Source organism: Streptomyces sp. NPDC031670, assembly GCF_055580545.1.
This window is the reverse complement of record NZ_JBVILC010000016.1, coordinates 103,960-161,002: the sequence shown is the minus strand read 5'-3', so window position 1 is coordinate 161,002 and position 57,043 is coordinate 103,960. Positions and strand designations below refer to the sequence as shown.

Here is a 57,043-nt window from a genome sequence, read left to right as displayed (position 1 = left end):
TCCGTCCGTGCCATGCGCGGTGTGTGTGCTCCTCCCTACGCTAGGAAGCCGACGACGGCAGAAAGAGGGGTAGAGGGGTGAGGTGCGTGGCCGGGCTTCGCAGTGCAACCGTCCAGGACCACGTGGCCCTCGTCGAGATCGAGCTGTGCGGTGAGCTGATGATCGCCGCCTCGGCCGCCGACGGGGAGCGGCTCAGTCCGGACCTGATCGACGAGGTGCTCAAGGTCGAGCCCCAGGCCCCCACGGGCGCGGGGGGCTGATTCCGGCCACACCCGCGGCCCCGGTGCACGTGACCGCCCCCGGCCGCCGCTTTTCAGCCAGGTGACCAGGTGGCCGGGCCACCGGGTGGCAAGTGACCGGGTGGCAGGTGACCCGGGCCGCCGGGTGGCCGGTACAGCCGCGGCGGCCGGACAGCCGGGGACAGTCGGTGCGGCCGGGACGACGACCGCCGCGGCCGGACAGCCGGGAGAGCCGGAGCGGCCGGAGTCGCTCGGTCGGGCCGGAAGAGCCCGCCGCGCCCCGGCGTTCGGCGCGGCCGACGGCTCAGGTGCGCAGCAGCCGGGCGATCGCCTTCGTGGCCTCTTCCACCTTCGCGTCGATCTCCCCGCCCCCCTTCACCGCGGCGTCCGCCACACAGTGCCGCAGGTGCTCCTCCAGGAGCTGGAGGGCGAAGGACTGGAGGGCCTTCGTGGACGCGGAGACCTGGGTGAGTATGTCGATGCAGTAGACGTCCTCGTCCACCAGGCGCTGGAGTCCGCGGACCTGGCCCTCGATGCGGCGCAGTCGCTTGAGGTGTTCTTCCTTCTGCTTGTGGTAACCGTGCACCGGGTGCGGCTGGTCCGTGAGGACGGTCTCCGGCTCGGCGGGCTCGGTGGTCGTCATCGCGTCCTCCCGTGGTGAGAAAAGGGGTGGGATACCCCTCGTGGGTATAGGGTAACGAACCCCGTGGAAGGGGGTGCGGATACGGGCCGGGGGTCCGTGCTGATCACTGTGCCTGATGGGCGACACTGAAGTACGCCGGTTAGCCGTGGCCGGATGATGCGCCTAGCATCAGCCTGACCGAATCCAGAGCACCCCGAGGACCCCACGTGCGCTTTCGTCTGACCCCCAGGGAGACGAGCTTCTACGACATGTTCTCCGCGTCCGCGGACAACATCGTCACGGGCTCGAAGCTCCTGATGGAACTGCTCGGAGCGGATTCCGCGTCCCGGGCCGAGATCGCGGAGCGGATGCGGGCAGCGGAGCACGCGGGTGACGACGCGACCCACGCGATCTTCCACCAGCTGAACTCCTCGTTCATCACGCCGTTCGACCGCGAGGACATCTACAACCTCGCGTCGTGCCTCGACGACATCATGGACTTCATGGAGGAGGCCGTCGACCTCGTCGTCCTCTACAACGTCGAGGAGCTGCCCAAGGGCGTCGAGCAGCAGATCGAGGTGCTGGCGCGGGCGGCCGAGCTGACCGCCGAGGCCATGCCGAACCTGCGGACGATGTCCAACCTCACCGAGTACTGGATCGAGGTCAACCGGCTGGAGAACCAGGCCGACCAGATCCACCGCAAGCTGCTCGCCCATCTCTTCAACGGCAAGTACGACGCCATTGAGGTGCTCAAGCTCAAGCAGATCGTGGACGTACTCGAAGAGGCGGCCGACGCCTTCGAGCACGTGGCGAACACGGTGGAGACCATCGCCGTCAAGGAGTCCTGAGCTTCGTGGACACCTTCGCACTGATCGTGACCATCGCGGTCGCGCTCGGATTCACGTACACGAACGGGTTCCACGACTCGGCGAACGCCATCGCGACCTCCGTCTCGACGCGGGCGCTGACCCCGCGGGCGGCGCTGGCCATGGCCGCCGTGATGAACCTCGCCGGTGCCTTCCTCGGCAGCGGGGTCGCCAAGACCGTCAGCGAGGGCCTGATCGCCACGCCCCAGGGCAACAAGGGGATGGGAATCCTCTTCGCCGCGCTGGTCGGGGCGATCATCTGGAACCTGGTGACCTGGTACTTCGGGCTGCCGTCCTCGTCCTCGCACGCACTGTTCGGCGGCATGGTCGGCGCGGCGCTCGCGGGCGGTACGACCGTCCACTGGCAGGGCGTGCTCGACAAGGTCGTCGTGCCGATGTTCATCTCACCGGTGATCGGCCTCGTCGTCGGCTACCTGGTGATGTGCGCGATCCTGTGGCTGTTCCGCAAGTCCAACCCGCACAAGGCCAAGCGGGGCTTCCGGATCGCGCAGACCGTCTCGGCGGCGGGCATGGCGCTGGGCCACGGCCTCCAGGACGCGCAGAAGACCATGGGCATCGTGGTGATGGCCCTGGTCATCGCGGATGTGCAGTCCGCGGGCGACGAGATCCCGATCTGGGTGAAGATCGCCTGTGCGGCGATGCTGTCGCTGGGGACGTACGCGGGCGGCTGGCGCATCATGCGGACGCTCGGGCGGAAGATCATCGAGCTTGATCCGCCGCAGGGGTTCGCCGCGGAGACCACGGGGGCCTCGATCATGTTCGGGTCGGCGTTCCTGTTCCACGCGCCGATCTCCACGACGCATGTCATCACGTCCGCGATCATGGGTGTGGGGGCGACGAAGCGGGTCAACGCCGTGCGGTGGGGTGTCGCGAAGAACATCATCCTCGGCTGGTTCATCACGATGCCGGCTGCCGCGATCGTCGCGGCGGCGAGCTATTACGTGGTGCGGGTCTTCTTCGGCTGAGCGCCGGGACTGTGACCCGGGGGCTCGGGGCTTTCGCCCCGGGCCCCTTTTGCCTGCGTGCCTGCTTGTCTGTCTCCCTGGCGGCCCGGCACGGTCCGCAGGGAAGGCAAAACGGGCCCGCCTCCTGGCACCAGGAGGCGGGCCCTTCGTCTTGCGGTGGCACCGCCATGCAGCACCGCAGACGGTCCTGGGGTTATCCGAAGCGGCCCGAGATGTAGTCCTCGGTCGCCTGCACGGACGGGTTGGAGAAGATCCGCTCGGTCTCGTCGAGCTCCACGAGACGGCCGGGCTGGCCGACGGCCGCCAGGTTGAAGAACGCCGTACGGTCCGAGACGCGCGCCGCCTGCTGCATGTTGTGCGTCACGATGACGATCGTGAAGCGCTCCTTCAGCTCGCCGATCAGGTCCTCGATCGCCAGGGTGGAGATCGGGTCCAGGGCCGAGCAGGGCTCGTCCATCAGCAGGACGTCCGGCTCGACCGCGATGGCCCTGGCTATGCACAGCCGCTGCTGCTGGCCGCCGGACAGGCCCGAGCCGGGCTTGTTGAGCCGGTCCTTGACCTCGTTCCAGAGGTTCGCGCCCCTGAGGGACTTCTCGACGACGTCCGCCAGCTGGTTCTTCTTGTACGAGCCGTTGAGACGCAGACCGGCCGCCACGTTGTCGAAGATCGACATGGTGGGGAACGGGTTCGGCCGCTGGAAGACCATGCCGACCGTGCGGCGCACCGCGACCGGGTCGACGTCCCTGCCGTACAGGTTCTCGTCGTCCAGGAGCACCTTGCCCTCGACGCGGCCACCGGGGGTGACCTCGTGCATCCGGTTCAGGGTGCGCAGGAAGGTGGACTTGCCGCAGCCGGACGGCCCGATGAAGGCGGTCACGGAGCGGGGCTCCACGGTCATCGAGATGTCCTCGATCGCCTTGTGGGAGCCGTAGTACGCGGTCAGGCCGCTGACGTCGATTCGCTTGGCCATCTGAATCACTGCTTCTTTCGTTGGTCGCGTCAGCGGCCGGTCTTCGGGGCCTTCCAGCGGGCGATGCCGCGGGCCACCAGATTGAGGATCATGACGAAGGCGATCAGGACCAGGGCGGCGGCCCAGGCGCGGTCGTACGACGCCTCGCTGCCCACCCGGTACTGCTCCCAGATGTAGAAGGGGAGCGAGGACTGGGCGCCGTCGAACGGGTTGGTGTTGATCAGCTGGCTGCCGAAGACGAGCAGCATGATCGGGGCGGTCTCACCGGCGATACGGGCGATGGCGAGCATGACGCCCGTGGTGATGCCGCCGATCGCGGTCGGCAGGACCACCTTCAGGATCGTGCGCCACTTCGGCACACCCAGGGCGAGGGAGGCCTCGCGCAGCTCGTTCGGGACGAGCTTGAGCATCTCCTCGGTGGAGCGGACCACGACCGGCATCATCAGGATCGCCAGCGCCAGCGAGCCCATGAAGCCGGACGGCTTCAGCTCGAACATCAGCATCAGGGTGAGGATGAACAGGCCCGCCACGATGGAGGGGATGCCGGTCATCACGTCGACGAAGAAGGTCACGGCCTTGGCGAGCGCCCCCTTGCCGTACTCCACCAGGTAGACCGCGGTCAGCAGGCCGAGCGGGGCGGAGATCAGGGTGGCGATACCGACCTGCTCCAGGGTGCCGACCAGCGCGTGGTAGACGCCGCCGCCCTTCTCGAAGCCGGGGACGCCGGCCATGGAGTGGGTGAGGAAGTCCCCGTCGAGGACCTTGGTGCCCCGGCTGACCGTCGTCCACAGCAGGGAGAGCAGGGGGATCAGGGCGAGGATGAAGCAGACCCAGACGAGCGAGGTGGCGACGCGGTCCTTGGCCTGGCGCTTGTTCTCGACGGCCGAGGTGACCCCGTACGAGATGAGCACGAACAGGAGCGCGGAGATCAGGCCCCACTGGACCTTGCTCTCCAGGCCGAAGGCGAGGCCGATGCCGCAGCCGAGCGCGATGCCCGCGGCGCCGAAGGCGGCCCCGGCCCAGCGGGGCAGGCCCCGGCGGCTCAGGCTGCCCTTGCGGGGCGCGGACGCGGCCGGGCGCGTGTCCTGGACAACTGCGTTGGACATCAGGCGTTCGCCCCCGAGTACTCCTTGCGGCGCGCGATGATCAGGCGGGCCGCGCCGTTGACCAGCAGGGTGAGGATGAAGAGCACCAGGCCGGAGGCGATCAGGGCGTCCCGGCCCAGCTCGTTGGCCTCGTCGAACTTCGCCGCGATGTTCTGGGCGAAGGTGCCGCCACCCGGGTTGAGGATGTGGGCGGAGAGCAGATAGCTGGGGGAGAGGACCGTGGCGACGGCCATCGTCTCGCCGAGCGCCCGCCCGAGGCCGAGCATCGAGGCGGAGATGACGCCGGAGCGGCCGAAGGGCAGCACCGACATCCGGATGACCTCCCAGCGGGTGGCGCCCAGCGCCAGGGCGGCCTCCTCGTTCATCCGCGGCACCTGGAGGAAGACCTCGCGGCTGACGCTGGTCACGATCGGCAGGATCATGATCGCGAGCAGGATGCCGACGGTGAAGAGCGAGCGGGCGACGCCGACCTCGGTCTTCTCGAAGACGTACGTCCAGCCGAGGTACTCGTCGAGCCAGGAGTTCAGGCCCTCCAGGTACGGGACCAGGAAGAGGGCGCCCCAGATGCCGTAGACGATCGAGGGGATCGCCGCGAGCAGGTCGACGACGTACGCGAGGGGCGCGGCCAGCTTGCGCGGGGCGTAGTGCGAGATGAACAGGGCGATGCCGACAGCGATCGGAACCGCGATGGCCATCGCGATGATCGAGCTGACGACGGTGCCGAAGAGCAGGACGGCGATGCCGAAGACCGGCTTCTCGGCGGCCGGGTTCCAGTCGAAGGTGGTGAGGAAGTTGCCCTCGTCCTTGGACAGGGCTATCGCGGCGCGCACGCTCAGGAAGAGGGCGATCGACGCCATCAGGGCGAGCAGCAGGATGCCGGAGCCCCGGGAGAGGCCGAGGAAGACCTTGTCGCCCGCGCGGCCGGTGGACTTGCGGCGCAGGGCGGGGGCCGGAGCCGCTGGTGGCGGCGGAGTGTTCGTGGTCAGGGAAGCCATCGATCTTTCCGGTCTGTGGGCGGGGACGGTGTGGGTCCCCTGGCGGCGGTGCACCGGATGGTGGGGGCGGGAGCCGGATCGGGGCCCCCGCCCCAGGGGCCTCGGGGCGGCGGCTCGGCGCGCGCCCCTCGGACCGACGGGTGTTACTGGAGACCCGCGACGGTCTCGCGGACCTTGGCGTTGATCTCGGCCGGGATCGGCGCGTAGCCGGCGTCGGAGAGGATCTTCTGGCCCTCGTCGCCCGAGGTGTAGGTCAGGAAGGACTTCACCGTGCCGAGGGAGTCGGCCTTGTTGCCCTTGTCGCAGGCGATCTCGTACGTGACGAGGACGACCGGGTAGGCGCCCTCGGCCTTGGTGGCGTAGTCCAGGCCCAGCGCCAGGTCCTTGCCGGTGCCCTTGATCTTGGCGGCGGCGATCGCCTTGGAGGCGTTCTCCGGGGTGGCCTTGACCGGGGCGGCGGCGCCCGTGTTGATGTCCACGGTCTTGATGGACTGCGAGGTGGCGTAGGAGAGCTCGAAGTAGCCGATCGCGCCGTCCGTCTGCTTGACCTGCGCGGCGACACCGGCGGAGCCGGACGCGGCCTGGCCGCCCGGGGCGGGCCACTTCTTCTCGGGGGCGTAGGTCCAGTCGGACTTGGCGGTGGCGCCGAGGTACTTGCCGAGGTTCTGGGTGGTGCCGGAGTCCTCGGAGCGGTGGAACGGCTGGATCGCCTTGTCCGGGAGCTTGGCGCCCGAGTTCAGCTTGGCGATGGCCTCGTCGTTCCACTTCTTGATGTCGCCCTTGAAGATCTTGGCGAGCGTCGGGGCGTCCAGCACCAGGCTGTCGACACCCTCCAGGTGGTAGCCGATCGCGATCGGGCCGCCGACCATCGGGAGGCTGATGCCCTGGCCGCCGGTGCAGATCTTCTTGGAGTTGGCGACCTCCTCCGGCTTGAGCGCGGAGTCGGAGCCGGCGAAGGCGACCGTGCCCTGGTTGAAGTTGATGATGCCCTCGCCGGAGGAGGAGCCCTTGTAGTTGATCTCCACACCCTTGCAGGCCGCCATGTAGTTCTTGACCCAGAGGTCCATGGCGTTCTTCTGCGCGGAGGAACCGGAGGCCAGCAGCTGGCCCTTGGCGCCGTCGCACTTGATGTTCGACGCGGCGCTCGTCTTGCCGCCGGTGCCGCCGGTGGCGCCCGAACCCTTGTCGTTGTCGTCGCTGCCGCACGCCGTGAGGGCCAGGGCGCTGGACACGGCGATGACGCCGAGGGCGGTGGCGCGGAGCCGGTTCTTGCGCTGAAGCTTCACTTTCGGGTGTTCCTTCCAGGAGCCGCCGGGGTCCGTCCGTTGTACGGCGGCGTGCGAAGAGGTGTCCGGTCGGGCGGGGTCGCCTCACACCGTGTAAGGCCGAAATTAGGCAGAACAGGTGAAGCCGCCGACGGAGGAGAGTGAACGGCAGGTGAACCGTGTCGGACAGTGCGGTGCCGACCGTTACCGGTTCGTGTTCGGCCGCCTCCCGGGGTGGGCGGCACCCGGCCGGAAAGCGCCCCGAGGGGCGGGGACGGGCCCGTACGGAACCCCTTCAGGACCGGTTCAGCGCGTCCAGCAGGGCGTCCACCAGGGCCCGGTCGCGGGGCTGGGTGAGCCGTTCGCGGGCCGCCGCCGGGGTCAGCCACAGCACCCGGTCGATCTCGTCGTTCGGCTGAAAACAGCCCTCGCCGGCCTCGGCGGCCCAGTAGTCGACCGCCTTGGGGCGGCCCTGGGGGTCGATGTAGTGCGCGGAGGGCAGCCGTGCGCCGGGCACGCAGCGGTGGCCGGTCTCCTCCCGGACCTCCCGGACCGCCCCCGCGAGCGGCTCCTCGTCCCGCTTGAGCTTGCCCTTGGGGTGCGACCAGTCGTCGTACTTCGGCCGGTGCACCAGGCAGATCTCCAGCCCGCCGGCCGCCCACGGCGAGCGGCGCCACAGCACACAGCCCGCCGCGAGCACCGTCCCCTCCCGGTTCACGGCGCGGCCACCTGCGCGCCCACCGCCGCCATCGGCTGCCAGACCTGCTGGAAGGCGAACCGGGCCGCCTCCACCTCGTGCCGCTGGTCGGCGTGGAGCACGCCCAGCGCGTAGGCGGTGGCCGGGGCGATCCTCGGGGTGCGGGCGGCTGCGGCGGCGGCTGCGGCGGCCTCCGAGGCGTCCCGGTGCCGGTCGAGCGCGAGCCCGGCCCGCAGCAGCCGTTCGTCGTCCTCGTACGGCGGGCCGGGGTGCAGCACCTCCTGGGCGTACCGGTGCAGCCGCAGCAGCCGCCGCACCTGGTGCCAGGGCGCGTCCTGGGCCTCGCCCAGACCCGCGAGCGCCTCCGCGTTGTACGGATGGGCCGCGCGGGCCAGCGGCAGCGCGGCCACCGCCTGGCCGAGCCGCTGCTCGGCGAGGCCGGCGGCGGACGGCAGCACCTCCACCGCGTACGCCGCCGCCGAGCCGGACAGCGGCACCTCGCTGGCGAGCAGCGCCACCGCGTCGGCCACCGCGTGGAACCGGGAGGAGCCCAGCGCCTGAAGCGCCGCCGAGTGCGCCCGGGTGCGGGCCAGCGTCAGCTGGCGGTCCAGCAGGGCCCCGGCCCGCGCCGCGCCCACCGCGGGCGCGCCCGTGGTCGTCTCGCCGCGCGGCGCCGGCACCTGGGGGGCGCCGGAGAGCCGCTGGAGGCCGTCGAGCAGCCGGGCGAGCCGGGCCGCGCAGGCGTGTTCCCCGGCCAGCGTGGCGGAGAGCCAGGACAGCTCCGTACGCAGCGCCTCGGCCCAGACCGGGTCGAGCAGTGGGCGGAAGGTGTGCAGGGTGGCGCCGATGCGGCGGGCGGCGCGGCGCAGCGCCCGCGCGGCCTCCTCGGCGCCGCCGCTGTCGGGTCCCGCCTCGCGGTGCAGCCGGAGCCCGCGCAGGAACTCCCCCGCCTGCGCGTGGAGATAGGGGGACAGGACGTCCCCGGCGGTCTGTGGTCCGGTGGTCGTGTCAGGGCGTGGCACGCCGGCGCCTCCGGGCGTCTATCAGCATCTCCTGTACATGGCGCAGGGGCTGTCCGTCGGCGTCGGTGGCGTGCCGGGTCCACTCGCCGTCCGGGCCCAGGTGCCAGGAGGTGGTGGTGTCCGACATACCGGTCTCCAGGAGCCGGGTGAGGGCGATGCGGTGGTGCGGGTCGGTGACCCGTACCAGTGCCTCGATGCGGCGGTCCAGGTTGCGGTGCATCATGTCGGCGCTGCCCAGCCACACTTCGGGCTCGCCGCCGTTGCCGAAGGCGAAGACCCGGGAGTGCTCCAGGAAGCGCCCCAGTATCGACCGCACCCGGATGTTCTCGGAGAGCCCGGCGACGCCGGGGCGGGCGGCGCAGATGCCGCGTACCCAGATGTCGACCGGCACACCGGCCTGCGAGGCCCGGTAGCAGGCGTCGATCACGGCCTCGTCGACCATCGAGTTGACCTTGATACGGACGTAGGCGGGGCGCCCGGCGCGGTGGTGGGCCGTCTCCTTGTTGATGCGCGAGACCAGGCCGTCGCGCAGGGACTTGGGCGCGACCAGCAGACGGCGGTAGGTCTCGCGGCGCGAGTAGCCCGACAGCCGGTTGAAGAGGTCCGAGAGGTCGGCGCCGACCTGCGGGTCGGCGGTGAGCAGCCCCAGGTCCTCGTAGAGCCGGGCCGTCTTGGGGTGGTAGTTGCCGGTGCCGACGTGCGAGTAGCGGCGCAGGATGTCGCCCTCCTGGCGCACCACCAGCGACAGCTTGCAGTGCGTCTTCAGACCGACCAGGCCGTACACCACATGGCAGCCCGACTCCTCCAGCTTGCGGGCCCATTTGATGTTGGCCTGCTCGTCGAAGCGCGCCTTGATCTCCACCAGGACGAGGACCTGCTTGCCGGACTCGGCGGCGTCTATCAGGGCGTCCACGATCGGCGAGTCGCCGGAGGTGCGGTAGAGCGTCTGCTTGATGGCGAGGACGTCCGGGTCGGCGGCGGCCTGCTCCAGGAACGCCTGCACCGAGGTGGAGAACGAGTCGTAGGGGTGGTGGAGGAGCACGTCCCGCTCGCGCAGCGCGGCGAAGATGTCCGGCGCGGAGGCCGACTCGACCTCGGCGAGGTCGCGGTGGGTGCCGGCCACGAACTTGGGGAACTTCAGCTCCGGCCGGTCGAGCGCCGCGATGCCGAAGAGCCCGGTGAGGTCGAGCGGGCCGGGCAGCGGATACACCTCGGCGTCGCTGATCTTCAGCTCGCGCACCAGCAGGTCCAGGACGTACGGATCGATGGACTCCTCGACCTCCAGGCGCACCGGCGGCCCGAAGCGGCGCCGCATGAGCTCCTTCTCCAGCGCCTGGAGGAGGTTCTCGGCGTCGTCCTCCTCCACCTCCAGGTCCTCGTTCCGGGTCACCCGGAACATGTGGTGGGCGAGGACCTCCATGCCGGGGAAGAGCTCTTCGAGGTGGGCCGCGATGACGTCCTCCAGCGGTACGTACCGCTGCGGCGAGGCCTCCAGGAACCGCGAGAGCAGCGGCGGCACCTTGACCCGGGCGAAGTGGCGGTGGCCGCTGACCGGGTTGCGCACGACGACCGCGAGGTTGAGCGAGAGCCCCGAGATGTACGGGAAGGGGTGCGCGGGGTCCACGGCCAGCGGGGTGAGGACCGGGAAGATCTGCTGGCGGAAGAGGGTGAAGAGCCGCGCCTGCTCCTTCTCGGTGAGGTCGGGCCAGCGGATGAGGTGGATGTTCTCGTCGGCGAGGGCCGGGGCCACGTCCTGCTGGTAGCAGGCGGCGTGCCGGGCCATGAGCTCGCGCGAGCGGGTCCAGATCAGGTCCAGGACCTCGCGGGGCTGGAGCCCGGAGGCGGACCGGGTGGCCACACCGGTGGCGATACGGCGCTTCAGGCCCGCCACCCGGACCATGAAGAACTCGTCCAGGTTGGAGGCGAAGATCGCCAGGAAGTTCGCCCGCTCCAGCAGGGGGGTCGCCGGGTCCTCGGCGAGCTCCAGGACGCGCTCGTTGAACGCGAGCCAGCTGCGCTCCCGGTCGAGGAAGCGCCCCGATGGCAGCTCGTCGCCGCCGGGCGCGTCCTCGCGGTCGCGCTCGTAGCCGTCGTACCCGTCGAGATCCGCGTCGATGTCCGGCTCCAGATCGGAGACGGCGGCGGCGAGGGTGTGCGGCCGGTGCGCGGCGATGGAACCGACCGACGGCTGGGAGGTGGGCTGGAGGCGGACCTCGGCGCTTGGCTGCTGGCTCATATATCCATTGTTCCGCGCTCGGCCGCTCTCAGGCGCGTCGGAGAGCAGGTCGGAGCGGGCAGGGGTGAGCGCCTTGGGGCGGGCGGCGGTCCCGTTCCGGGAGGGTGGCACCTCGGGCTGCATTGAGTGAGCGTCGCAAGCGTGTCTGAATACGCGGTAACGGGGACATGACATGAGGGAATCCGAGGCCTGACGCGGATGTCGGGCCCGGGCGCCCCCGCCGGCGGCCCGACCGGCCGGGCACGGCCGAAAGCCGGACCACGGCCCGTCCCTCGGCCCCCGGCGGGGCAGGGCTCAGGACTCCGTGCGGTACATCAGATCCACCTCGTGCGTGGTGAACCCCAGCCGCTCGTACACGGTGACCGCCGCCGTGTTGTCCGCGTCCACGTACAGCATCGCCGCCGGCAGCCCCTCCGCCGCGAGGTGCCGCAGCCCCGTCGCGGTGAGGGCCTTGCCCAGGCCCCCGCCCTGCGCGTCGGGCCGGATGCCGACCACGTACACCTCCCCGATCCTCTCCGCCGTGTGCACCTTCGTCCAGTGGAAGCCCACGATCCGGCCCTCGCGCTCGGCCAGGAAGAAGCCCTTCGGGTCGAACCAGGGCTCCGCCTTGCGGTCGTCGAGGTCGCGCTGGGTGAGCGCGCCCTGCTCGGGGTGGTGGGAGAAGGCCGCAGCGTTCACGGCCAGCCACTGGGCGTCGTCCTCCCCGGAGACGAAGGTCCGTACGCTCACGCCCGGCGGGTACACCGGCTCCGCGATGTCGGCCGGGCCCAACGGCCGCCGCATCTGGCGCAGTTCGCGGAACAGGGTGAGGCCCAGGACCTGGGCGAGGTGGCGGGCGGCGGAGTGCCCGCCGTGCGCCCACACCCGCAGCCGCTTGCCGGAGGCGCCGAGCAGCGCCGAGCCGAGCGCCCGGCCGTGGCCGCGCCCCCGGTGGGCGGGGTGGATGACGAGTTCGGCGGCGGGCGCCTCGACGGGGTCGGTGTCCTCCAGCTGCGCGTACCCGATCAGCTCGGACCCCTGCGCCGAGGTGACCGTGAGCAGGAAGTGGCGGATCCCGGGCCGCCGGCCGCCCCGCAGCTGGAGCCGGCCCTGCTCGGACACGGCCTGCTGCCCGTCGGTCCGGGCGGCCTCGGCGAGCAGCGCGAGGACCTCCTGGGCCTGGGAGTGGGTGAGCTCGTCGAGGGTCCGGATCTCACGTCCGGAGGGGCCGGGCACGGCGGGGTCGGTCGTCATGGGTACGAGCCTACGGCGACCGGGGGCAAAACCTGACGTACCGACAAACGGCAACCATCCCGTAACCGCATCCCCCTGTCGCGCTACGCGCGTTGACCCTAGGCTTCCGCTCGCGGCGGCCCGGCCACCGGGTTTCGGCCACCGCGCGACCGGCCCGCAGCCTCGGGCGCACACCACGCTCCACCACCACCAGCTGAATCGTTTAGGGGAGAGATGACAGCGACACCCCGGAAGCACCACGGCGGCCGTGCGGGCCGCCGGGTCCTGGCGGCAGCCGCCGGCCTCACCACACTCGGCGCGCTCATCGCCGCGATGCCCGCCGCCGACGCCCACGACAGGGGCCACGGCCACGGGCACCCGAAGCCCGCGCGGACGGTGGACGTCCAGCTCCTCTCCTTCAACGACCTGCACGGCAACCTGGAGCCGCCGGCCGGCTCGGCCGGGGCCGTCAACGAGAAGCAGCCGGACGGGACCGTGAAGTCCATACCGGCCGGCGGCGCCGAGTACCTGGCGTCCTCGCTGCGCACCGCGCGCAAGGGCCACCCGTACTCGATCACCGCCGCGGGCGGCGACATGATCGGCGCCAGCCCACTGCTCTCCGGCCTCTTCCACGACGAGCCGACCATCGAGGCGCTCAACAGGATCGGCCTCGATGTGACGGCCGTGGGCAACCACGAGTTCGACGAGGGCGCGGTCGAGCTGGCCCGGATGCAGAACGGCGGCTGCCACCCGGTCGAGGGCTGCTACGAGAAGGGCAAGAAGTTCCGGGGCGCCGACTTCCCGTATCTGGCCGCCAATGTGACCAGCGAGAAGACCGGCAGGCCGATCCTGAAGCCGTACACGGTCTGGAAGAGGAACGGCGTCAAGATCGGCTTCATCGGCGTGACCCTGGAGGGCACCCCGGACGTCGTGACCGCCTCCGGCGTCAAGGGCCTGAAGTTCCACGACGAGATCGAGACGATCAACAAGTACGCCAAGGAGCTCGACCGGCAGGGCGTGAAGTCCATCGTGGCGCTGGTCCACGAGGGCGGGATGCCGACGACCAACGCGTACAACTACGACTGCGACTCGGCCGGTCCCGGCAGCGGTCTCTCCGGCCCGATCGTGGACATCGCCAAGGGCGTCACGCCCAAGGTGGACGCGCTGATCACCGGCCACACCCACCAGGCGTACACCTGCACGATCCCCGACCCGGCGGGCAACCCGCGCATGGTCACCTCGGCGGCCTCCTACGGCAAGCTCTTCACCGAGACCACGCTCACCTACGACAAGCGGACCAAGGACATCGTCCGGACCGCCGTGAAGTCGCCGAAGTCGGTGAACCGCGTTGTCCGCCGCGACCAGCCCAAGGCGCAGGACATCACCGACCTGATCGCCCGCTGGAACAAGCTGGCCGCCCCGATCGCGGGCCGCCCGCAGGGCTACATCTCCGCCGACATCAACGGCCGGGGCTCCGAGGCGCCCGAGAAGCCCCTCGGCGACCTGATCGCGGACGCGCAGCTCGCCGGGCTCTCCCCGGCCGACAAGGGCGGCGCCCAGCTCGCCCTCATGAACCCGGGCGGTATCCGCTCCGACCTCGTCTACAAGGCGAGCGGCGGCGAGGGCGACGGGGTGGTCACCTACGGCGAGGCGTTCACCGTCCAGCCGTTCACCAACATGATGAACGTGGTCGACCTGACCGGCGCCCAGATCATCCAGGGCCTCCAGCAGCAGGTCAGCGGCGGTAACGCGGCGACGCCGAAGATCCTCCAGGTGTCGAAGGGCTTCAGCTACACGCTCGACATGACCAAGGCGGGCGCGGACCGCGTCCTGGTCGACACCGTCAAGCTGAACGGGGTCGCCCTCGACCCGGCGAAGACCTACCGCGTCGCCATGAACGAGTTCCTCGCGGGCGGCGGCGACGGCTTCACCGCCCTCGGCCAGGGCAAGAACAAGCTGGTCGGCGCCTCCGACCTGGATGTCCTCGACGCCTACCTGGCCGCGAACTCCTCGGCCTCCGCGCCGCTCGCGCCCCCGGCCGGCGGCCGGATCACGGTCGTGGGCAAGGTGGCGGGCGAGTAAGCCCTCCGTTGTAGGCGAAGGGGCGCCGGGATCTTCCCGGCGCCCCTTCTCACACCCCCGGGGCGGCGGGCGGCGGGGTGGGGGCGCCCGGCAGGCGGACCGTGGCCACCGTGCCGGTGCCGCCGTCCGCCGCCGCGCCGAGCGTGATCGTGCCGCCGGCGTGCTGGACCGTACGGGCCACGATGGACAGCCCGAGCCCCGAACCCGGCAGCGAGCGGGCCGAGGGCGAGCGCCAGAACCGCTCGAAGACGTGCGGGAGTTCATCGGCGGGGATGCCGGGGCCCTGGTCGCGCACGGTCAGGGCGCCCCGGTCGAGGGTGACCTCGACGGTGCCGCGCGGGGGGCTGAACTTCACCGCGTTGTCCAGCACGTTGACGATCGCCCGCTCCAGGGCCGCCGGCTCCGCCCGTACGTACCAGGGCGCGAGCTCCGCCTTGAACTCCAGCTCGGGGCCGCGCAGCCGGGCCCGCTCCAGGGCGACCCGCGCGATGTCGTGGAAGGCGACGACCTCCAGCGGCCCCGCGCGGACCGCGTCCGGCCGGGACAGCTCCTGGAGGTCCCCGATCAGCGCGGCGAGCTCGGTCATCTGCGCCTTGACGGAGGCCATCAGCGCCTTGCGGTCGGCGGCCGGGATGGCCCGGCCGGTCTCCTCGCTCCGCGCCAGCAGCTCGATGTTGGTCCGCAGCGAGGTGAGCGGGGTGCGCAGCTCGTGCCCCGCGTCCGCGATCAGCTGCGACTGCCGGTCGCGCGAGGAGGCGAGGGCGGCGGTCATCGCGTTGAACGACCGCGAGAGCCGGGCGATCTCGTCCTCGCCCTCCACCGGGATACGGACGGTGAGGTCCTCGGTGCGGGCCACGTGCTCGACGGTGTCGGTCAGCCGGTCCACGGGACGCAGGCCCGTACGCGCGACCCACAGCCCGGCGGCGCCGCCCGCCACGACCCCGGCCCCGGCGAGCCCCGTCAGGAGAAGCGCCAGCCGGTTGAGCGAGGAGTCGATCTCGGTGAGCGGCCGGGAGAGGGACACGGTGACCCCCCGGCCCGCGATCTGCTGGCGCTGGGTGTGCACACGGACGTCCACTCCGCCGTCGGTGACGGAGGTGTGCAGGGCGTCGAGCCGGTGGCCCCGCGCCACGGCCACGTCCTGGGCGCCGACCCGCACCGGCGGCGACTCGGGGGCCGCGCAGCGGGTGCCGTCGATCAGGACGACCTGGATGTAGGCGAACCCGGACCGCTCGTCGTCGGGCACGGTCGCCGGGGCCCCGCAGGAGGCGAGCGCGGCCTGCACCAGCGTGGGCGGGGCGCTGGTGTTGCGCAGCGTGTTGTCCAGCTCCTCGCCGAGCTGGGCCCGGGTCAGCAGCCAGCACGCCACCGACACGGCCGCGACCGCGACCGCCACGGCCGTCGCCACCAGCAGCGCGAGCCGCGACCGCAGCGGCATCGCCCGGTACCGCCGGACGACTCCGTTCACTCCGCGCCGCCCGAGCGCAGGGCGTACCCCACCCCGCGCACGGTGTGGACCACGCGCGGCTCGCCGCCCGCCTCGGTCTTGCGGCGCAGGTACATGACGTACACGTCGAGGGAGTTGGACGACGGCTCGAAGTCGAAGCCCCAGACCGCCTTGAGGATCTGCTCACGGGTGAGGACCTGGCGGGGGTGGGCCAGGAACATCTCCAGGAGCGTGAACTCCGTACGGGTCAGCTCCACCACCCGCTCGCCCCGGGTCACCTCCCGGGTCGCCAGGTCCATGCGCAGGTCGCCGAAAGCCAGGACGTTGTCGTCGGGCTGCTCGCCGCCCGCCTGTCCGGCGTACGAACTGCGGCGCAGCAGGGCGCGGATACGGGCGAACAGCTCGTCCAGCTCGAACGGCTTGACCAGGTAGTCGTCCGCGCCCGCGTCGAGGCCGGTGACGCGGTCGCCGACGGTGTCGCGCGCGGTGAGCATCAGCACGGGGGTGGTGGACCCGGCGCCGCGCAGCCGCCGGGCGGCGGTCAGCCCGTCCATCCGGGGCATCTGGATGTCGAGGACGATCAGATCGGGCCGGTACGCCTCCGCCTTGGCCAGCGCGTCCAGTCCGTCGACGGCGACCTCCGTCCCGTACCCCTCGAAGGCGAGGCTGCGCTGGAGCGCCTCTCGGACGGCGGGCTCGTCGTCGACGATCAGGATGCGCTGGGTGTCGTCCTCGGCGGCTGCGGGGCTCATCGGTCTGGGGTCTTCCTCGGGGTTCGAATCGGGGCGGGCGCTGTCCAGCGTCGCATGCCGGGCCTGCGCCGGTGGTGAGGATCAGCTGTCGCTGTACCCGCCACCGCTGCTGTCGCCCCCACCGCTGCTATCGCTGCTGTCGCCGCCGCTGCCGCCGGCGCGGAGGGAGGCGAGGTCGGCCTTGACGGTGTTGACGGGGATGGCGAACCCGAGCCCGATGCTCCCCGCCGAGGAGGAGGACTGGGCGCCCGTGGAACTGGGGCTGTACATCGCGGAGTTGATGCCGACGATGTTGCCGTTCATGTCGATCAGGGCGCCGCCGGAGTTGCCCGGGTTGAGCGAGGCGTCGGTCTGGATGGCCTTGTACGTGGTCTTGGACGAGCCGGTGTCACCGTTGAACTGCTGCCCGCCGAACTCGAAGGGCCAGCCGCCGCGCTGCCGCCCCTGCCCCTGGTCCTGTCCCTGGCCCTGCCCCTGCTCCTTGGCGACGGTGACGTCACGGTTGAGGGCGGAGATGATGCCGCTGGTGACGGTGCCGGTCAGGCCCTCGGGGGAGCCGATGGCGACGACCTGGTCACCGACCCGGAGGTGGTCGGAGTTGCCGAGACTCGCGGGCTTGAGGCCGCTCGCCCCGCGCACCTTGATGAGCGCGAGGTCCTTGTCGGGGTCGGTCCCGACGACGCTCGCGGGGTACGTCTTGCCGTCGCTGGTCCGCACCTTGACCTGGTCGGCGCCCGCGATGACGTGGTTGTTCGTGACGATCTCGCCGCCGGAGGTGATGATCACGCCCGAGCCGGTGGACTCGCCGGAGGTGGAGGTAGCGCTGATCTCCACGATGCTGGGCGAGACGGCCTGGGCGACGCCGGAGACGGTCCCGGCGGTGCTCCTGGAGGCGTTCGTGCCCGGAACGCCGGGCGCGCTGGCGCTGGTGCCGTCACCGGCCCACCGCTCCACGAGCGTGGCGGTCCCCCCGCCCACGGCCGCGGCGGCGATCGCGACGGCCGCGAGAAGCCCTACGGAGCGGCGGGCGCGGCGGGGGGCGGGAGTGCCGTCCCCGGCCGCCGGCTCGTACGGGGGCGGCGGGGGGTAGCCCCCGAGCCCCTGCGGAGAGGGGTGCGGCGGCTGCGGCTGCGACTGCGTCTGCTTCGGCTGCTGCTCGGGGAAGGTCATGTGCATTACCTTCGCGGGGCTGGATGAGAGCTGTCTGAGGACGGGGTGAGAAGCCCGGCAGAAGCGCGTTTGCCCCATATAAAGTCCCCCCGCACCCCTCGTCCGGCCAGGGGTTCGTCTGCGGCCCGGTGGGTGGCTGGCCGCGCAGTTCCCCGCGCCCCTTTTTCGGCCCGGGGTTCGTCTGCGGCCCGGTGGTGGGCTGGCCGCGCAGTTCCCCGCGCCCCTTTGGGCCCGGGCTTTGTCTGCGGGCCGGTGGTGGGTTGCTCGCGCAGTTCCCCGCGCCCCTCAAGCCGCCTCCGGCGGAAGTGTCCGTGCTCGCGCCCACGCGGCGGGGCCGCACGTCAGTACGGCCCCGCGCCCCTCAGGCCGCCTCCGGCGGGAGTGTCCGTGCTCGCGCCCACGCGGCGGGGCCGCACGTCAGTACGGCCCCGCGCCCCTAACTACCCAGGGGCGCGGGGAACTGCGCGCTCAGCCCCCACCGGCCCGCAGACGAATGCCCGGCCCCACCCCGCCCCCCTCGAACACCCGCACCCCAACAGATAGCCTCGCGCCCATGCCCAATGGTCAGTGGTACCCGCCGGAATGGCCCGACCGCATCCGCGCCCTAGCCCACGGCACCCTCACCCCCGTACCGCCCCGCCGCGCCGCGACCGTCATGCTGCTGCGCGCCGGGGACGGGCCCGGCGCCCTCGCCGTGCACATGCTGCGGCGCCGCACCTCCATGGCCTTCGCCGGCGGCGCCTACGCGTACCCGGGCGGCGGCGTCGACCCCAGGGACGACGCCAGACGCATCGGCTGGGCCGGCCCGAGCCGCGAGACCTGGGCGGCCCGCCTCGGCGTGGCCCCGGACGACGCCCAGGCCATCGTCTGCGCCGCCGTCCGCGAGACGTACGAAGAGGCCGGAGTCCTCCTCGCCGGGCCGGACGCCGACAGCGTCGTGGGCGACACCACCGGCGACGACTGGGAGGCCGACCGCCGCGCCCTCGTCGCCCGCGACCTCTCCTTCGCCGAGTTCCTCGACCGCCGCTCCCTGGTCCTGCGCTCGGACCTGCTCGGCGCCTGGGCCCGCTGGATCACCCCCGAGTTCGAGCCGAAGCGGTACGACACCTGGTTCTTCGTCGCCGTGCTCCCCGAGGGCCAGCGCACCCGCAACGCCTCCACCGAGGCCGACCGGACCGTGTGGATCCGGCCCGCCGATGCCCTCGCCGGGTACGACGCGGGCGAGCTGCTGATGATGCCGCCGACCGTCTCGACCCTGCGCGCCCTCCTCCCGTACGCCACCCCCGCCGAGGCGGTCGAGGCCGCGGCGGCCCGCGACCTCACGCCCGTACTGGCGCGGGCGAGCCTCGGCGACGACGGCGAGATCGTGCTGAGCTGGCCCGGGCACGACGAGTTCACCAAACGGGTACGCACCACGGGCGGCACCCCGTGACCCCGCCCGCCCCCACACCCCCGCTCCCCATGGAAGGTTCCCTCGCGTGACCGAAGCCGCGGCCCTCCCCGGCCGGCCCCGCGGCGGGGTGCTCTCCGGCCCCGCCACGACCCGTACCGTCAACGTCCTCGCCCCCAACGCCTCCGCGATGACCCTCGACGGCACCAACACCTGGATCGTCGCCGAGCCCGACTCCGAACTCGCGGTCGTCGTCGACCCGGGCCCCCTCGACGAGGGCCACCTGCGGAACGTGGTCGCCACCGCCGAGCGGATGGGCAAACGGGTGGCCCTCACCCTGCTCACCCACGGCCACCCCGACCACGCCGAGGGCGCGGCACACTTCGCGGAGCTGACCCGTACGCACGTACGCGCGCTGGACCCGGCGCTGCGCCTCGGTGACGAGGGGCTGGCCACCGGGGACGTGATCACCACCGGCGGGCTGGAGATGTGGGTGGTGCCCACCCCCGGCCACACCGCCGACTCCCTCTGCTTCCACCTCCCCGCCGACGGGGCCGTGCTGACGGGGGACACGGTCCTCGGGCGCGGCACGACCGTCGTGGCGCACCCGGACGGCCGCCTCGGGGACTACCTGGACTCCCTGCGGCGGCTGCGCTCGCTCGCGGTCGACGACGGCGTACGGACCGTGCTGCCCGGCCACGGGCCCGTGCTCGACGACGCGCAGGGTGCCATCGAGTACTACCTCGCCCACCGCGCCCACCGGCTGGCCCAGGTGGAGACGGCGGTGGAGGACGGCCACACCACGCCCGCGGAGGTGGTGGCGCGCGTCTACGCGGATGTCGACCCGTCCCTGTGGCCGGCGGCCGAGCTCTCCGTACGCGCGCAGCTGGAGTATCTGAGCGAGCACGGGCTCATCTAGGGCGCTCGGCGCCGCCTCCCCGCTCCGGCCGCACACGGGACGGGCCCGCCTCCCCGAGGGGAGACGGGCCCGTCCACGTACACGTACCGGCGTCAGCGCGACCGCTTCGCCAGCCGCTCCACGTCCAGCAGGATCACCGCACGGGCCTCCAGCCGCAGCCAGCCGCGCTGCGCGAAGTCCGCGAGGGCCTTGTTGACCGTCTCGCGGGAGGCGCCGACCAGCTGGGCCAGCTCCTCCTGCGTCAGGTCGTGCACGACGTGGATGCCCTCCTCGGACTGCACGCCGAAGCGGCGCGACAGGTCCAGGAGCGCGCGGGCGACACGGCCCGGCACGTCGGAGAAGACCAGGTCGGACATCTGGTCGTTGGTCTTGCGCAGCCGGCGGGCGACCGCGCGCAGCAGGGCGGTGGCCACCTCGGGCCGGGCGTTCAGCCACGGCTGGAGGTCGCCGTGGCCCAGGCCCAGCAGCTTGACCTCGGTGAGCGCGGTCGCGGTCGCGGTGCGCGGGCCCGGGTCGAAGAGGGACAGCTCGCCGATGAGCTCGCCGGGGCCGAGGACCGCCAGCATGTTCTCGCGGCCGTCGGGGGAAGTGCGGTGGAGCTTGACCTTGCCCTCGGTGACCACGTAGAGGCGGTCGCCGGGGTCGCCCTCGTGGAAGAGGGCGTCACCACGGGCGAGCGTCACCTCACTCATCGAGGCGCGGAGCTCCGCGGCCTGCTCGTCATCGAGCGCCGCGAAGAGCGGGGCGCGCCGCAGAACGTCGTCCACGAGTTCTCTCCTTGTCGACCGGTACAGGGGACCGTGTTGCCCATTTTGCCGGACGGTGTAAACAGTGCGATCAATCACACGGGTAACCACAAGGATGACGCACCCGAACGCCGGACTGTGCGGCAGGGGGCCGATTGGGGTGGTGATCGGCCGTGACCGGGGCACATGTCGGTGCGTGCCTTTAGGCTGGCCGGGTGTCCAATTCGCCGGTGAGAGCGCAGGCCAGGGGGGCCACAAGAGTGTCGGCAGGCAAGGATTCCGCTGTGGGCGAACAGCCTACGAGTAAACCGAAAAAGGCCGCGAAAGTATCAAAATCAGCCAATCGGGCCGCGTCGGCATCCGAACACCTCCCGGGCGCGTCGCCCGCGTCGCCCGTGCCGGGTGAGCCGAGCGTGCCGGGCCGCCCGGGCGAGCCCGAAGGGGCCGCGGGGAAGAGCCCCGCCGCCAAGAAGCCCGCTCCGGGCAAGACCGCGGCCAAGAAGACCGCCGCCAAGAAGGCCGCTCCGGGCAAGACCGCGACCAAGAAGACCGCGGCCAAGAAGCCCGCTCCGGGCAAGACCGCGGCCAAGAAGACCGCCGCCAAGAAGGCCGCTCCGGGGAAGGCGGCCCCCGAGAAGCCCGCGGCCAAGAAGGCGGCCTCCAAGAACGCTCCGACCGCCGCCGCCACACCCGGGCCCGCCGGCCCCTCCTCGACCGAGTCCCGCGTCTCCTTGGTCCGCCGCGCCCGCCGGATCAACCGGGAGCTCGCGGAGGTGTATCCGTACGCCCACCCGGAGCTCGACTTCCGTAACCCCTTCGAGCTGCTGGTCGCCACGGTCCTTTCGGCCCAGACGACCGACCTGCGGGTCAACCAGACGACGCCCGCGCTGTTCGCCGCGTATCCGACCCCCGAGGAGCTGGCCGCGGCCGACCCGGAGGCGGTCGAGGAGCTGATCCGGCCGACCGGGTTCTTCCGCGCCAAGACCAAGTCGATCATGGGTCTCGCCGTCGCCCTGCGCGACGAGTTCGGAGGCGAGGTGCCCGGGCGTCTCGAAGACCTGGTGAAGCTCCCGGGCGTCGGCCGCAAGACCGCCAATGTGGTGCTGGGCAACGCCTTCGGCGTCCCCGGTCTCACCGTGGACACGCACTTCGGGCGGCTGGTGCGCCGCTGGAAGTGGACCGACGAGGAGGACCCGGTCAAGGTCGAGGCCGTCGTCGCCGGGATCTTCCCCAAGAGCGAGTGGACGATGCTCTCGCACCGGGTGATCTTCCACGGCCGCCGCATCTGCCACGCCCGCAAGCCCGCCTGCGGCGCCTGCCCCATCGCCCCGCTCTGCCCGGCGTACGGGGAGGGCGAGACCGACCCGGAGAAGGCCAGGAAGCTCCTGAAGTACGAGAAGGGCGGCTTCCCGGGCCAGCGGCTCTCCCCGCCCCCGGACTACCCGGGGCGCCCGGCCCCGCCACTGGGGGCCGGCTGACCCAGCGCCCATGACCTGGTGGATGCCGGAACGAACACGACCGGCCCGGACGTTGTGACCGGTGGACGACGGGGGTGCCCATGACGCACGCGAGTGACACCAGCAGGACCAGTGACCCCAGCAGGACGTACGGGGGCGGCGAGGGGCCCCACGGCCCCGCCGTGAGCCGTGACGGGCTGCCCGAGTGGCTCGGCCCCGTCGCGCGCGCGGCCGACCGCATCGAGCCGCTCCAGCTCAGCAGCTTCCTGCCGCCGAAGGACGGCGCGGGCCGTCAGTCCGCCGTGCTGGTCCTCTTCGGCGAGGGCCCGGCCGGGCCGGAGCTGCTGCTCATGGAGCGCGCCAGCCAGCTGCGCTCGCACGGCGGCCAGCCCTCCTTCCCGGGCGGCGCCCTCGACCCCGGGGACGGCGACCCCCGGACCACCGGGCCGCTGCGGGCCGCCCTGCGCGAGGCCGAGGAGGAGACCGGCCTGGACCCGGACGGGGTGCAGATCTTCGGCGTGCTGCCCCGGCTCTACATCCCGGTGAGCGGTTTCGTGGTGACCCCGGTCCTGGGCTGGTGGCGCGAGCGCACGGAGGTGCGGGCGGTGGACGCGGCGGAGACCGCCCGGGTCTTCACCGTCCCCGTGGCGGATCTCACGGACCCGGCCAACCGGGCCACCGCCGTCCACCCGCGGGGCCACGCAGGCCCGGCCTTTCTGGTCGAATCCGCCCTCGTATGGGGCTTCACGGCCGGGGTGATCGACCGGCTGCTGCACTTCGCGGGGTGGGAGCGCCCCTGGGATCGCACCCGCCGGGTCCCGCTCGACTGGCACGCGTGACAGGCTGACCTCGTGAACGTGCTGGACATCCTGTTGCTGGTCGCCGCCGTGTGGTTCGCGATCGTCGGCTACCGCCAGGGCTTCGTCGTCGGCATCCTGTCGGTGATCGGCTTTCTCGGCGGTGGTCTCATCGCCGTGTATCTGCTGCCGGTCATCTGGGACCAGCTGACGGACAAGCGGACCGTGTCGACCACCGCCGCCATCGTGGCGGTCGTCGTCGTGATCGTCTGCGCCTCCGTGGGCCAGGCCTTCACCACCCACCTGGGCAACAAGCTGCGCCAGCACATCACCTGGTCGCCCGCGCGCGCCCTGGACGCCACGGGCGGCGCGTTGGTCAACGTCCTCGCGATGCTCCTGGTCGCCTGGCTGATCGGCACCGCGCTCGCCCCGCTCGCCGACCCCGACTCCTCCAGCCGGGGGAACGCGCTGGGCAGGGCGGTCAACGACTCCCGGATCCTGCGCGGCGTCGACAAGGCGATGCCCCAGCAGGCGTACACCTGGTTCTCGGACTTCTCCTCCATGCTCGCGCAGAACGGGCTGCCGCAGGTCTTCGCCCCGTTCACCAACGAGTCGATCACCAAGGTCCCGCCCCCCGACCAGGCGCTGGCCACCAGCCCGGTCGCGGCCTCCGCCAAGCGCTCGATCGTCAAGGTCACCGGCACCGCGCCGAGCTGCGGAAAGCGCCTGGAGGGCACCGGCTTCGTCTTCGCCGAGCGCCGGGTGATGACCAACGCCCATGTGGTGGGCGGTGTGGCGGACCCGAAGATCCAGATAGGCGGTCAGGGGCGGACGTACGACGCGAAGGTGGTCGTCTACGACTGGCGCCGGGACATCGCGGTCCTGGACGTGCCGGACCTCAAGGCCCCGGTACTGCGCTTCTCCTCGCAGCAGGCGCACAGCGGCAGCGGCGCGATCGTCGCGGGCTTCCCCGAGGACCAGCCGTACGACGTGCGCGCCGCGCGCGTCCGTGGCCGGATCACCCCGCCGGGCCCGGACATCTACCACCGCGGCACGGTCACCCGCGAGGTCTACTCGCTGTTCACCACGGTCCGCCCGGGCAACTCCGGCGGCCCCCTCCTCACCCCCGACGGCAAGGTCTACGGAGTGGTCTTCGCCAAGTCCCTCGACGACCCCAACACCGGTTACGCGCTGACGGCGAACGAGATCCGCGAGGACGTCCAGCTGGGCCGTACCGCCAACCAGCAGGTCGACAGCCAGCAGTGCGCCCTGTGACGGCCGCTGTGCCGCCCCGCTGACCCCGACTCCCGAAGAGGCCGGACATGCGACTGACGATCCTCGGCGGCGGCGGTTTCCGCGTGCCGCTCGTATACGGCGCCCTGCTGCGCGACCACGCCCCCGGCCGGGTCACCGAGGTGACGCTGTACGACGTGGACGCGGCCCGGCTCGCCGCCATCGCCCGCGTCCTCGCGGACCAGGCGCGCGACGCCGTGGACGCCCCGGCCGTGCGGGCGGTGACCGATCTGGACGAGGCGCTGCGCGGCGCCGACTTCGTCTTCTCCGCGATCCGCGTCGGGGGCCTCGCGGGCCGGGCCGCCGACGAGCGGATCGCGCTCGCCGAAGGCGTCCTGGGCCAGGAGACGGTCGGCGCGGGCGGTATCGCGTACGGCCTGCGGACCGTCCCCGTGGCGGATTCCGTCGCCCGCCGGATCAAGGCGCTCGCCCCGGACGCCTGGGTCATCAACTTCACCAACCCGGCCGGCCTCGTCACCGAGGCCATGGCCCGCCACCTGGGCGAGCGGGTCATCGGCATCTGCGACTCACCGGTCGGCCTGGCCCGCCGCGTGGCCCGTACGGTCGGCGCCGACCCCGACGCCGTACGGCTGGACTACGCGGGCCTGAACCACCTGGGCTGGCTGCACGGCCTCTACGAGGGCGAACAGGACGTGCTGCCGCGTCTGTTCGCGGACGACGCGCTGCTGACCTCGTTCGAGGAGGGCAGGCTCTTCGGCGCCGACTGGCTGCGCTCGCTGGGCTCGGTGCCCAACGAGTACCTTCACTACTACTACTTCAACCGTGAGGCTGTGGCCGCGTACCGGCAGGCGGAGCTCACCCGGGGCGCCTTCCTCCTCGGCCAGCAGGAGCGCTTCTACGCGGCCGTGGCCGAGGCCGCGGGCGGGCGCGAGCAGGCGTGGGACGCCTGGGACCGCACCCGCGCCGAGCGCGAGGCCACGTACATGTCCGAGAACCGGGAGGTCTCCGGCGCGGGCGAGCGCGCCGCGGACGACCTGGAGTCGGGCGGGTACGAGAACGTCGCCCTGGCGCTGATGCGGGCTATCGCGCGCGACGAGCCGGCGACGCTGATCCTCAACGTCCCCAACGGCGCCTCGCTGCACGTCCTCGACGCCGAGGCGGTCGTCGAGATCCCGTGCCGCGTCGACGCGTCGGGCCCGCGCCCGCTGCCCGTCACCCAGCTGACGGGCCATGAAGCGGGCCTGGTCAGCGCGGTGAAGGCGGTCGAGCGGTGCGTCCTGGAGGCCGCCGAGGGCGGGTCGGCACGGGCGGCGGTGAAGGCCTTCGCCCTGCACCCGCTGGTCGACTCCGTCCAGGTGGCCCACCGGCTCCTGGACGGCTACCGGGACGTCCACCCGGAGCTCGCGTATCTGCGCCGGTGATCCCGTACGGACGCCGGGCGTCCGGCACCCGTGTTACGTGCGCGAATGGCGCAGCCGGGCCGAGACCCAGCGGGCCCGGCGACGGAGGATACGCGGAATGCCGAGTTGGGGATCATGGCCCTGAGCTTGCGGGCCACCCCTCTCGTGCGAAATCGGCGCGGTGGCCGAGCGGCGGTTGCGTGCTGCGTCACCGTAGTCGTGCGTCCAGCCCATACCCCGACGTCTGCCCGGGCCCCAAGGTCGGTAACCGCGTCTTGGGGGGCCAATTGGCCTATGCGCCAGGCAATTGGCTGTTCGTCAGACAAACGTTCCCGTCCGCTCCCCGGACGGCTCCCCCGGCCGGGGGAACGCCCTAGCGGTCGGGCTCGGGGTCCTTCAGCCAGTTCACCAGCTCCGCCGAGAACGCGGCCGGGTCCTCCTCGTGCGGGAAGTGGCCCAGGCCGTCGAACAGCCGCCAGCGGTACGGGGCTTCGACGTACTCCCCGGAGCCCGCCGCACTGCGGGTGCGCATCACCGGGTCGAGCGAACCGTGCAGATGCAGCGTCGGTACCCGTACCGGCCGCTTCATCCGGCGGTTGAACTGGATGCCGTCGGGCCGGGCCAGCGAGCGCACCATCCAGCGGTACGGCTCGATCGAGCAGTGCGCGGTCGACGGGATGGTCATCGCCCGCCGGTAGGCCTCCACGGCCTCCTCGTCGGGCGCCAGCGGGCCCGACCACTCCCGCACCAGCCGCCCCACCAGCGCCGCGTCGTCCGCCACGAGCTGACGCTCCGGCAGCCACGGCCGCTGGAAGCCCCAGATGTACGAACCGGACCGCGACTGCGCGAAGTCGGAGAGCATCGCGGAGCGCCAGCGCCGCGGGTGCGGCATCGACGACACCACCAGTCGGCGCACCAGCTTGGGCCGCATCACTGCCGCCGTCCACGCCAGATAGCCGCCCAGATCATGGCCGACCAGCGCCGCGTCGGGCTCGCCGAGCGACCGTACGACCCCGGTGATGTCCAGCGCGAGGTTGGCCGGGTCGTAGCCGCGCGGGGTGCGGTCGCTGCCGCCGACGCCCCGCAGGTCCATCGCGACCGCCCGGAATCCGGCGTCGGCGAGTGCGGTGAGCTGGTGCCGCCACGTCCACCAGAACTGCGGAAAGCCGTGGAGCAGCAACACCAGCGGACCGTCACCCAGCTCCGCGATGTGGAAGCGCGCACCATTGGCCGCCACGTCCCTGTGTGTCCAGGGACCATGGATGCGGACAGGGCTGCCATTGCCGCCAGGGCTGCCCGTGGCGCCGGTACCGGTATCAGGTGCGGTCATGCAGACGAGCGTGCCACAGCCGGGGTCTGCTCCGTGACCGGGCGGGGATGCGGCTTGACGCCCCCGAGCACGGCCGCGGTCTGCTTGGCCGAGGCGATGGACTTCTCCGGCGGCTTGACCTTCTTGAACTTGGCCACGGACAGCAGCGCCAGCAGGCCCGCGAGCAGCAGGAACGCTCCGCCCACGATCAGGAACGACCAGGCTAGGCCGAGCCCGAGGTTGTGGATCCCGTACGCCGCCGCGAAGCTCAGCACCGGCAGCGAGAACAGGACGAGTACTCCGGCGGTACTGATGGCGAGGCCACCGATCGCCCCGCGCTTGACGTCCTGGCGCAGCTCCGCCTTGGCGAGCGCGATCTCGTCGTGCACCAGCGCGGACATCTCGGCCGTCGCCGAGGCGACCAGCTGGCCGAGGCTGCGGTCGGCGCCGCCGACGGCGGTGTTGCTGGGGTCGCTCATTCGCTGACTCCCTCTTCTCTCTCCGGTCCCGTCATCTCCCGGCCCAGATGTCCTTCTCCGGCCCAGATGTCAGATCATGCCGGACGGTCGGCCTCGTCGCTCCCCGCCCCCGCCACTTGCGCGAGGCGGCGGTGCTCGGCGGCCTTCGCCTCGTAGAGGACGGCCATCCGCAGGTGGTAGGCCGGATTGTGCTGTTCGTACACATCCGGGATGCCGTCGTGGTCCTCGTCGCGCTCCTCCTCGTCGACGAGCGCCCGGTAGCGGCGTACGCGCAGCTTCAGCAGGACGGTGGCGAGGACGGCGGCGATCAGCGAGCCCGTCAGGACGGCCGCCTTGATCTCGTCCGCGAGCGCGCCCTCGCCGTCGAAGGCCAGCTCGCCGATGAGCAGCGAGACGGTGAAGCCGATCCCGGCGAGCGTCGCCACCGCGAAGACGTCCGGCCAGGCGAGGTCCTCGTTGAGCTCCGCCCTGGTGAACCGCGCGGCGCACCACGTCCCTGCGAAGATGCCCACCGCCTTGCCGACCACCAGACCGAGCACCACGCCGAGCGTCTCGGGCCGGGTGAAGACGTCCGCGAGCGCACCGCCGCTGACCCCGACCCCGGCCGACATCAGGGCGAAGAGCGGCACGGCGAGCCCGGCGGAGAGGGGCCGCACCAGGTGTTCGATGTGCTCGCCGGGGGAGTGCTCCTCGCCCTCGCGGCGGGTGCAGCGCAGCATCAGGCCCATGGCGACGCCCGCGATGGTGGCGTGGACGCCGCTGTTGTACATCAGCCCCCAGACGACCAGCGCCAGCGGCATGTACACGTACCAGCCGCGCACGCCCGTGCGCAGCAGCACCCAGAAGAGGGCGAGGCCCGCGAACGCGCCGCCCAGCGCGACGAAGTCGATCTCCTTGGTGAAGAAGACGGCGATGATGAGGATCGCGAAGAGGTCGTCGACGACGGCGAGCGTGAGCAGGAACGCGCGCAGGGCGCTCGGCAGGGAGGTCCCGATGACCGCGAGCACGGCGAGCGCGAAGGCGATGTCGGTGGCGGTGGGCACGGCCCAGCCGTCCATCTCCCCACTGCCCACGGCGTTGACCAGCGCGTATACGAGTGCGGGCACCGCCATCCCGCACAGCGCGGCGATCACCGGCAGCGCGGCGGCCTTGGGGTCGCGCAGCTCACCGGCGACGAGCTCGCGCTTGAGTTCGATGCCGGCGACGAAGAAGAAGACGGCGAGGAGGCCGTCGGCGGCCCAGTGCTGGAGGGAGAGATCGAGCCCGAGGGAGCCGACGCCGAGGTGGAACCCCTGGACATCGGCGTAACTGCCGCCCCAGGCATTGGCCCAGATCAACGCGGCGATGGCGGCGACGAGGAGCAGGACCCCGCCGACGGTCTCGGCGCGCAGCGCCTCCGCGACGAAGTTCCGCTCGGGCAGCGACAGCCGGCCGAGGAACTTCCGGCGGCTGTCCTTGAGGGTGTCGGGCGCGACCACGGGGGCGACCTCCGGTCCGGTTCGGCTGGGTTCTGCGGGCAGGACAAACACATTGCCGACCAGACTTCCCGGCGCACCTGGGCTCTTACTTTACCGAAGCCTTACCGGGCACGACGGACCGAACCCGACAAACCAGACGAATCCGGCATTCGCCGGGGCCCCATTTCGGCCCGGGGTTCGTCCGCGGGCCGGTGCTGGGTTGCCCGCGCAGTTCCCCGCGCCCCTGATGGGGTCGGGCCGCAGGCTTTTAAGGGGCGCGGGGAACTGCGCGACCGGCCACCCACCGGGCCGCAGACGAGCCGGGGGGCCCGGCCGCTCCCGGAGAACGGGGCTCAGCCGGAGGCTCTTAGGGGCGCGGGGAACTGCGCGACCGGCCCCCACCGGCCCGCAGCCGAACCGGGGGGCCGGGGGCGCAGCCCCCGGGAAACCCACCTTCCCCCCCCCGCCCCCGCCCCGCAGGGCCCCCTCAGTCCTCGCTGGACGCCCCCGGCAACTGCGTCTGAATCAGATCCATCACCGAGGAATCCGTCAGCGTCGTGACATCCCCCAGCTCCCGGTTCTCCGCCACATCCCGCAGCAACCGCCGCATGATCTTCCCCGACCGCGTCTTCGGCAGCTCCGCCACCGGCAGAATCCGCTTCGGCTTGGCGATCGGCCCCAGCGTGGCGCCCACATGCGCCCGCAGCTCCTCCACGAGCCCCTCGGTCTGCGCCGCCGACCCCCGCAGGATCACGAACGCCACGATCGCCTGCCCGGTCGTCTCGTCGGCCGCGCCGACGACCGCCGCCTCGGCGACCGACGGGTGGGAGACGAGCGCCGACTCGACCTCGGTGGTGGAGATGTTGTGCCCGGACACGAGCATCACGTCATCGACCCGGCCGAGCAGCCAGATGTCCCCGTCCTGGTCCTTCTTCGCCCCGTCCCCGGCGAAGTACTTCCCCTCGAACCGCGACCAGTACGTGTCGATGAACCGCTGGTCGTCGCCCCAGATCGTGCGCAGCATCGACGGCCACGGCTCGGTGAGGACGAGATAGCCGCCGCCCCCGTCCGGCACCTCGCGCGCCTCGTCGTCCACGACGGTCGCCGAGATCCCGGGCAGCGCCCGCTGCGCGGACCCCGGCTTGGTGTCGGTGACACCCGGCAGCGGCGAGATCATCATCGCGCCGGTCTCGGTCTGCCACCAGGTGTCCACGATCGGACAGGTGTCCGCGCCGATGTGCTTGCGGTACCAGATCCACGCCTCCGGGTTGATGGGCTCGCCCACCGACCCCAGCACCCGCAGCGACGACAGGTCGAACTTCGCGGGGATGTCGTCGCCCCACTTCATGAACGTCCGGATCGCGGTGGGCGCCGTGTAGAGGATCGTCACCCCGTACTTCTGGACGATCTCCCAGAACCGCCCCTGGTGCGGGGTGTCCGGCGTGCCCTCGTACATGACCTGCGTCGCCCCGTTGGCCAGCGGCCCGTAGACGATGTACGAGTGGCCGGTCACCCAGCCGATGTCGGCCGTGCACCAGTACACGTCGGTCTCGGGCTTGAGGTCGAAGACCGCGTGGTGGGTGTAGGCGGCCTGCGTCAGATAGCCGCCCGAGGTGTGCAGGATGCCCTTCGGCTTCCCCGTGGTCCCGGACGTGTACAGGATGAACAGCGGGTGCTCGGCGTCGAACGCCTGCGGGGTGTGCTCGGCCGACTGGCGTCCGACGATGTCGTCCCACCAGACGTCCCGGCCCTCGGTGAAGGCGGTCTCCTGCCCCGTGCGCCGCACCACCAAGACGTGCTCGACCTGCGGGCACTTCGCCACCGCGTCGTCGATCGCGGGCTTCAGCGCGGACGGCTTGCCGCGCCGGTACCCGCCGTCCGCCGTGATGACCAGCTTCGCGTCGGCGTCCTGGATGCGGGAGGCCACCGCGTCGGCCGAGAAGCCGCCGAAGACCACCGAGTGCGCCGCGCCGATCCGGGCGCAGGCGAGCATCGCGACGGCCGCCTCGGGGATCATCGGCAGGTACACCGCGACCCGGTCGCCGGCCCGGACGCCCAGCTCCGTCAGGGCGTTGGCGGCCCGCGAGACCTCGTCCTTCAGCTCGGCGTAGGTGATCGCGCGGCTGTCGCCGGGCTCGCCCTCGAAGTGGATGGCGACCCGGTCGCCGTGGCCGGCCTCCACATGCCGGTCGACGCAGTTGTACGCGACGTTGAGCCGGCCGTCGGCGAACCACTTGGCGAACGGCGGGTTCGACCAGTCCAGCGTCTCGGTCGGCTCGGTGGCCCAGGTGAGGCGCCGGGCCTGCTCGGCCCAGAAGCCCAGCCTGTCCGCCTCGGCCTGCTCGTACGCCTCTGCCGTCACGTTGGCGTCAGCGGCCAGCGCGGCAGGAGGAGCGAACCGGCGCTCCTCCTTCAAGAGGTTGGCCAGGCTTTCGTTGCTCACGACATCTCCCTTTCCCAGGGCGTCCCATATGCCTATGTGTCCCGGGCCATAGCTCATCAGGCCAATCGCCGGGTGACAAGAGTCTCCCGAAAATTGGTTTAGACCTATAAGGCTTCCGGGGCGTCGGCGTGTCATCAGACGGTCTCACGGACCGGGTCCGCCCTGGGTTCGGGAAGTCGTGCGCCGCGCGGCGCTCGTGCACCGCGCGGCGCCGAGGCGCGTCAGCCGAGGGCCGCCTCCAGCGGCGTCGGCCTCACTCCTTCGAAGACCTCCTCGCAGTCGTGGTGCGCCAGCAAGTACGCCTGGGCCTCGCCGACATGGAAGTACATGCCGTGCAGGGTCAGCGTGCCCTCGGCCAGCCGCCGCGCCACCGACTCATGGCGCCGCAGATGGTCCAGCTGCTGCACCACATTGGTGAGACAGAGCTGCTCGACGGCGTCGGCGGGCAGCCGCCCGGCGATCCGCGCCCAGGAGTGCTTACGGCTCGCCATCCGCTCCAGGCTGGGCATCCCGTGCCGCAGCCAGCGCCGCAACGGGGTCTGCGGGGCGTCCGGCCCGGCGGCCAGGAGCGCCTGCATGGCCCCGCAGCCGGAGTGGCCGCAGACCGTGATGGACTCGACCCGCAGCACCTCCACCGCGTACTCGATCGCCGCCGCCACCGAGTCGTCGCCGCTCTCCGCCCCGGGGGGCGGCACCAGATTGCCGACGTTGCGCACGGTGAACAGATCGCCCGGGCCGCTCGACGTGATCATGCTGGTGACGAGCCGGGAGTCCGCGCAGGTGAGGAAGAGCTGGGAGGGCTGCTGCCCCTCGCGGGCGAGGCGCGCCAGCTCGTCGCGCACCAGCGGCGCGGTGTTGCGCTGGAAGGAGCTGAGCCCACTGGCCAGTTGATGCCCGTGGCGCCTGGGCGCCGGCGCCTTGTCGTGGCAGTGGTGGTTGCGCCAGGGGGTCCAGGGCCGGCAGCAGCTCTGGGCGGCGGAGGCGGGCTCGGAGATGCGCCCGCCGGCCCGGCCGGTGATCCGCACCTCGCCACCGCGCGCGGTGTGCGTGGCCTGCCAGCCCTGCAACGCCTCGTACGCCGCGTGGTCCATGAACGAGCCGTCCAACTCCACGACCGCCCTCGCGCCTTGGGGGACCTGACTCAGCGACCTGGTCAGACGCGGTACGGCCAGGAACGTCAACTGACCGCGCGCCTGGACCAGATACGACGCGTCGTCCCGCTGCCGCACGGTGATCCGGGTCCGCGCCACCCGGCGCAGTGCGACCGCGACGGCCACGGCGATCCCCATGACCACGCCCTGGAGCACCCCGAACACCAGCACCCCGCCGACCGTCGCCACGTACACGAGGAACTCGCGGTGCCGGTGGACTTTGCGGATGTGCGCGTACGACACCATCTGGATGCCGACCATCATCACCAGCGCGGCCAGCGCGGCCAGCGGAATCCACTCCAGGACGGCCACGAGCAGCCCGGCGGCGAGCAGCACCCACACCCCGTGCAGCACGGTGGAGGCGCGGCCGGTCGCCCCGGCCCGCACGTTGGCGCTGCCGCGCACCGCGCCACCGGAGACCGACATTCCGCCGAGCAGTCCGGAGACGGCGTTGGCGATGCCCTGGCCGCGCAGCTCCCGGTCGAGGTCGGCCCGGTGGGGTGCGGCGCCGCCCGGCCGTTCGGCGGCCAGCTTGTCCACGGCGACGGCGGAGAGGAGCGACTCCAGGCTGGCGACCAGGGTCACCGTGAGCACGGCGGCGACCAGCCCGCCCGCCGGCCCGTGCGGCAGCTCGGGCAGGACGTGCGCGTCCCAGGAGGGCAGGTCGACCCGGGCGATGTCCGGCGCGGCCAGGGCGGCCACCGCGGTGGCGATCACCACACAGGCGAGCGCGGCCGGGATGCGGCGCAGGGCCTTCCCCGGCCGCCCGGGCAGGCGCGGCCACGTCAGGAGTACGGCGATGGTGAGCGCCCCGATCAGGGGCGCGGCGGGGCCGACCCTGGCCAACTGGTCGGGCAGGGCCCGGGCGTTGTCGACGGCCGAGCTCTGCGGGGAGCCGCCCAGGACGATGTGGAGCTGGGCGAGCGCGATGGCGGCGCCGATGCCGGCGAGGGTGCCGTGCACGATGGCCGGGCTCATGGCGAGCGCGGAGCGCGCGGCCTTCAGCGAGCCGAGCGCGATCTGCAGCAGACCCGCGAGGACGGTGATGGCGCAGGTGGTGCGCCATCCGTAGCTCTGGATCAACTCGGCCGACACCACCGTGAGTCCGGCGGAGGGGCCGCTGACGAGGAGCGGTGTGCCGCCGAGCAGCCCGGCGACGATGCCGCCGACTCCGGCGGCGATGAGGCTGGCTTCCAGCGGGGCGTCGATGGCGACGGCGAGGCCGAGCGACATCGGGACGGCGAGCAGGAAGACGGTGACGGACGCGGCGAGATCGGCTCCGGCGATCCGGAAGCGACGGCCCCGTCTTGAGGGGGGCGGGGCGTGCGGGTGCCGGTGGCTGTCGGGGTGAGCGGTGAGGGGCTGGGTGCGGGTGGGGGCGCAGGCAGACATGTTCCCGTCTCCTCCGGGGCGGCGCGGTCGCGGATGGGGGGTCGCGGCCGTGGGTCACGGCGTACAGCGGCGGGATTCTCAACTCTCGGTAAACGAATCGTAATGCAGAGTAAAGGTCAGCGCTTGCCATTTCGGGCAAATAGCCCATCGATTCACTCTCAACGGTGAATAAGGAGCTTTTCGTGCGGCCTGTCGCGCCTCCTTCCCTCATGCTACGTGTCACTTTTGCGGCGATTTGATGACCTTCAGTACAAGAGATCTTCGGATCTACTGATCTGCGAGGAAGAGGGTGGGCGGATGATGGCCGCCACGAAGAGGATCGCCACCGGCGCCGTCGTCGCCGCGCTGATCGCGGGCACCGCGGGCTGCTCGGTGGGCAACGGGACCAAGGCGGCAGCGCCCGGACCCGGCGCGGGCGCCGCCGCCCCCAAGAACGTCGTACGTCTGATCGGGGACGGCTCCACCGCGTTCACCGGGGCCCAGCCCCATCTGCTGAAGCCGCGCAAGCTGGCGCCGGGTCAGCAGCCGCCGCAGTTCGTGGTGTTCTCCTGGGACGGGGCGGGCGAGGACAGCCAGCGGCTGTTCTCCCACTTCCGCGAGGTCGGCAAGAAGTACAACGCGACGATGACGTACTTCCTCAGCGGTGTGTACATGCTCCCGGAGGAGAAGCGCGAGCGGTACACCGCGCCCAAGCACTCGCCGGGCAGCAGTGACATCGGGTTCAACGACCTCAAGGGCATCAAGGACACCGTCACCCAGCTGCGCGCCGCGTGGCAGGAGGGCAACGAGGTCGGCACCCACTTCAACGGCCACTTCTGCGGGAACGACGGCGGCGTCGGCACCTGGTCGGTGGACGAGTGGAAGAGCGAGATCGCGCAGGCGAAGTCGTTCGTGAAGAACTGGAAGTCCAACTCCGGGCTCAAGGCGGAGGCCCCGCTTCCGTTCGACTACGACAAGGAGCTCATCGGCGGTCGCACCCCCTGCCTGGAGGGCCGCAAGAACTTCGTGCAGGCGGCCGGCCAGCTCGGTTGGCGCTATGACACCAGCGGTGTCAACGACCAGGTGTGGCCGAAGAAGAACGACAACGGCGTCTGGGACCTGTCCATGCAGCTGGTGCCGGTGCCGGGCCGCGGCTTCCAGACGCTGTCCATGGACTACAACTTCTACATGAACCAGTCGGGCGCGGTGACCGGCGAGGCCGACCAGCACGAGTACTGGGGCAACCAGATGCGCGACGGCCTGCTCCAGGCCTTCGAGCGCTCGTACAACGGCAACCGCGCGCCGCTGATCGTCGGCAACCACTTCGAGTCCTGGAACGGCGGCACCTATATGCGGGCCATCGAGGACACGATCAAGACGGTCTGCGTCAAGCGTGATGTGCATTGTGTGTCGTTCCGTCAGCTCGCCGACTGGCTGGACGCCCAGGACCCCTCGACGCTCGACAAGTTCCGTCAGCTGAAGGTCGGAGAGGCCCCGAAGGGCGGCTGGACGGCCTTCCTGGCCGCCCAGCCCGCCCTGCCGGTCCAGTCGGCCAGGCCGCTCCCGCAGCCCGGCCTCAGGCAGGCCGCCACGAGCTGATCGCCGCGAACCGCCGCGGGCGAGGTCAGCTCGGCTGCGGAACGGCGAACTCCTCCCGCAGGACGAAGTCGGGGTCGACCTGGGCCGCCAGGTCGGCGCCCGTCTTCGCGTTCCCCCAGCTCTCGGCGTTCTTCAGATGGAAGTGGACCATCTGGCGGGTGTACCGCTCCCAGTCGCGCGCCCCGTAGGAGTCCTCCGCCGCGTTCTGCAACGCCTGGAGGGCGAGCCGGTTGTCGGCCTCCAGGAGCTCGAAACGCGGCGGGCGCCCCTTCTCCATCGCGCGCACCCAGTCCGAGTGGCCGACGGTGACCAGCAGGTCCTCGCCGACCTCGGACCGCAGGAAGTCCAGGTCGTCCTGGCCCTGCACCTTGTTGCCGACGACCTTCAGGGCGACCCCGAAGTCGCGCGCGTACTCCTTGTACTGGCGGTAGACCGACACGCCCTTGCGGGTCGGCTCGGCCACCAGGAAGGTCATGTCGAAGCGGGTGAACATCCCCGAGGCGAACGAGTCCGACCCGGCGGTCATGTCGACGACCACGTACTCGTCCGGCCCGTCCACCAGGTGGTTCAGGCACAGCTCCACCGCACCGACCTTCGAGTGGTAGCAGGCCACCCCCAGATCGGACTCGGTGAACGGGCCGGTCGCCATCAGCCGGATGTCCCCGTCGTCGAGCACCACCCGCCGCGCGCACGCCTCGTACACCGGATTCGACTCGCGCAGCCGCAGCAGCCGGGAGCCGCGCCCCGGCGGAGTCGTCTTGATCATCGTCTCGGCGGAGGCGATCCGGGGGTTGGTGCCGCGCAGGTAGTCCTTGATCAGCGGTAGGTGCGCGCCCATCGCGGGCAGCGCGGCGGCCTCCGGCTCGTCGAGCCCGAGCGCGGTCCCCAGGTGCTGGTTGATATCGGCGTCGACCGCGAGCACGGCGGCCTCGTTGGCGGTGAGGTGGCGGATGAAGAGCGAGGACAGCGTGGTCTTGCCGCTGCCGCCCTTGCCCACGAAAGCGATCTTCATGTTCACCAACGGTAATCGGGCGACAGCGCAATGTAGGGGGAGTGAGTGAAGAAGACCACTCGAAGGTGGGGTGCGGGGCCGGGACGCGTAGCCTCCCTACTTATGAGTACGAACGCCTCGTCGGCCCCCGATCCGCTGGTCGCCCTGGGCACGCTGCCGGGTGTCACGGACGCCGTGGACTCCGTGCGCAAAGCCGTCGACCGGGTCTACGGCCACCGGGTCATGCGCCGGCGCAGCAACGAGATCACCTCCGAGGCGGCGCTGCGGGGGGCGCGCGGCAGTGCCGCGCTCTCCGGCGCGGACTGGGCGCTGGAGGAGGTGCGGCGGCGCAGTGACTTCGGCTCGGAGAGCGAGGCCCGCACGGTCGGCGCCGCCCTGCGGCTGACCGCCGAGGCCGGCCAACTGCTCTCCATCTGGCGGCAGTCGCCCCTGCGGGTGCTCGCCCGGCTGCATCTGGTCGCCGCCGCCGACTCCGCCGACACGGTCGGCCGCCCGCGTCAGCACGGCGAGCCGGTGGACGAGCCGCTGATCGAGCTGCCGCTGCCGGACGCGGACGAGGTGGCGGGCCGGCTGGAGGGTCTGTCCCAGCTGATCATCGCGGGCTCCTCGGCCCCGGCGCTGGTCACGGCGGCCGTGGTGCACGGCGAACTGCTCGCCCTGCGTCCGTTCGGCTCGTACAACGGACTGGTGGCGCGGGCCGCCGAGCGCATCGTGCTGATCGGCAGCGGTCTCGACCCCAAGTCGATCTGCCCGGCGGAGGTGGGCCACGCGGAGCAGGGGCGCGCGGCCTACGCGGCGGCGCTGGACGGCTACGCCTCGGGGACCCCGGAGGGTGTGGCCGCCTGGATCACCTACTGCGGGCGCTCGGTCGAACTCGGGGTGCGGGAGTCGACGGCGGTCTGCGAGGCGCTTCAGCGCGGAGCGGCGTAGGCGGCACCCGGCGCGGGAAAGCCCCCGGAAAAGGTTCGCGGCGGAAAAGGGTTGCGGCGGTACCGGATCGGTACCGCCGCTGACATGTCCACCGGGTTACCAAGCGTCCTCGAAGGTTGCCCATCAGGTCGGGAACTTCTGCCCGTCACCTGGTGCGGCTGGCCCGTAATCGACGGGTCGACGTCGCGTGGGTGCTCGGCTTCCATGCTTCGGTCCGTGGGGCCGTACTGCGTAGAAGGTGATCCTCTCGGATGTCCCAGGTCTCGCGGGCCGTTGCCTTATTTGTACTCCAGGCCGGGGTGAAGCGGAACCCCTGACTGCACTTCTTTACTTTTAGGTTCAAACAGGACAGAACGGTCGGCACCGGTCGCGGCGTCGACCATGGCCGACGCCGCGACCGCGGGGCCGCTCGGTCAGCCAGCCGCCGCGCGCCGCCGGCTCGCGTACCAGACGAGTCCGGCGGTGGCCGCCGCGGCGCCCACGGCCGCCGCCGCGACCAGCGCGGGGCGGGGCGGCATGGAGAGCGCGGGAAGCCGCTGCTTGAGCCGGACCGGTCGGTTGAAGACGAGAACCGGCCAATCTCGGATGGCCGCTTCGCGCCGGAGTGCCCGATCCGGGTTGACCGCGAAGGGATGGCCCACCGACTCCAGCATGGGGACATCGGTCGCCGAGTCGCTGTACGCGTAGCAGCGGGACAGGTCGTAGCCCTCCGAGGCGGCGAGCTCCTTGACGGCCTCCGCCTTGGTGGGGCCGTAGGCGTAGTACTCGACGTCGCCCGTGAAGCAGCCGTCGGGGCCCACGACCATCCGGGTGGCCACCACCCGGTCCGCCCCGAGCAGCTCGCCGATGGGCTCGACCACCTCGGCGCCCGAGGTCGAGACGATCACGACGTCGCGGCCCGCGGTGTGGTGCTCCTCGATGAGGGAGGCGGCCTCGTCGTAGATGATCGGGTCGATCAGATCGTGGAGCGTCTCGGCGACGATCTCCTTCACCTGCTGGACGTTCCAGCCCTTGCAGAGCGCCGAGAGGTACTGGCGCATCCGCTCCATCTGGTCGTGGTCGGCGCCGCCGGCGAGGAACACGAACTGGGCATAGGCCGTACGCAGCACGGCCCGGCGGTTGATGAGTCCCCCTTGATAGAAGGACTTGCTGAACGTGAGGGTCGACGACTTGGCAATGACTGTCTTGTCCAAGTCGAAGAAGGCGGCGGTCCGCGGCAAGGAGTGGTTTTCCACGAACGCGAGCATAGGCGCCCACCATTCGGCGTACGCTGGGGCGTGTGGGTTTGCCTGAGAAGGCTCTCGGGTACACCATGGAAGTCACGGATCGTTCGCGACCGTGCTAACCCGGTCCGGCTCCTCCCCCCCCGAGTCGGCCGGAAAGACGACCCCCGCTCTCCCCCCCGGCGGGGGTCGTCGCATGTCCGGATGCATTTTCGGGCCTCCCGCACGATCCTTCCCCTCTCTCGGGCCGCGTCGGCTCCTCCCTCACACCTGTCCAGACTCGTCACCGAGCGTAGCGGTTCCGGTGCGCTCCGGAAGTCACCGGTATAGGTGAACGGAATATTCACAACCAGCGAGTTGTCCACAGTTTTCGCCCAAGATCCACTTGATTTCCGGAACCGCTCCACCGTGATTCCAGTTCGCGAGATCCGCGGATGCCAGGAATCGCAGTGAGAGGGGGCGGAGATCATGGACGGACCCTTCGTGTCCGACCGGTCACCGGGTGTTCAGGGGAGGCGTCCGGGGCCGCTGATCGTGACCGAGGACGAGGCGCTGCTCGACGATCTGCTGCGGCTGTGCGCCGCCGCGGGAGCCGAACCGGAGGTCCACCACTCGGTGCCCGAGCGCCGGTCCGGCTGGGAGAGCGCACCGCTGATCCTCGTCGGGGACGACGCGGCGGCCCGGGTGCGCGGCGCCGCGCGAAGGCGCGGAGTCCTCCTCGTCGGCAGGGACCAGGACGACCCGGGCGTGTGGCGCCGCGCGGTGGAGATCGGCGCCGACCATGTGCTGCGGCTGCCCGACGCGGAGCAGTGGCTCGTCGACCGGATCGCGGACGCGGCGGAGGGCGTGGGCCGCCAGGCGCTCACCGTGGGAGTCGTCGGCGGACGGGGCGGGGCCGGTGCCTCGACGCTCGCCTGCGCCCTGGCGGTGACCGCGGCCAGGACCGGGCGGCGCACCATGCTCATCGACGGCGACCCCTTGGGAGGCGGCCTCGACGTGCTGCTCGGGGGCGAGCAGGCCGAAGGCAGACGGTGGCCGGATTTCGCCGCTTCTCGTGGCCGGGTCGCCGGAGGAGCGCTGGAGGAGTCGCTGCCGCATCTGCACGCGCTGCGCGTCCTCAGCTGGGACCGGGGCGATTCGGTGGCGATCCCCGCGGAGGCGATGCGAGCGGTCCTCGCGGCTGCCCGCAGACGCGGCGGCGTGGTGGTCGTCGATCTGCCCAGGAGGGTGGACGACGCGGTGGCGGAGGCCCTGGCCCAGCTCGACCTGGGGCTCCTGGTCGTCCCCGCCGAACTGCGGGCGGTGGCGGCGGCCAACCGGGTCGCCTCCTCGGTCGGCATGGTGCTGCGGGACCTGCGGGCGGTGGTGCGCGGTCCGTACGCGGCGGGGCTCGACGAGCAGTGGGTGGCGGCTGCCCTGGGACTGCCCCTGGCCGGTGAACTCCCGGTGGAGTACGGCCTGCTGGAAGCCCAGGAGAAGGGCGCCCCGCCGGGCAGCGAGGTGCGCGGCCCCCTCTCCCGCTTCTGCACGGCCTTCTGGGAGCAGGCGCTGACGGGAGGTGCGGTCGCATGAGTACGGGACGCGCGCGTACGGGACGCATGACCGCGGGCGGGAGCGGCGGGATGCCTCCCGGCGGTCCGCCGGGTGCGCCGGGCCGGGCCGCCGACGCGCCGAGGCCGCTGCTCGACGCGGTGCGCAGGCAGCTCGCGGAGAGCGGGGCCGAGCCGACCCCGGCCCGGGTCGCGGCGGCGCTGCGGGCCCAGGGGCGGCTGCTCGGCGACGCGGAAGTGCTCGGCGGCGCCGAGGAGTTGCGCTCCGAGCTGGTCGGTACGGGCCCGCTGGAGCCGCTGCTCGCCGACCCCGAGGTGACCGACGTCCTGGTCTCGGCGCCGGACCGGGTCTGGGTGGACCGGGGCGCCGGACTGGAGCTCACCGGGGTCCGCTTCAGTGACACGGCCGCGGTGCGCCGACTGGCCCAGCGGCTCGCGGCGGTCGCCGGGCGCCGCCTCGACGACGCCCGGCCATGGGTGGACGCCCGCCTTCCCGACGGAACCCGGATGCACGCGGTGCTGGCACCGGTCGCGGTCGGGGCGGACTGCCTGTCGCTGCGGGTGGTGCGGCCGAGGGCCTTCTCCCTGGACGAACTGGTCGCCGCCGGGACGGTGCCGCCGGGCGGCGAGGCGGTGCTGCGGGCCCTCGTCGCGGCCCGCGTGTCGTTCCTGGTGAGCGGTGGCACGGGCTCCGGCAAGACGACCCTGCTGTCGACGCTCCTCGGCCTCGTGGGAGAGCGCGAACGCATCGTCCTGGCCGAGGACTCGGCCGAGTTGAGGCCCGACCACCCCCATGTGGTGCGGCTGGAGTCACGGCCCGCCAACCAGGAGGGCGCGGGCCTGGTGACCCTGCGGGACCTGGTGCGCCAGGCTCTGCGGATGCGGCCGGACCGGCTGGTCGTGGGCGAGGTGCGCGGCGCCGAGGTCACCGACCTCCTGGCGGCGCTCAACACCGGCCACGAGGGCGGCTGCGGCACGGTGCACGCGAACACGGCCGCGGACGTACCCGCCCGGCTGGAGGCGCTGGGCACGGCGGTCGGGCTCGACCGGGCGGCCCTGCACAGCCAGGTGGCGGCGGCGCTCTCGGTGGTCCTCCATCTCGTCCGGGACCGGACCGGCCGGCGCCGGGTCGCCGAGGTCACGGTCCTTGAGCGGGACGCGGCGGGGCTGGTGGTGGCCGTCCCGGCGCTGCGCTGGGGCCTGGGCGGCTTCGTCCAGGAGCGCGGCTGGGAACGGCTGCGGGTGCTGCTGGGAGGCGCGTGGTGACCGCCTGGACGGCGACGGGCCCGCCCGGCCTCACCCCGGTCTCGGCGGCGGCCGTGTGCGCCTTCGCGGCGGCCTGGCTCTCGGTGGGGCGCGAGCAGGGTCGGCGCAGGGCGCGGCTGATCGTCGCGGGAGGAGCGGTGGAACCGGACGAGCCGCCGTGGGGGCGGCTCTGGGAGCGGTTGCGCGCCAAGGCGCGTCCGGAGTGGCTGTGCCTGCCCGCGGCGGTGGCCGTGGCGCTGCTGGCCGGCTCGTTGCTGCCGCTGGCCGCCGGGGCGGTGGCGGTGCCGCTGGTGGGGCGGCGGCTGCGGGCCCGGGAGCGCGAGCGGGCGAAGTGGCGCCGGGCCGACGAGGTGGTCTCCTGGTGCGGCGCGGTCGCCGGGGAACTGCGCGCGGGACGCCAGCCCGGCCGGGCGCTGACGCTGGCCACCCGGGACTCGGAGGCGCTGGGGGCCGCCGAACCCCTGGTGCTGGCGGCGGCGCGGTTCGGTGGCGATGTGCCCGGGGCTCTGCGGGAGGCGGCCCGCGAACCGGGCGCGGAGGGGCTGGCGGGGGTGGCCGCGTGCTGGCAGGTGGCGGTCGACGGGGGCGCGGGCCTCGCGGCCGGGCTGGAGCGCCTGGAGGCGGCGCTGCGGGTCGAGCGGGACCAACGGGAGGAGCTGAGGGCCCAGCTGACCGGGCCGCGCACCACGGCCGTCCTGCTGGCCCTGCTGCCCGCCCTCGGTCTCCTGCTCGGCACGGCGATGGGCGCGAGTCCGTTGCGGGTGCTGCTCCACACCCCGGCGGGCCTGGGCTGTCTGGCCCTGGCCGGGGCGCTGGAGGCGGCGGGGCTGTACTGGACGGCGCGGATCACCCGGGCGGGGGAGGGGCGGTGAACGGGCCGCTCGGGCTGCGGCTCGGACCGGGACCGGGAACGGGACCGGTACCTGGCTCCGGGGGTGCGGGCGACGGGGCGGGCTCGGAAGTTTTCCACAGCCTGGGGGTGACGGCGGCGCTCGTGGCCCTCGTCCTGTGGACAGTGCTGGAGATCGCCGGGCGCGGCAGGGAGCGGGCGGTACGGCGGCGGGGGACGGGACTTGTGGCGGCAGCTACGAGCCCGTGGCCACCGTCGCCGGCCACACCTTCACCGGGCCCACCGTCACCGGGCACGCGGACGTCGGGCACACGGACATCGGGCACCTGGCCGTCGTCCGTCCGGTCACGGGCTGCCCGGTTGCTGGACGGGGCCACGGCAGGCGGGGCGCCGATCCGGGGGCGCGCCGGTGCCTGGGCCGCGCCACTGGGAGTGCTGGCCGCCGCGTACGTACTGATCGGCGGGACGGCCGGGGCTGTGATGGGGCTGGCCGCGGCGTACGGGACCGGGCGCTGGGCCCGTCGCCGGGAGCCGCGACGCGCGCCTTCCGGCACGGAGGCGATGGACCCGGAACTGCCGCTCGCGGCCGATCTGCTGGCCGCCTGCCTGTCGGCCGGCGCCGGGCCGCGCGAGGCGGCCGGGGCCGTGGGCGAGTCGCTGGACGGCCCCGTGGGGCGGCGGCTGGCCCAGATCGCCGCCGAGCTGCGGCTCGGGGGCGAGCCGGCCGAGGCGTGGGGGAGGTTGGGCGAGATACCGGGCGCGGCCGGGTTGGCCCGGTGCCTGGAGCGGGCCGCCTCCTCGGGGGCACCGGCGGCCGGCCCGGTCGGCCGGGTGGCCGAGCGCTGCCGTGCCGAGCGGGCCCGGACGACGGCCGCCCGGGCCCGGCGGGCGGGCGTACTGATCACCGGGCCACTGGGGCTCTGCTTCCTGCCCGCGTTCCTGGCCGCCGGGGTGGCGCCGGTGGTGATCGGGCTGGCGGGCGGGTTGCTCGGACGCTGAACCGGCAAGCCGGCGAGAGATCGCCGGATCAAGAGATCCGAAGACATCGACAGTACGACCGGCATGGGGGTTGGGATGAGGACATGGATGCGGTGTGTCGCGCGGCGGATGCGCGGGGACGCCGGAATGACGACCAGCGAGTACGCGGTGGGGACCATCGCCGCGTGCGGCTTCGCGGCGGTGCTCTACAAGGTGGTGACGAGCGAGGCCGTCTCCTCGGCGCTCCAGTCACTGGTGGGGAGGGCGCTCGATGTGCAGTTCTGAGCAGGGTGCCCCCGGGCCGGACGGCCACCGGTCCGGGAAGGGCCCGCCGCCCATGGGGCAGGGGCGCCATCTCCGCGCCGACCGGGGCTTCGTGACGGCGGAGGCGGCTGTGGTGATCCCGGCGCTGGCCGCGTTCGCCCTGGCGCTGTTGGGGGGGCTGATGGCAGCCGCCGCGCAGATCCAGTGCCTGGACGCGGCCCGGGCCGGGGCCAGGGCCGCCGCGAGGTCCGAGCCCGAGCAGGAGGTGCTGGCCGCCGCCCGATCGGCGGCCCCGCCCGGGGCGAGGGTCGCGCTGCGGCGGGACGGCGACCTGTGGCGCGTACGGGTGGAAGCCCCGACCCCGGGCCCGCACGCGCTGGCCCTGGCCCTGACGCTGAGCGGGGACGCGGCGGCGCTGGCGGAGGACACGGTGGGGCGGCCCCTGGTCGGGGAGGAGCGATGAGGCCCCGGACGTGGGGTGCTCCGGCGGCCAGGCGCGCGGCCCGTGCCCGGCCGAGGGGGTGGGGTGCTCTGGCGGGTAGCCGGGCGGCCCGTGCCCGGCCGAGGGGGTGGGGTGCTCCGGCGGCCAGCAACGCGGCCCAGGTCCGCGCCCAGGTCCAGGTACAGGTCCAAGCCCAAGCCCAGGACCGGGGCTCGGCGTCCGTCTGGGTGGCGGTGGCCGCCTCCGCGCTCTGCCTGGTGTTCGGGGCCGTCCTCGCCCTCGGGCAGGCCGTGGCGGCCCGGCACCGGGCGGGGGGCGCGGCGGACCTGGCGGCGCTGGCGGCGGCCGACCGGGCGCTGTGGGGGACCGCCGAGGCCTGCGCCGGGGCGGTCCGGGTCGCGGGAGCGCAGGGCGGCGAGGTGGTCCGGTGCACGGTGACGGGGGAGATCGCCGATGTCACCGTACGGGCGAGGTTCGGCCCGTACGCCCCGGAGATCAGGTCCCGGGCGGGCCCGGCGGCGCCTCCCGCGTACCGCTTCCTGCCGGCCGCCCCGGGGCCGCGGCCCCCCGCTCCCCGGGCGACGCAGCCCCCTCGGACACCGGCTACCCCGACGAGTCCGGCACCTCCGGCGAACCCGGAGGACGCGGCGAACCCGTCGTCTCGGGCGAACCCGGCGAACCCGGCTCCTCCGGCGAAGCCGGCCGACCCGGCGAACCCGGCGCGTCCGCACCCCCCGGTGCCCCCCGCAGCAGTTCCGTGAGGAGCCGGACCGCGCCCCGCTTGTGGAGCGGCTCGTTGCCGTTGCCGCACTTGGGGGACTGCACGCAGGACGGGCAGCCCGCCTCGCACTCGCAGGAGGCGATGGCCTCGCGGGTCGCCGTCAGCCACTCGCGCGCGGTGTGGAAGGCGCGCTCCGCGAACCCCGCGCCGCCCGGGTGGCCGTCGTACACGAAGACCGTCGGCAGCAGGGTGTCCGGGTGCAGCGGGACGGAGACCCCGCCGATGTCCCAGCGGTCGCAGGTGGCGAAGAGCGGCAGCATGCCGATCGAGGCGTGCTCGGCGGCGTGCAGCGCGCCCCCGAGGATCTCCGGGTTGATCCGGGCCGCGTCGAGCTGGTCCTCGGTGACCGTCCACCACACGGCCCGGGTGCGCAGGGTGCGGGGCGGCAGGTCCAGCTTGGTCTCGCCCAGCACCTCGCCGGTGATGAGTTTGCGGCGCAGGAAGGAGACGACCTGGTTGGTGACCTCGACGGAGCCGTAGCAGAGGCGGCCGGCTCCCCACGGAACGTCGGTGTCGGTTTCGAGTACGGAGATGGAGGTGGTGTCGCGGGCGACGGTCGAATAGGGCGGACTGGCCTCCTCGACGAGGGCGACCGGGCCGGCGGGGTCGTCCAGGTCCAGACGCTTCACCAGGTACGTACGGCCCTGGTGGAGGTGGACGGCGCCGTCGTGGACGGAGGTGTGGGCCGTGGAGGCGTCGACCGTGCCGAGCAGCCGTCCCGTCGACGCCTCGACGATCTGGACCGGGCGGCCTCCCCCGCCCCGGATGTCGGCGAGGTCGGTGGCGCGCTCGCGGCGGGTCCAGTGCCAGCCCGAAGCCCGTCGGCGGAGCAGCTTCGCGGCCTCCAGCTGCGGCATCAGGCCGGGGCTCGCCGGTCCGAAGAGTTCGAGGTCGGACTCGGTGAGCGGCAGTTCGGCGGCTGCCGCGCACAGGTGCGGGGCGAGGACGTAGGGGTTGTCCGGATCGAGCACGGTGGACTCGACGGGCTGCTGGAACAGCGCCTCGGGGTGGTGGACGAGGTAGGTGTCCAGCGGGTCGTCCCGGGCGACCAGGATCGCCAGCGCGCCCTCGCCCGAGCGCCCGGCGCGCCCCGCCTGCTGCCACAGCGAGGCGCGGGTGCCGGGGTAGCCGGAGATGATCACGGCGTCCAGGCCCGACACGTCGATGCCCAGCTCCAGGGCGGAGGTGGCGGCGAGGCCGAGCAGCTCGCCGGAGTGCAGGGCCTGCTCCAGGGCCCGGCGCTCCTCGGGGAGGTAGCCGCCCCGGTAGGCGGCGACCCGGCGGGCGAGGGTGCGGTCCACCTCGTACAGCCGCTCCTGGGCGATGACGGCGACCAGCTCGGCGCCGCGCCGGGAGCGGACGAAGGCGACCGTGCGTACTCCCTGGACGGCCAGGTCGGTGAGGAGGTCGGCGGTCTCGGCGGTGGCGGTGCGGCGCACGGGCGCGCCCTTCTCGCCGAGGAAGTCGGTGAGGGGCGGCTCCCACAGGGCGAAGACCACCTCGCCGCGCGGCGAGGCGTCGTCGGCGACCTCGACGACGGGCAGGCCGGTCAGCCGGCGGGCGGCCACGGACGGCTGCGCGGCGGTGGCGGAGGCGAGGAGGAAGACGGGGTCGGCGCCGTAGCGGGCGCAGAGCCGGCGCAGGCGCCGCAGGACCTGGGCGACGTGGGAGCCGAAGACGCCCCGGTAGGTGTGGCACTCGTCGATGACGACATAGCGCAGCGAGCGCAGGAAGGAGGACCACCTGGGGTGGGCGGGGAGTATGCCCCGGTGCAGCATGTCCGGGTTGGTGAGGACGTAGTTCGCGTACTGGCGCACCCATTCGCGTTCTTCGACCGGCGTGTCGCCGTCGTATACGGCGGGCCGGATCGCGTTGCCCAGGGGCTGGGCGAGGGCCTTCACCGATCGCCGCTGGTCGGCCGCCAGGGCCTTGGTGGGGGCCAGGTAGAGGGCGGTGGCGCCGCGTCCGTTCGGGGCCTCGGAGCCGTCCAGGAGCGTGCTGAGGACCGGGGCGAGGTAGGCCAGGGACTTCCCGGAGGCGGTGCCGGTGGCGATCACCACGGACTCGCCGTCCAGGGCGTGCTCGGCGGCGGCTGCCTGGTGGGCCCAGGGGTGCTCCACACCGGCCCGCCGGATGGCGTTGATCACTTCCGGGCGGATGCGGTGCGGCCAGACTGCATGACGGCCCTCACGTGGGGGCAAGTGCTCCGTATGAGTGATGCGCGCAGCCCGGTCCGCCCCCGAGGCGAGCCGGTGCAGGACCATGCCGGGGTCGGGTCGTTCACCCGTGCCCTGAGCGGGTGTTCTGGGGCGGAGATTCCTGGCCATCGGCACCGAGTGTGTCACTGGCGGGACGGACAATGGTCCCAAGGCGTCGTGCATGGCTGCTGGTAAGTGATTGAATGCCATCGCGGCTGGCGATCCGTTCTCTGGCTCCGCCGGGGAGACTCAGGGATCGGCCGCTCGATAGCAAGGTGCTGGAGGATCCGTGGACCTGTCCCTGTCGACTCGCAATGTGTCCGGCCCTGGTGGCGACCGTACGGTCGTCGAGGTCGGTGGCGAGATTGATGTGTATACCGCGCCCAAGCTGCGCGAGCAGTTGGTCGAGTTGGTGAACGACGGCAGCTACCACCTGGTTGTCGACATGGAGGGCGTGGACTTCCTCGACTCCACCGGCCTCGGCGTGCTCGTGGGCGGACTCAAGCGTGTCCGTGCCCACGAGGGCTCCCTGCGGCTCGTCTGCAACCAGGAGCGCATTCTGAAGATCTTCCGGATCACCGGGCTCACCAAGGTGTTCCCGATCCATGGATCGGTCGACGAAGCCGTCAACGCCACCGACTGACGGCTCCGGAGGAAGAACAGGGGCACCGGGCCCCTCAAGGCCCGGGGCCCCTGACAAGCACGCCCGTACGTTCGAGGGGGATCGCATGGCCACCGTTGAACTCCGTTTCAGCGCCCAGCCCGAACACGTCCGGACGGCCCGCCTGGTGGCCGCCGCCGTGGCGCGTCGAGCAGGGGTGGACGAGGCGGTCCTCGACGAGGTCAGGCTCGCCGTCGGCGAGGCGTGCAGCCGTGCCGTGGGGCTGCATCGCGCGTACGGGTTGACGGCGCCGGTGCGCGTCGCGCTGACCGAGGAGGAGAAGTCCTTCTCCATCGAGGTCGGGGACGAGGTGCCCGGTCCGGGTTCCGGGGGTGCCGCGCCGGGTGGGCGCGGGGCCGCCGCCGAGGAGGAGCCGGACGACGGCGGGGAGGACGGGATGGGCCTCGCGGTCATCAGCGGCCTCGTCGACGACGTGGAGGTCACTTCGGACGAGTCCGGTGGTGTCATCCGTATGACCTGGCCGATCACCGGGGCAACCGCCGAGCCCTGACCGGTCTCTGTACCCCCGCCGAACAGGCCCTGCTGAGCAGGGCCTTTTTCGTTTTTAGGGATTATTCTCTAGATCGTTGATCAGCCGTCAATGCTTTTGCCCCATTACCGCTTTCGGGGGCCTTTTCATGGCGCGATCATTTGCTGATGGGCGACTGAAGGTCAATTCCGTCGGCCGCGCCCTGTTTTGATCGTGTTCCGCTCCCTACAATCCGTCCACATCTTGAGCTTGAACGTCAAGGAGGACGAATGGCGGGGCTCTTCAACCCACAAGAACTCGATCACCCCACTTCACTCGCGGCGGCGGTTCTGACCGACGACAACCGACTGATCGTGATCGTCATCGCGGCCGTGGCCCTCGCGGCCCTGGTCGTGGCCCAACTGCTGGTCCGCCAGGTGCTGGCGGCCGGTGAGGGCAGCGAGTCGATGAAGAAGATCGCGGCAGCCGTACAGGAAGGCGCGAATGCCTATCTGGCCCGGCAACTGCGCACCCTCGGCATCTTCGCCGTCGTGGTGTTCTTCCTGCTCTTCCTGCTGCCGGCCGACAACTGGTCGCAGCGGGCGGGCCGGTCTGCCTTCTTCCTGATCGGCGCGCTCTTCTCGGCGACGACCGGATACGTCGGCATGCGACTGGCCGTACGCGCGAATGTGCGCGTGGCGGCAGCCGCCCGCGAGGCGACCCCCGCGGAAGGCGAACCAGAAAAAGATCTCACGGCCGTCTCGCACAAAGCCATGAAGATCGCTTTCCGTACGGGCGGCGTGGTCGGCATGTTCACGGTGGGTCTCGGCCTGCTGGGTGCCTCCTGCGTCGTCCTGGTCTACGCCGCGGACGCACCCAAGGTGCTGGAGGGCTTCGGCCTCGGCGCCGCGCTGATCGCCATGTTCATGCGTGTCGGCGGCGGCATCTTCACCAAGGCGGCGGATGTCGGCGCCGACCTCGTCGGCAAGGTGGAACAGGGCATTCCGGAGGATGACCCGAGGAACGCCGCCACCATCGCCGACAACGTGGGCGACAACGTCGGCGACTGCGCCGGCATGGCCGCGGACCTCTTCGAGTCCTATGCCGTCACCCTGGTCGCCGCCCTGATCCTGGGCAAGGCGGCCTTCGGCGACTCCGGCCTGGCCTTCCCGTTGATCGTTCCGGCGATCGGCGTGGTCACCGCGATGATCGGCATCTTCGCGGTCGCCCCGCGGCGCGCCGACCGCAGCGGGATGTCCGCCATCAACCGCGGCTTCTTCATCTCCGCGGCGATCTCCCTCACCCTGGTGGCGGCGGCGGTCTACATCTATCTGCCGTCCACGTACGCCGAGTTGGACGGGGTCACCGACGCCGCCATCAAGGCGCACGGCGGCGACCCGCGGGTCCTGGCGCTGGTCGCGGTGGCGATCGGCATCGTGCTCGCGGCCGTCATCCAGCAGCTGACCGGGTACTTCACCGAGACCACCCGGCGCCCGGTCCGTGACATCGGCAAGTCGTCGCTCACGGGCCCCGCGACGGTCGTCCTGGCCGGTATCTCCATCGGCCTGGAGTCCGCCGTCTACACGGCCCTCCTGATCGGTCTGAGCGTCTACGGGGCGTTCCTGCTCGGCGGCACCTCGATCATGCTCGCCCTGTTCGCGGTGGCGCTGGCCGGTACCGGTCTGCTCACCACGGTCGGCGTGATCGTCGCCATGGACACCTTCGGCCCGGTCTCCGACAACGCGCAGGGCATCGCCGAGATGTCCGGTGACGTCGAGGGCGCGGGCGCGCAGGTCCTCACCGACCTGGACGCCGTGGGCAACACCACCAAGGCCATCACCAAGGGCATCGCCATCGCCACGGCCGTCCTCGCGGCGGCGGCGCTCTACGGCTCGTACCGGGACGCCATCGCCACCGCGGTGAACGACGTGGGCGCCAAGTCCAGCGAGATGACGCTGAGCATGGACATCTCCCAGCCCAACAACCTGGTGGGCCTGATGCTGGGCGCGGCCGTCGTCTTCCTGTTCTCGGGTCTCGCGATCAACGCGGTCTCCCGGTCGGCGGGCGCGGTGGTCTTCGAGGTGCGGCGGCAGTTCCGCGAGCACCCCGGGATCATGGACTACAGCGAGACGCCGGAGTACGGACGGGTCGTCGACATCTGTACGAAGGACGCGCTCCGGGAGCTGGCCACCCCCGGCCTGCTCGCGGTGCTGGCGCCCATCGCGGTCGGCTTCACGTTCGGCGTCGGGGCGCTCGGCTCGTACCTCGCGGGCGCGATCGGCACCGGCACGCTGATGGCCGTCTTCCTCGCCAACTCCGGTGGCGCGTGGGACAACGCCAAGAAGCTGGTCGAGGACGGCAACTACGGGGGCAAGGGCAGCGAGGCCCACGCCGCCACCGTCATCGGCGACACCGTGGGCGACCCGTTCAAGGACACCGCGGGCCCGGCCATCAACCCCCTGCTGAAGGTGATGAACCTGGTGGCGCTGCTCATCGCGCCGGCGATCGTCAAGTTCAGCTACGGGGCGGACGCCAGCCCCGCCGTGCGCACGGTGGTGGCGGTGCTCGCCACGGCCGTCATCGTCGGCGCGGTGTACGTCTCCAAGCGCCGCGGAGTGGCGGTGGGGGACGAGGGAAACCACGAGATGACCGCCAAGTCACCTGACCCGGCGGTCGTTTCCTAGGAAGAGCACGGCAAGGGCGGGCGGACGGTGCGGATTGACGCACCGTCCGCCCGTCTCTTTCGCGTCGTGAGCCTTCTCTCCCTTGGTGCAAATGGCTGCAAAAGCGAGCAGATCAGGCGTACGACACGCGGTTGTCGCCCACTTGGCGTGTATGTTCCGGGGCCGAGAGCCTTGGAAGGGACCGATCCGGTGAACAAGAAGCTTGCGGCCGCACTGTCCGGCGGCGCGGTACTGGTGCTCGCACTGTCGGGTTGCAGCAGCGACGACTCGGACAAGAAGGTGAACGACTGGGCCAAGACCTTCTGCGACCAGGCCCAGCCGCAGATCAAGAAGATCACTGACGCCAACGCCTCCATCGAGAAGCAGACGGCCGACGAGAGCAAGCCGGCCGATGTCCAGAAGACGGACTCGGCTGCCTTCCAGCAGATCTCCGACGCGTACAAGGCGCTCGCCGGCAGCCTCGACAAGGCCGGTGTCCCGCCTGTCGACGAAGGCGACAAGACCCAGCAGGAGGCCGGCAAGGAGCTGACGGCGTCCTCCGCCTCCTACGCCGACCTCAAGAAGAAGGTCGACGCGCTCGACACCGGCGACCAGGCGAAGTTCGCCGATGGGCTCAAGGGGGTGGCCGACCAGCTGAACACCATCAGCAAGAGCAGCGACGACGCCCTCAAGAAGCTGGAGTCCGGCGAGCTCGGCAAGGCGATGCAGAAGCAGCCGGGCTGCCAGAAGCAGACCGCCTCCGCGTCCTCCTCCGCCACGCCCGCCGCCGGCGGCGACGCCTCCAAGCAGGCGTCCCCCTCGGCCTCGGCCCCGCAGTCGGCGAAGCCCTCGGACTCGGCGAAGCCCTCGGCCTCCGCCACCTCCTCGGCGTCGGCGAAGCCGTCCGACTCGGCCAAGCCGTCGTCCTCGGCGAGCGGCGAGTAGCAGGCGCGCGGCGGCGCCGCACCGCGCCGCGGGAGCCCTCTCGCACGGCCCGGACCCCATGTGGGTGCCGGGCCGTGGGTGTTTGTCGGTGGCAGCCGCCACAATGGCGGGGTGAGTACGACCAGTGTTCCCGCCAGCCCGCCCGCCGGCCTGCCCGTGCCCGACCGCGCGGCCCGGCTCCGCGACGCCCTGCTCGCCGCCGACTTCACCGCCGACGGCCTGCTCGACCTGCTCGGCGCCCCCGCCTACGCCGCGCTGGCCCGCAGCGAGACGGTGCCCGCCCTGCGCGCCACGCGCGGCGACACGCCGCTCGACACGCTCGTACGGCTGTTCCTGCTCCAGCAGCCCGTGGCGTACGAGCGCGTCCGGGCGGCCCTGCCGGGCGATGAGGCCCTGGAGGACGGCTGGCTCACCCGGGCGGGTGACGAGGTGCGCGCCGCCGTTGACGTGCGTCCGTACGGCGGTCCGGAGGGGCAGGACTGGTTCATCGTCTCCGACCTCGGCTGCGCCGTCGGCGGCGCGGGCGGGGCGAGCGGCCGGGCGGACACCGCGATGGTCCTCGGGGTCGGCGGCGCGTCCACCACGCTCGCCGGGCTCACCGTCCGTACGCCGGTCGCCTCCGCCCTCGACCTCGGCACCGGCTCCGGCATCCAGGCGCTGCACGCCGCGCAGCACGCGACCCGCGTCACCGCCACCGACCTCAACCCGCGCGCGCTGGCCTTCACCCGGCTCACCCTCGCCCTGTCCGGCGCTCCCGAGGCCGACCTGCGCGAGGGCTCGCTCTACGACCCGGTGGGCGCCGAGACGTTCGACCTGATCGTGTCCAACCCGCCGTTCGTCATCTCGCCGGGCGCCCGGCTGACGTACCGGGACGGCGGCATGGGCGGGGACGACCTGTGCCGCACCCTCGTGCAGCAGGCCGGAGCCCGGCTGAACGACGGGGGATACGCGCAGTTCCTCGCCAACTGGCAGCACGTGGACGGCGAGGAGTGGCAGGAGCGGCTGCGCTCATGGGTGCCGCGCGGCTGCGACGCCTGGATCGTGCAGCGCGAGGTCCAGGACGTCACGCAGTACGCGGAGCTGTGGCTGCGCGACGCCGGGGACCACCGCACCGGCCCCGAGGCCTACGCCGAGCGGTATGAGGCGTGGCTCGACGAGTTCGAGGCGCGCGGGACCAGGGCGATCGGCTTCGGCTGGATCACGCTGCGCAAGTCCGGCTCCGAACAGCCCTCGGTCACCGTCGAGGAGTGGCCCCACCCGGTCGAGCAGCCGCTCGGCGAGACCATCCGGGCCCACTTCGACCGGCAGGAGTACCTGCGCACACGCGACGACGCGGCGCTGCTCGCCGACCGCTTCCGCCTCGCCGACGAGGTGGTGCAGGAGCAGGTCGGACTGCCGGGCGCGGAGGACCCGGAGCACGTGGTGCTGCGGCAGAACCGGGGCATGCGCCGGGCCACCACGGTGGACACGGTCGGCGCGGGCTTCGCGGGCGTCTGCGACGGCCAGCTGGACGCGGGCCGCATCCTGGACGCCATCGCCCAGCTGATCGGGGAGGACCCGGTCCAGCTGCGCGACCGCACCCCGGAATCGATCCGGATGCTGGTCGGCCAGGGCTTCCTGGAGCCGGTCGGGGAGTGACGCGCGCGCGGCCCCGGGCCGCCGTCGGGACGGCTGGGCCGGGGGCCGGCGTACGACAGGTGCGGTAGGGGCGCGCCCCCGCACGCGGCGGGTGCGGCCCGGCGGAAGGCGCCGGGCACGGGGAGGGAAGACAAGGGTGTGAATTCGGCCAACCCCACCCCCGCCCGTCGCGAGCCGACGCCCCGGCCGTCACACCGTTCACTTGGGCCGCCGGCGACCCGCCCGCCCCAACACGCCCGCTCGTAGCCGACTGGTCCGGATGGGGGTGCGGCCCGTTCACCTGGAGTTCGCCGGGGCTCCTCGCGCGGGTGCCAGGATCCGCGCCATGAACGGGATGGGTGGGGCGGAGGCCGGGCCGGCCGTGTTCGCGGGGACGGTCTTCGTCCTGTTCGGGGGCGCGCTGCTGCTGTGGACGGGGGTCCGGGTGCACCACCGGGCGCCGGTGGCGGACGGCGCGGGGCCCGTCGTCTCGGCGGCGCTGGCCACCCTCGCCGGCGCACTCTTCCTCGCGGCCGGGGTGTGGTCCTTCACACGCCTGTGAGTCCCGGGGACGTTCCGGCGCCGCGCCGGGCGGCGGGGACCCGTTCCCGGCCCTGCGCTGGGACGAAACGCTTTTCAGAACGCATCGGGACGGTCCAGGCGGCACACTCGCCGTAAGTCGGGTTACCGTTCGAGTGGCCGCTGCGGGCTTTTGCTGTTTGACACGGGGGCGGGTTGTACCGTCACACTCCGCAGCGACCGTACAGCTCGTACGTGCCACCCGAGTGCCGACCGGAGAGAAGAGCGAAGTTGTCCCCGACCAGCGAGACCGCAAAGGGCGGCCGCCGACTCGTCATCGTCGAGTCTCCTGCCAAGGCGAAGACGATCAAGGGCTACCTGGGCCCCGGTTATGTCGTCGAGGCGAGCGTCGGGCACATCCGCGACCTGCCGAACGGCGCCGCCGAGGTGCCCGACAAGTACACCGGCGAGGTACGCCGCCTGGGCGTGGACGTCGAGCACGACTTCCAGCCCATCTATGTCGTCAACGCCGACAAGAAGGCGCAGGTCAAGAAGCTCAAGGAGCTCCTTGCCGAGTCCGACGAACTCTTCCTCGCCACCGATGAGGACCGCGAGGGCGAGGCCATCGCGTGGCACCTCCAGGAAGTCCTGAAGCCCAAGGTCCCGGTCCACCGGATGGTCTTCCACGAGATCACCAAGGACGCCATCCGGGACGCCGTCGCCAACCCGCGCGAGCTCAACCAGCGGATGGTCGACGCCCAGGAGACCCGCCGCATCCTCGACCGCCTCTACGGCTACGAGGTCTCGCCGGTGCTGTGGAAGAAGGTCATGCCGAGGCTCTCGGCCGGCCGCGTCCAGTCGGTGGCGACCCGGCTCGTGGTGGAGCGGGAACGCGAGCGCATCGCGTTTCGTTCTGCTGAGTACTGGGACCTGACCGGGACGTTCTCCACCGGCCGGGCGGGCGACGCCTCCGACCCGTCCTCGCTGGTGGCACGCCTCGCGGCGGTCGACGGCCGCCGGGTGGCTCAGGGCCGCGACTTCGGTCCCGACGGACAACTGAAGAGCGACGTCCTCCACCTCGACGAGGCGAACGCCCGGGCGCTGGCAGCCGCCCTCGCCGACTCGGCCTTCGCCGTGCGCTCGGTGGAGTCCAAGCCGTACCGCCGCTCGCCGTACGCCCCGTTCCGTACGACGACCCTCCAGCAGGAGGCCTCCCGCAAGCTCGGCTTCGGGGCCAAGGCCACCATGCAGGTCGCCCAGAAGCTGTACGAGAACGGCTTCATCACGTATATGCGTACGGACTCCACCACGCTCTCCGACACCGCGGTGTCGGCGGCGCGTGCGCAGGTCACGCAGTTGTACGGCGCGAACTACCTCCCGGAGAAGCCGCGGACGTACGCCGGCAAGGTCAAGAACGCGCAGGAGGCGCACGAGGCGATCCGCCCCTCGGGTGATCGTTTCCGCACTCCGGCCGAGACGGGCCTGACCGGCGACCAGTTCCGGCTCTACGAGCTGATCTGGAAGCGGACCGTCGCGTCCCAGATGAAGGACGCGACCGGCAACTCCGTCACCGTGAAGATCGCGGGCCGGACGAGCGACGGGCGGGACGCGGAGTTCACCGCGTCCGGCAAGACGATCACCTTCCACGGCTTCATGAAGGCCTACGTCGAGGGCGCCGACGACCCGAACGCGGAGCTGGACGACCGCGAGCGGCGTCTGCCGCAGGTCGCCGAGGGCGACGCGCTGTCGGCCGAGGAGATCACCGCGGACGGCCACGCGACCAAGCCCCCGGCCCGGTACACCGAGGCCTCCCTGGTCAAGGAGCTGGAAGAGCGCGAGATCGGCCGTCCGTCGACGTACGCGTCGATCATCGGCACGATCCTGGACCGCGGCTACGTCTTCAAGAAGGGCACGGCGCTGGTGCCGTCCTTCCTGAGCTTCGCCGTGGTCAACCTGCTGGAGAAGCACTTCGGCCGGCTCGTCGACTACGACTTCACCGCGCGCATGGAGGACGACCTCGACCGCATCGCGCGCGGCGAGGCCAAGTCGGTGCCGTGGCTCAAGCGGTTCTACTTCGGTGCGGGCGAGGCCGGCGCGGGTATCGCCTCCGACGCCGGGAACGGCGACGGGGACCACCTCGGCGGTCTGAAGGAGCTGGTCACGGACCTCGGCGCGATCGACGCGCGCGAGATCTCCTCCTTCCCCGTGGGCAGCGGGATCGTGCTGCGGGTCGGCCGTTACGGGCCGTACATCGAGCGCGGGGAGAAGGACGCCGAGGGTCACCAGCGCGCCGACGTGCCGGAGGACCTGGCACCCGACGAGCTGACCGTGGAGCTCGCGGAGGAGCTGCTCGCCAAGCCGAGCGGCGACTTCGAGCTGGGCACCGACCCGGTGAGCGGCAACCAGATCGTGGCGAAGGACGGCCGCTACGGGCCGTACGTGACCGAGATCCTGCCGGAGGGCACGCCGAAGACGGGCAAGAACGCGGTCAAGCCGCGGACGGCCTCGCTCTTCAAGTCGATGGCCCTGGACACGGTCACCCTCCAGGACGCGCTGAAGCTGATGTCGCTGCCGCGGGTGGTGGGCGCCGACGCCGAGGGCGTGGAGATCACCGCGCAGAACGGGCGGTACGGGCCGTATCTGAAGAAGGGCACGGACTCGCGTTCGCTGGAGACGGAGGACCAGCTCTTCTCCATCACCCTGGAAGAGGCGCTGGCGATCTACGCCCAGCCCAAGGCACGGGGGCGCGCGGCTGCGAAGCCGCCGCTCAAGGAGCTCGGCACCGACCCGGTCAGCGAGAAGCCGGTCGTCGTGAAGGACGGCCGCTTCGGCCCGTACGTCACGGACGGCGAGACCAACGCGACCCTGCGGACCGGGGACAGCGTGGAGGACATCACGCCGGAGCGCGGGTACGAGCTGCTCGCCGAGAAGCGTGCCAAGGCGCCCGCGAAGAAGACGGCGAAGAAGGCCGCGGCCAAGAAGGCGCCCGCGAAGAAGACCGCGGCGAAGAAGACGGCCGCCAAGAAGACCGCGGCCACGGCGAAGAAGGCTCCGGCCAAGAAGACGGCGGCGAAGAAGACGGCCGCCGCCGAGTAGGACCCGAAGGCGCCGCGCGCGCCGGAGGGAGCGGAACGGAAGCCGGGCGGGGGGGGGGGGGGGGGGGGGGGGGGGGAGGGGTGGGGGGGGGGGGGGGGGGGGGTTGGTGTGGGGGGGGGGGGGGGGGGAGGGGGGGGGAA

47 protein-coding genes and 1 pseudogene are annotated in these 57,043 nt (G+C 72.2%); 26 read left to right on the top strand and 22 right to left on the bottom strand.

What is annotated here, in order from left to right:
- Positions 1 to 86 precede the first annotated feature (86 nt).
- Positions 87 to 260, top strand: a complete 174-nt coding sequence (locus ACZ5ID_RS27170; RefSeq protein ID WP_468902942.1) for a hypothetical protein — start codon at positions 87 to 89, stop codon at positions 258 to 260.
- 283 nt (positions 261 to 543) lie between these two features.
- Here the strand turns inward: ACZ5ID_RS27170 and ACZ5ID_RS27165 are convergent, their stop codons facing one another.
- Positions 544 to 882 (bottom strand): metal-sensitive transcriptional regulator, encoded by a 339-nt coding sequence (locus ACZ5ID_RS27165; protein WP_468902940.1) that lies wholly within the window; start codon positions 880 to 882, stop codon positions 544 to 546.
- 206 nt (positions 883 to 1,088) lie between these two features.
- On the opposite strand from ACZ5ID_RS27165, the gene ACZ5ID_RS27160 reads away from it, so the two are divergent.
- The gene (locus ACZ5ID_RS27160; protein ID WP_067155188.1) at positions 1,089 to 1,709 is read left to right on the top strand and encodes a DUF47 domain-containing protein; all 621 of its coding nucleotides are present in this window, start codon (positions 1,089 to 1,091) and stop codon (positions 1,707 to 1,709) included.
- Between the two features lie 5 nt (positions 1,710 to 1,714).
- A complete protein-coding gene (locus ACZ5ID_RS27155; protein WP_468902937.1) occupies positions 1,715 to 2,713 on the top strand; it encodes an inorganic phosphate transporter in 999 nt (332 codons plus the stop codon).
- Positions 2,714 to 2,906: 193 nt separating this feature from the next.
- Here ACZ5ID_RS27155 and pstB read toward each other — a convergent pair whose 3' ends face one another.
- The 8 genes from pstB to mshD form a co-directional block, all read right to left on the bottom strand.
- The gene (pstB, locus tag ACZ5ID_RS27150; RefSeq protein WP_467881613.1) at positions 2,907 to 3,683 is read right to left on the bottom strand and encodes a phosphate ABC transporter ATP-binding protein PstB; all 777 of its coding nucleotides are present in this window, start codon (positions 3,681 to 3,683) and stop codon (positions 2,907 to 2,909) included.
- 29 nt (positions 3,684 to 3,712) lie between these two features.
- Entirely contained in the window at positions 3,713 to 4,789 is a 1,077-nt protein-coding gene (pstA, locus tag ACZ5ID_RS27145; protein WP_468902934.1) for a phosphate ABC transporter permease PstA, read from the bottom strand.
- Positions 4,789 to 5,784, bottom strand: coding sequence for a phosphate ABC transporter permease subunit PstC (gene pstC / locus ACZ5ID_RS27140; RefSeq protein ID WP_406555550.1), 996 nt, complete (start codon positions 5,782 to 5,784; stop codon positions 4,789 to 4,791). Before pstC ends, pstA begins: the two co-directional genes overlap by 1 nt.
- 143 nt (positions 5,785 to 5,927) lie before the next feature.
- The gene (gene pstS / locus ACZ5ID_RS27135; RefSeq protein ID WP_468902931.1) at positions 5,928 to 7,070 is read right to left on the bottom strand and encodes a phosphate ABC transporter substrate-binding protein PstS; all 1,143 of its coding nucleotides are present in this window, start codon (positions 7,068 to 7,070) and stop codon (positions 5,928 to 5,930) included.
- 274 nt (positions 7,071 to 7,344) lie between these two features.
- A complete protein-coding gene (locus tag ACZ5ID_RS27130) occupies positions 7,345 to 7,767 on the bottom strand; it encodes an NUDIX hydrolase (protein WP_468902929.1) in 423 nt (140 codons plus the stop codon).
- Complete coding sequence (locus ACZ5ID_RS27125; protein WP_468902927.1) at positions 7,764 to 8,768, bottom strand: CHAD domain-containing protein; 1,005 nt, start codon at positions 8,766 to 8,768, stop codon at positions 7,764 to 7,766. Before ACZ5ID_RS27125 ends, ACZ5ID_RS27130 begins: the two co-directional genes overlap by 4 nt.
- Positions 8,755 to 11,004 carry an RNA degradosome polyphosphate kinase gene (locus ACZ5ID_RS27120; RefSeq protein WP_468902925.1) on the bottom strand — a complete coding sequence of 750 codons (2,250 nt, stop codon included), beginning with the start codon at positions 11,002 to 11,004 and terminating at the stop codon, positions 8,755 to 8,757. Before ACZ5ID_RS27120 ends, ACZ5ID_RS27125 begins: the two co-directional genes overlap by 14 nt.
- Positions 11,005 to 11,298: 294 nt before the next feature.
- Positions 11,299 to 12,237, bottom strand: a complete 939-nt coding sequence (gene mshD / locus ACZ5ID_RS27115) for a mycothiol synthase (protein WP_468902922.1) — start codon at positions 12,235 to 12,237, stop codon at positions 11,299 to 11,301.
- Between the two features lie 213 nt (positions 12,238 to 12,450).
- Here mshD and ACZ5ID_RS27110 point away from each other — a divergent pair, with 213 nt between their 5' ends.
- On the top strand, positions 12,451 to 14,298 hold the full coding sequence (locus ACZ5ID_RS27110; protein ID WP_468902920.1) for a bifunctional metallophosphatase/5'-nucleotidase: 1,848 nt from the start codon (positions 12,451 to 12,453) through the stop codon (positions 14,296 to 14,298).
- A 49-nt stretch (positions 14,299 to 14,347) separates the two neighbouring features.
- Here ACZ5ID_RS27110 and ACZ5ID_RS27105 read toward each other — a convergent pair whose 3' ends face one another.
- From ACZ5ID_RS27105 to ACZ5ID_RS27095, 3 genes are all read right to left on the bottom strand, one after another.
- Positions 14,348 to 15,766 (bottom strand): sensor histidine kinase, encoded by a 1,419-nt coding sequence (locus ACZ5ID_RS27105; RefSeq protein ID WP_468902917.1) that lies wholly within the window; start codon positions 15,764 to 15,766, stop codon positions 14,348 to 14,350.
- Positions 15,763 to 16,497 (bottom strand): response regulator transcription factor, encoded by a 735-nt coding sequence (locus tag ACZ5ID_RS27100; protein WP_406555683.1) that lies wholly within the window; start codon positions 16,495 to 16,497, stop codon positions 15,763 to 15,765. Before ACZ5ID_RS27100 ends, ACZ5ID_RS27105 begins: the two co-directional genes overlap by 4 nt.
- An 81-nt stretch (positions 16,498 to 16,578) precedes the next feature.
- On the bottom strand, positions 16,579 to 17,667 hold the full coding sequence (locus ACZ5ID_RS27095; RefSeq protein WP_468902914.1) for a S1C family serine protease: 1,089 nt from the start codon (positions 17,665 to 17,667) through the stop codon (positions 16,579 to 16,581).
- Positions 17,668 to 18,220: 553 nt separating this feature from the next.
- On the opposite strand from ACZ5ID_RS27095, the gene ACZ5ID_RS27090 reads away from it, so the two are divergent.
- Positions 18,221 to 19,099: an NUDIX hydrolase gene (locus ACZ5ID_RS27090; RefSeq protein WP_468902912.1), complete on the top strand. Its 879-nt coding sequence runs from the start codon at positions 18,221 to 18,223 to the stop codon at positions 19,097 to 19,099.
- 46 nt (positions 19,100 to 19,145) lie between these two features.
- Entirely contained in the window at positions 19,146 to 19,976 is an 831-nt protein-coding gene (locus ACZ5ID_RS27085) for an MBL fold metallo-hydrolase (RefSeq protein ID WP_468902910.1), read from the top strand.
- A 92-nt stretch (positions 19,977 to 20,068) separates the two neighbouring features.
- Here the strand turns inward: ACZ5ID_RS27085 and ACZ5ID_RS27080 are convergent, their stop codons facing one another.
- The gene (locus tag ACZ5ID_RS27080; RefSeq protein WP_017947815.1) at positions 20,069 to 20,743 is read right to left on the bottom strand and encodes a Crp/Fnr family transcriptional regulator; all 675 of its coding nucleotides are present in this window, start codon (positions 20,741 to 20,743) and stop codon (positions 20,069 to 20,071) included.
- 392 nt (positions 20,744 to 21,135) lie between these two features.
- Here ACZ5ID_RS27080 and nth point away from each other — a divergent pair, with 392 nt between their 5' ends.
- From nth to ACZ5ID_RS27060, 4 genes are all read left to right on the top strand, one after another.
- Positions 21,136 to 22,200 (top strand): endonuclease III, encoded by a 1,065-nt coding sequence (gene nth, locus ACZ5ID_RS27075; protein WP_468902908.1) that lies wholly within the window; start codon positions 21,136 to 21,138, stop codon positions 22,198 to 22,200.
- 80 nt (positions 22,201 to 22,280) lie between these two features.
- Positions 22,281 to 23,018 carry an NUDIX hydrolase gene (locus ACZ5ID_RS27070; RefSeq protein ID WP_468902905.1) on the top strand — a complete coding sequence of 246 codons (738 nt, stop codon included), beginning with the start codon at positions 22,281 to 22,283 and terminating at the stop codon, positions 23,016 to 23,018.
- A gap of 12 nt (positions 23,019 to 23,030) precedes the next feature.
- The gene (locus ACZ5ID_RS27065; RefSeq protein ID WP_468902902.1) at positions 23,031 to 24,251 is read left to right on the top strand and encodes a MarP family serine protease; all 1,221 of its coding nucleotides are present in this window, start codon (positions 23,031 to 23,033) and stop codon (positions 24,249 to 24,251) included.
- A 47-nt stretch (positions 24,252 to 24,298) separates the two neighbouring features.
- Positions 24,299 to 25,651 carry a 6-phospho-beta-glucosidase gene (locus ACZ5ID_RS27060; RefSeq protein WP_468902900.1) on the top strand — a complete coding sequence of 451 codons (1,353 nt, stop codon included), beginning with the start codon at positions 24,299 to 24,301 and terminating at the stop codon, positions 25,649 to 25,651.
- A gap of 33 nt (positions 25,652 to 25,684) precedes the next feature.
- Here ACZ5ID_RS27060 and ACZ5ID_RS27055 read toward each other — a convergent pair whose 3' ends face one another.
- The 6 genes from ACZ5ID_RS27055 to ACZ5ID_RS27030 all read right to left on the bottom strand — a co-directional run bounded on the left by ACZ5ID_RS27055 (position 25,685) and on the right by ACZ5ID_RS27030 (position 33,861).
- Positions 25,685 to 25,864 (bottom strand): hypothetical protein, encoded by a 180-nt coding sequence (locus tag ACZ5ID_RS27055; protein WP_358832014.1) that lies wholly within the window; start codon positions 25,862 to 25,864, stop codon positions 25,685 to 25,687.
- 139 nt (positions 25,865 to 26,003) lie between these two features.
- Entirely contained in the window at positions 26,004 to 26,960 is a 957-nt protein-coding gene (locus ACZ5ID_RS27050; protein WP_468902896.1) for an alpha/beta fold hydrolase, read from the bottom strand.
- Entirely contained in the window at positions 26,957 to 27,418 is a 462-nt protein-coding gene (locus ACZ5ID_RS27045; RefSeq protein ID WP_406553765.1) for a phage holin family protein, read from the bottom strand. The genes ACZ5ID_RS27050 and ACZ5ID_RS27045 overlap by 4 nt, the downstream gene beginning before the upstream one ends.
- Before the next feature lie 74 nt (positions 27,419 to 27,492).
- Positions 27,493 to 28,896: a Na+/H+ antiporter NhaA gene (nhaA, locus tag ACZ5ID_RS27040; RefSeq protein ID WP_468902893.1), complete on the bottom strand. Its 1,404-nt coding sequence runs from the start codon at positions 28,894 to 28,896 to the stop codon at positions 27,493 to 27,495.
- Between the two features lie 466 nt (positions 28,897 to 29,362).
- The gene (gene acs / locus ACZ5ID_RS27035) at positions 29,363 to 31,375 is read right to left on the bottom strand and encodes an acetate--CoA ligase (protein WP_468902890.1); all 2,013 of its coding nucleotides are present in this window, start codon (positions 31,373 to 31,375) and stop codon (positions 29,363 to 29,365) included.
- A gap of 164 nt (positions 31,376 to 31,539) precedes the next feature.
- Positions 31,540 to 33,861 (bottom strand): bifunctional SulP family inorganic anion transporter/carbonic anhydrase, encoded by a 2,322-nt coding sequence (locus ACZ5ID_RS27030; RefSeq protein WP_468902887.1) that lies wholly within the window; start codon positions 33,859 to 33,861, stop codon positions 31,540 to 31,542.
- Positions 33,862 to 34,158: 297 nt separating this feature from the next.
- On the opposite strand from ACZ5ID_RS27030, the gene ACZ5ID_RS27025 reads away from it, so the two are divergent.
- Positions 34,159 to 35,439 carry a polysaccharide deacetylase family protein gene (locus ACZ5ID_RS27025; RefSeq protein WP_468902884.1) on the top strand — a complete coding sequence of 427 codons (1,281 nt, stop codon included), beginning with the start codon at positions 34,159 to 34,161 and terminating at the stop codon, positions 35,437 to 35,439.
- A 25-nt stretch (positions 35,440 to 35,464) separates the two neighbouring features.
- On the opposite strand, the gene ACZ5ID_RS27020 is transcribed toward ACZ5ID_RS27025, so the two are convergent.
- The gene (locus ACZ5ID_RS27020) at positions 35,465 to 36,451 is read right to left on the bottom strand and encodes an ATP-binding protein (protein ID WP_468902882.1); all 987 of its coding nucleotides are present in this window, start codon (positions 36,449 to 36,451) and stop codon (positions 35,465 to 35,467) included.
- Between the two features lie 102 nt (positions 36,452 to 36,553).
- Here ACZ5ID_RS27020 and ACZ5ID_RS27015 point away from each other — a divergent pair, with 102 nt between their 5' ends.
- Positions 36,554 to 37,381, top strand: a complete 828-nt coding sequence (locus tag ACZ5ID_RS27015; RefSeq protein ID WP_406556190.1) for a Fic family protein — start codon at positions 36,554 to 36,556, stop codon at positions 37,379 to 37,381.
- Between the two features lie 413 nt (positions 37,382 to 37,794).
- On the opposite strand, the gene ACZ5ID_RS27010 is transcribed toward ACZ5ID_RS27015, so the two are convergent.
- Complete coding sequence (locus tag ACZ5ID_RS27010) at positions 37,795 to 38,628, bottom strand: HAD family hydrolase (protein ID WP_468902879.1); 834 nt, start codon at positions 38,626 to 38,628, stop codon at positions 37,795 to 37,797.
- Positions 38,629 to 39,072: 444 nt separating this feature from the next.
- Between ACZ5ID_RS27010 and ssd the strand changes: the two genes are divergently transcribed.
- From ssd to ACZ5ID_RS26975, 7 genes and pseudogenes are all read left to right on the top strand, one after another.
- Entirely contained in the window at positions 39,073 to 40,176 is a 1,104-nt protein-coding gene (gene ssd, locus ACZ5ID_RS27005) for a septum site-determining protein Ssd (protein WP_468902876.1), read from the top strand.
- A gap of 50 nt (positions 40,177 to 40,226) precedes the next feature.
- Positions 40,227 to 41,420: a TadA family conjugal transfer-associated ATPase gene (locus ACZ5ID_RS27000; protein ID WP_468902973.1), complete on the top strand. Its 1,194-nt coding sequence runs from the start codon at positions 40,227 to 40,229 to the stop codon at positions 41,418 to 41,420.
- Entirely contained in the window at positions 41,417 to 42,292 is an 876-nt protein-coding gene (locus ACZ5ID_RS26995; protein ID WP_468902873.1) for a type II secretion system F family protein, read from the top strand. The genes ACZ5ID_RS27000 and ACZ5ID_RS26995 overlap by 4 nt, the downstream gene beginning before the upstream one ends.
- Before the next feature lie 338 nt (positions 42,293 to 42,630).
- Complete coding sequence (locus tag ACZ5ID_RS26990) at positions 42,631 to 43,269, top strand: type II secretion system F family protein (protein ID WP_468902870.1); 639 nt, start codon at positions 42,631 to 42,633, stop codon at positions 43,267 to 43,269.
- Positions 43,270 to 43,332: 63 nt separating this feature from the next.
- On the top strand, positions 43,333 to 43,533 hold the full coding sequence (locus ACZ5ID_RS26985) for a DUF4244 domain-containing protein (protein ID WP_406557207.1): 201 nt from the start codon (positions 43,333 to 43,335) through the stop codon (positions 43,531 to 43,533).
- Positions 43,520 to 43,975 carry a TadE family type IV pilus minor pilin gene (locus ACZ5ID_RS26980; protein WP_468902866.1) on the top strand — a complete coding sequence of 152 codons (456 nt, stop codon included), beginning with the start codon at positions 43,520 to 43,522 and terminating at the stop codon, positions 43,973 to 43,975. The genes ACZ5ID_RS26985 and ACZ5ID_RS26980 overlap by 14 nt, the downstream gene beginning before the upstream one ends.
- A pseudogene (locus ACZ5ID_RS26975) lies at positions 43,972 to 44,406 on the top strand (Rv3654c family TadE-like protein); the annotation flags it as partial. The gene ACZ5ID_RS26980 and the pseudogene ACZ5ID_RS26975, both read left to right, overlap by 4 nt.
- A 151-nt stretch (positions 44,407 to 44,557) precedes the next feature.
- Here ACZ5ID_RS26975 and ACZ5ID_RS26970 read toward each other — a convergent pair.
- Positions 44,558 to 47,143, bottom strand: coding sequence for a DEAD/DEAH box helicase (locus ACZ5ID_RS26970; protein ID WP_468902864.1), 2,586 nt, complete (start codon positions 47,141 to 47,143; stop codon positions 44,558 to 44,560).
- Positions 47,144 to 47,222: 79 nt separating this feature from the next.
- On the opposite strand from ACZ5ID_RS26970, the gene ACZ5ID_RS26965 reads away from it, so the two are divergent.
- From ACZ5ID_RS26965 to topA, 7 genes are all read left to right on the top strand, one after another.
- Positions 47,223 to 47,576: an STAS domain-containing protein gene (locus ACZ5ID_RS26965; RefSeq protein ID WP_053728100.1), complete on the top strand. Its 354-nt coding sequence runs from the start codon at positions 47,223 to 47,225 to the stop codon at positions 47,574 to 47,576.
- A gap of 85 nt (positions 47,577 to 47,661) precedes the next feature.
- Complete coding sequence (locus tag ACZ5ID_RS26960; protein ID WP_406554843.1) at positions 47,662 to 48,105, top strand: ATP-binding protein; 444 nt, start codon at positions 47,662 to 47,664, stop codon at positions 48,103 to 48,105.
- A gap of 248 nt (positions 48,106 to 48,353) precedes the next feature.
- Positions 48,354 to 50,747: a sodium-translocating pyrophosphatase gene (locus tag ACZ5ID_RS26955; protein WP_468902861.1), complete on the top strand. Its 2,394-nt coding sequence runs from the start codon at positions 48,354 to 48,356 to the stop codon at positions 50,745 to 50,747.
- Between the two features lie 189 nt (positions 50,748 to 50,936).
- On the top strand, positions 50,937 to 51,671 hold the full coding sequence (locus tag ACZ5ID_RS26950) for a small secreted protein (RefSeq protein ID WP_468902858.1): 735 nt from the start codon (positions 50,937 to 50,939) through the stop codon (positions 51,669 to 51,671).
- 111 nt (positions 51,672 to 51,782) lie between these two features.
- Positions 51,783 to 53,309, top strand: coding sequence for a DUF7059 domain-containing protein (locus ACZ5ID_RS26945; protein ID WP_468902856.1), 1,527 nt, complete (start codon positions 51,783 to 51,785; stop codon positions 53,307 to 53,309).
- A gap of 325 nt (positions 53,310 to 53,634) precedes the next feature.
- Positions 53,635 to 53,850 carry a hypothetical protein gene (locus ACZ5ID_RS26940; RefSeq protein WP_468902854.1) on the top strand — a complete coding sequence of 72 codons (216 nt, stop codon included), beginning with the start codon at positions 53,635 to 53,637 and terminating at the stop codon, positions 53,848 to 53,850.
- Between the two features lie 248 nt (positions 53,851 to 54,098).
- On the top strand, positions 54,099 to 56,903 hold the full coding sequence (topA, locus tag ACZ5ID_RS26935) for a type I DNA topoisomerase (RefSeq protein WP_468902851.1): 2,805 nt from the start codon (positions 54,099 to 54,101) through the stop codon (positions 56,901 to 56,903).
- The last annotated feature ends 140 nt before the right edge of the window (positions 56,904 to 57,043 follow it).

What these genes read in the sequence shown, in the direction of transcription:
- ACZ5ID_RS27095 (WP_468902914.1), bottom strand. Translation starts at nt 17,667, where the DNA reads ATGACCTTCCCCGAGCAGCAGCCGAAGCAGACGCAGTCGCAGCCGCAG.
- mshD (WP_468902922.1), bottom strand. Translation starts at nt 12,237, where the DNA reads ATGACGACCGACCCCGCCGTGCCCGGCCCCTCCGGACGTGAGATCCGG.
- ACZ5ID_RS27070 (WP_468902905.1), top strand. Translation starts at nt 22,281, where the DNA reads ATGACGCACGCGAGTGACACCAGCAGGACCAGTGACCCCAGCAGGACG.
- ACZ5ID_RS27110 (WP_468902920.1), top strand. Translation starts at nt 12,451, where the DNA reads ATGACAGCGACACCCCGGAAGCACCACGGCGGCCGTGCGGGCCGCCGG.
- ACZ5ID_RS27015 (WP_406556190.1), top strand. Translation starts at nt 36,554, where the DNA reads ATGAGTACGAACGCCTCGTCGGCCCCCGATCCGCTGGTCGCCCTGGGC.
- acs (WP_468902890.1), bottom strand. Translation starts at nt 31,375, where the DNA reads ATGAGCTATGGCCCGGGACACATAGGCATATGGGACGCCCTGGGAAAG.
- ACZ5ID_RS26960 (WP_406554843.1), top strand. Translation starts at nt 47,662, where the DNA reads ATGGCCACCGTTGAACTCCGTTTCAGCGCCCAGCCCGAACACGTCCGG.
- ACZ5ID_RS27120 (WP_468902925.1), bottom strand. Translation starts at nt 11,004, where the DNA reads ATGAGCCAGCAGCCAAGCGCCGAGGTCCGCCTCCAGCCCACCTCCCAG.
- ACZ5ID_RS26980 (WP_468902866.1), top strand. Translation starts at nt 43,520, where the DNA reads ATGTGCAGTTCTGAGCAGGGTGCCCCCGGGCCGGACGGCCACCGGTCC.
- ACZ5ID_RS27055 (WP_358832014.1), bottom strand. Translation starts at nt 25,864, where the DNA reads ATGGGCTGGACGCACGACTACGGTGACGCAGCACGCAACCGCCGCTCG.
- ACZ5ID_RS26940 (WP_468902854.1), top strand. Translation starts at nt 53,635, where the DNA reads ATGAACGGGATGGGTGGGGCGGAGGCCGGGCCGGCCGTGTTCGCGGGG.
- ACZ5ID_RS27050 (WP_468902896.1), bottom strand. Translation starts at nt 26,960, where the DNA reads ATGACCGCACCTGATACCGGTACCGGCGCCACGGGCAGCCCTGGCGGC.
- ACZ5ID_RS26985 (WP_406557207.1), top strand. Translation starts at nt 43,333, where the DNA reads ATGGGGGTTGGGATGAGGACATGGATGCGGTGTGTCGCGCGGCGGATG.
- ACZ5ID_RS26970 (WP_468902864.1), bottom strand. Translation starts at nt 47,143, where the DNA reads ATGGCATTCAATCACTTACCAGCAGCCATGCACGACGCCTTGGGACCA.
- ACZ5ID_RS27045 (WP_406553765.1), bottom strand. Translation starts at nt 27,418, where the DNA reads ATGAGCGACCCCAGCAACACCGCCGTCGGCGGCGCCGACCGCAGCCTC.
- ACZ5ID_RS27100 (WP_406555683.1), bottom strand. Translation starts at nt 16,497, where the DNA reads ATGAGCCCCGCAGCCGCCGAGGACGACACCCAGCGCATCCTGATCGTC.
- ACZ5ID_RS27030 (WP_468902887.1), bottom strand. Translation starts at nt 33,861, where the DNA reads ATGTCTGCCTGCGCCCCCACCCGCACCCAGCCCCTCACCGCTCACCCC.
- pstB (WP_467881613.1), bottom strand. Translation starts at nt 3,683, where the DNA reads ATGGCCAAGCGAATCGACGTCAGCGGCCTGACCGCGTACTACGGCTCC.
- ACZ5ID_RS27025 (WP_468902884.1), top strand. Translation starts at nt 34,159, where the DNA reads ATGATGGCCGCCACGAAGAGGATCGCCACCGGCGCCGTCGTCGCCGCG.
- pstA (WP_468902934.1), bottom strand. Translation starts at nt 4,789, where the DNA reads ATGTCCAACGCAGTTGTCCAGGACACGCGCCCGGCCGCGTCCGCGCCC.
- ssd (WP_468902876.1), top strand. Translation starts at nt 39,073, where the DNA reads ATGGACGGACCCTTCGTGTCCGACCGGTCACCGGGTGTTCAGGGGAGG.
- ACZ5ID_RS27090 (WP_468902912.1), top strand. Translation starts at nt 18,221, where the DNA reads ATGCCCAATGGTCAGTGGTACCCGCCGGAATGGCCCGACCGCATCCGC.
- ACZ5ID_RS26955 (WP_468902861.1), top strand. Translation starts at nt 48,354, where the DNA reads ATGGCGGGGCTCTTCAACCCACAAGAACTCGATCACCCCACTTCACTC.
- ACZ5ID_RS27000 (WP_468902973.1), top strand. Translation starts at nt 40,227, where the DNA reads ATGCCTCCCGGCGGTCCGCCGGGTGCGCCGGGCCGGGCCGCCGACGCG.
- ACZ5ID_RS27165 (WP_468902940.1), bottom strand. Translation starts at nt 882, where the DNA reads ATGACGACCACCGAGCCCGCCGAGCCGGAGACCGTCCTCACGGACCAG.
- pstC (WP_406555550.1), bottom strand. Translation starts at nt 5,784, where the DNA reads ATGGCTTCCCTGACCACGAACACTCCGCCGCCACCAGCGGCTCCGGCC.
- ACZ5ID_RS27010 (WP_468902879.1), bottom strand. Translation starts at nt 38,628, where the DNA reads ATGCTCGCGTTCGTGGAAAACCACTCCTTGCCGCGGACCGCCGCCTTC.
- ACZ5ID_RS27020 (WP_468902882.1), bottom strand. Translation starts at nt 36,451, where the DNA reads ATGAAGATCGCTTTCGTGGGCAAGGGCGGCAGCGGCAAGACCACGCTG.
- ACZ5ID_RS27060 (WP_468902900.1), top strand. Translation starts at nt 24,299, where the DNA reads ATGCGACTGACGATCCTCGGCGGCGGCGGTTTCCGCGTGCCGCTCGTA.